This is a genomic window from Flavobacterium tistrianum, from assembly GCF_003254545.1.
In the GTDB taxonomy this organism is placed as follows: domain Bacteria; phylum Bacteroidota; class Bacteroidia; order Flavobacteriales; family Flavobacteriaceae; genus Flavobacterium; species Flavobacterium tistrianum.
On record NZ_QJRH01000066.1, the window covers coordinates 115,344 to 173,014 of the forward strand.

General features: G+C 34.0%; 59 protein-coding genes (2 of these 59 cut by a window edge). 40 read left to right on the forward strand and 19 right to left on the reverse strand.

Going from position 1 to position 57,671, the window contains the following annotated elements; all coding sequences use genetic code 11:
• The 8 genes from DMB71_RS08585 to DMB71_RS08620 form a co-directional block, all read left to right on the forward strand.
• Positions 1–347, forward strand: the 3' portion of a protein-coding gene (locus DMB71_RS08585) for an adenylosuccinate synthase (protein ID WP_111365299.1). The gene continues 925 nt to the left of window position 1, outside the view; only the last 347 of its 1,272 coding nucleotides appear in the window; its start codon lies off the left edge, out of view; its stop codon occupies positions 345–347.
• 50 nt (positions 348–397) lie between these two features.
• Positions 398–982 (forward strand): NUDIX domain-containing protein, encoded by a 585-nt coding sequence (locus tag DMB71_RS08590; RefSeq protein ID WP_111365301.1) that lies wholly within the window; start codon positions 398–400, stop codon positions 980–982.
• A 60-nt stretch (positions 983–1,042) separates the two neighbouring features.
• On the forward strand, positions 1,043–1,984 hold the full coding sequence (locus tag DMB71_RS08595; protein WP_111365303.1) for an alpha/beta hydrolase: 942 nt from the start codon (positions 1,043–1,045) through the stop codon (positions 1,982–1,984).
• Positions 1,985–2,102: 118 nt separating this feature from the next.
• Positions 2,103–2,345 (forward strand): hexameric tyrosine-coordinated heme protein, encoded by a 243-nt coding sequence (locus tag DMB71_RS08600; protein WP_111365304.1) that lies wholly within the window; start codon positions 2,103–2,105, stop codon positions 2,343–2,345.
• A 153-nt stretch (positions 2,346–2,498) separates the two neighbouring features.
• Positions 2,499–3,383 carry a L,D-transpeptidase gene (locus DMB71_RS08605; protein WP_111365306.1) on the forward strand — a complete coding sequence of 295 codons (885 nt, stop codon included), beginning with the start codon at positions 2,499–2,501 and terminating at the stop codon, positions 3,381–3,383.
• 212 nt (positions 3,384–3,595) lie between these two features.
• Entirely contained in the window at positions 3,596–4,186 is a 591-nt protein-coding gene (locus DMB71_RS08610; RefSeq protein ID WP_111365307.1) for a TetR/AcrR family transcriptional regulator, read from the forward strand.
• A 123-nt stretch (positions 4,187–4,309) separates the two neighbouring features.
• Complete coding sequence (locus tag DMB71_RS08615; protein ID WP_111365309.1) at positions 4,310–5,449, forward strand: FAD-dependent oxidoreductase; 1,140 nt, start codon at positions 4,310–4,312, stop codon at positions 5,447–5,449.
• Between the two features lie 89 nt (positions 5,450–5,538).
• Positions 5,539–6,042 (forward strand): hypothetical protein, encoded by a 504-nt coding sequence (locus DMB71_RS08620; protein WP_111365311.1) that lies wholly within the window; start codon positions 5,539–5,541, stop codon positions 6,040–6,042.
• A 56-nt stretch (positions 6,043–6,098) separates the two neighbouring features.
• On the opposite strand, the gene guaB is transcribed toward DMB71_RS08620, so the two are convergent.
• The 4 genes from guaB to DMB71_RS08640 all read right to left on the reverse strand — a co-directional run bounded on the left by guaB (position 6,099) and on the right by DMB71_RS08640 (position 10,730).
• A complete protein-coding gene (gene guaB / locus DMB71_RS08625) occupies positions 6,099–7,571 on the reverse strand; it encodes an IMP dehydrogenase (RefSeq protein ID WP_008462205.1) in 1,473 nt (490 codons plus the stop codon).
• A gap of 268 nt (positions 7,572–7,839) precedes the next feature.
• Entirely contained in the window at positions 7,840–9,237 is a 1,398-nt protein-coding gene (locus tag DMB71_RS08630) for a DUF5723 family protein (protein WP_111365312.1), read from the reverse strand.
• On the reverse strand, positions 9,234–9,785 hold the full coding sequence (locus tag DMB71_RS08635) for a hypothetical protein (protein ID WP_111365314.1): 552 nt from the start codon (positions 9,783–9,785) through the stop codon (positions 9,234–9,236). Before DMB71_RS08635 ends, DMB71_RS08630 begins: the two co-directional genes overlap by 4 nt.
• A gap of 78 nt (positions 9,786–9,863) precedes the next feature.
• Entirely contained in the window at positions 9,864–10,730 is an 867-nt protein-coding gene (locus DMB71_RS08640) for a beta/alpha barrel domain-containing protein (RefSeq protein WP_111365315.1), read from the reverse strand.
• A 210-nt stretch (positions 10,731–10,940) separates the two neighbouring features.
• Between DMB71_RS08640 and DMB71_RS08645 the strand changes: the two genes are divergently transcribed.
• Together DMB71_RS08645 and DMB71_RS08650 are read left to right on the forward strand one after the other, a co-directional pair.
• Positions 10,941–11,555, forward strand: coding sequence for an RNA polymerase sigma factor sigma-70 region 4 domain-containing protein (locus DMB71_RS08645; RefSeq protein ID WP_111365317.1), 615 nt, complete (start codon positions 10,941–10,943; stop codon positions 11,553–11,555).
• Positions 11,552–12,268: a DUF3307 domain-containing protein gene (locus DMB71_RS08650; RefSeq protein WP_111365319.1), complete on the forward strand. Its 717-nt coding sequence runs from the start codon at positions 11,552–11,554 to the stop codon at positions 12,266–12,268. The genes DMB71_RS08645 and DMB71_RS08650 overlap by 4 nt, the downstream gene beginning before the upstream one ends.
• On the opposite strand, the gene DMB71_RS08655 is transcribed toward DMB71_RS08650, so the two are convergent.
• Complete coding sequence (locus DMB71_RS08655) at positions 12,254–13,288, reverse strand: quinone-dependent dihydroorotate dehydrogenase (protein WP_111365320.1); 1,035 nt, start codon at positions 13,286–13,288, stop codon at positions 12,254–12,256. The genes DMB71_RS08650 and DMB71_RS08655 overlap by 15 nt on opposite strands.
• 378 nt (positions 13,289–13,666) lie before the next feature.
• On the opposite strand from DMB71_RS08655, the gene DMB71_RS08660 reads away from it, so the two are divergent.
• The 6 genes from DMB71_RS08660 to DMB71_RS08685 all read left to right on the forward strand — a co-directional run bounded on the left by DMB71_RS08660 (position 13,667) and on the right by DMB71_RS08685 (position 21,699).
• Positions 13,667–16,105 carry an arylsulfatase gene (locus DMB71_RS08660; protein ID WP_111365322.1) on the forward strand — a complete coding sequence of 813 codons (2,439 nt, stop codon included), beginning with the start codon at positions 13,667–13,669 and terminating at the stop codon, positions 16,103–16,105.
• A 101-nt stretch (positions 16,106–16,206) separates the two neighbouring features.
• Positions 16,207–17,427, forward strand: a complete 1,221-nt coding sequence (locus DMB71_RS08665; protein WP_111365323.1) for an OprO/OprP family phosphate-selective porin — start codon at positions 16,207–16,209, stop codon at positions 17,425–17,427.
• A gap of 72 nt (positions 17,428–17,499) precedes the next feature.
• Positions 17,500–18,486 (forward strand): DUF6515 family protein, encoded by a 987-nt coding sequence (locus DMB71_RS08670; protein WP_111365325.1) that lies wholly within the window; start codon positions 17,500–17,502, stop codon positions 18,484–18,486.
• Positions 18,487–18,588: 102 nt separating this feature from the next.
• Positions 18,589–19,719 carry a formylglycine-generating enzyme family protein gene (locus tag DMB71_RS08675; protein ID WP_111365326.1) on the forward strand — a complete coding sequence of 377 codons (1,131 nt, stop codon included), beginning with the start codon at positions 18,589–18,591 and terminating at the stop codon, positions 19,717–19,719.
• 115 nt (positions 19,720–19,834) lie between these two features.
• Positions 19,835–21,112, forward strand: coding sequence for a peptidase T (pepT, locus tag DMB71_RS08680; protein ID WP_111365328.1), 1,278 nt, complete (start codon positions 19,835–19,837; stop codon positions 21,110–21,112).
• Entirely contained in the window at positions 21,112–21,699 is a 588-nt protein-coding gene (locus DMB71_RS08685) for a YdeI/OmpD-associated family protein (protein WP_111365329.1), read from the forward strand. Before pepT ends, DMB71_RS08685 begins: the two co-directional genes overlap by 1 nt.
• A gap of 300 nt (positions 21,700–21,999) precedes the next feature.
• Here DMB71_RS08685 and yajC read toward each other — a convergent pair whose 3' ends face one another.
• The 3 genes from yajC to DMB71_RS08700 form a co-directional block, all read right to left on the reverse strand.
• Complete coding sequence (gene yajC, locus DMB71_RS08690; RefSeq protein WP_111365331.1) at positions 22,000–22,275, reverse strand: preprotein translocase subunit YajC; 276 nt, start codon at positions 22,273–22,275, stop codon at positions 22,000–22,002.
• 117 nt (positions 22,276–22,392) lie between these two features.
• Entirely contained in the window at positions 22,393–23,304 is a 912-nt protein-coding gene (nusB, locus tag DMB71_RS08695) for a transcription antitermination factor NusB (RefSeq protein ID WP_111365479.1), read from the reverse strand.
• A 237-nt stretch (positions 23,305–23,541) separates the two neighbouring features.
• Entirely contained in the window at positions 23,542–24,648 is a 1,107-nt protein-coding gene (locus DMB71_RS08700; RefSeq protein ID WP_111365332.1) for a Glu/Leu/Phe/Val family dehydrogenase, read from the reverse strand.
• Positions 24,649–24,853: 205 nt separating this feature from the next.
• Between DMB71_RS08700 and DMB71_RS08705 the strand changes: the two genes are divergently transcribed.
• From DMB71_RS08705 to DMB71_RS08720, 4 genes are all read left to right on the forward strand, one after another.
• Complete coding sequence (locus DMB71_RS08705) at positions 24,854–26,632, forward strand: ABC transporter ATP-binding protein (protein ID WP_111365334.1); 1,779 nt, start codon at positions 24,854–24,856, stop codon at positions 26,630–26,632.
• 68 nt (positions 26,633–26,700) lie between these two features.
• On the forward strand, positions 26,701–27,069 hold the full coding sequence (locus tag DMB71_RS08710; protein WP_111365335.1) for a PUR family DNA/RNA-binding protein: 369 nt from the start codon (positions 26,701–26,703) through the stop codon (positions 27,067–27,069).
• Between the two features lie 153 nt (positions 27,070–27,222).
• Positions 27,223–28,047 (forward strand): alpha/beta hydrolase, encoded by an 825-nt coding sequence (locus tag DMB71_RS08715; protein ID WP_111365337.1) that lies wholly within the window; start codon positions 27,223–27,225, stop codon positions 28,045–28,047.
• A gap of 22 nt (positions 28,048–28,069) precedes the next feature.
• Positions 28,070–28,618, forward strand: coding sequence for an RBBP9/YdeN family alpha/beta hydrolase (locus tag DMB71_RS08720; protein ID WP_111365338.1), 549 nt, complete (start codon positions 28,070–28,072; stop codon positions 28,616–28,618).
• 151 nt (positions 28,619–28,769) lie between these two features.
• On the opposite strand, the gene DMB71_RS08725 is transcribed toward DMB71_RS08720, so the two are convergent.
• Positions 28,770–29,105 (reverse strand): tRNA-binding protein, encoded by a 336-nt coding sequence (locus DMB71_RS08725; RefSeq protein WP_111365340.1) that lies wholly within the window; start codon positions 29,103–29,105, stop codon positions 28,770–28,772.
• Positions 29,106–29,235: 130 nt separating this feature from the next.
• On the opposite strand from DMB71_RS08725, the gene DMB71_RS08730 reads away from it, so the two are divergent.
• The 3 genes from DMB71_RS08730 to DMB71_RS08740 all read left to right on the forward strand — a co-directional run bounded on the left by DMB71_RS08730 (position 29,236) and on the right by DMB71_RS08740 (position 31,585).
• Positions 29,236–30,129, forward strand: a complete 894-nt coding sequence (locus DMB71_RS08730; protein WP_111365341.1) for an alpha/beta fold hydrolase — start codon at positions 29,236–29,238, stop codon at positions 30,127–30,129.
• Between the two features lie 127 nt (positions 30,130–30,256).
• Positions 30,257–30,811: a thioredoxin family protein gene (locus DMB71_RS08735; RefSeq protein WP_111365343.1), complete on the forward strand. Its 555-nt coding sequence runs from the start codon at positions 30,257–30,259 to the stop codon at positions 30,809–30,811.
• A gap of 378 nt (positions 30,812–31,189) precedes the next feature.
• Entirely contained in the window at positions 31,190–31,585 is a 396-nt protein-coding gene (locus DMB71_RS08740; RefSeq protein ID WP_111365344.1) for a GreA/GreB family elongation factor, read from the forward strand.
• Between the two features lie 106 nt (positions 31,586–31,691).
• Here DMB71_RS08740 and DMB71_RS08745 read toward each other — a convergent pair whose 3' ends face one another.
• From DMB71_RS08745 to DMB71_RS08780, 8 genes are all read right to left on the reverse strand, one after another.
• Positions 31,692–31,994 (reverse strand): c-type cytochrome, encoded by a 303-nt coding sequence (locus tag DMB71_RS08745; RefSeq protein ID WP_111365346.1) that lies wholly within the window; start codon positions 31,992–31,994, stop codon positions 31,692–31,694.
• Positions 31,995–32,085: 91 nt separating this feature from the next.
• On the reverse strand, positions 32,086–33,018 hold the full coding sequence (locus tag DMB71_RS08750; RefSeq protein WP_111365348.1) for a peptidylprolyl isomerase: 933 nt from the start codon (positions 33,016–33,018) through the stop codon (positions 32,086–32,088).
• Positions 33,019–33,060: 42 nt separating this feature from the next.
• Positions 33,061–34,215, reverse strand: coding sequence for an MFS transporter (locus DMB71_RS08755; protein ID WP_239452950.1), 1,155 nt, complete (start codon positions 34,213–34,215; stop codon positions 33,061–33,063).
• 165 nt (positions 34,216–34,380) lie between these two features.
• Positions 34,381–34,722, reverse strand: a complete 342-nt coding sequence (locus tag DMB71_RS08760) for a cupin domain-containing protein (protein ID WP_111365351.1) — start codon at positions 34,720–34,722, stop codon at positions 34,381–34,383.
• A gap of 2 nt (positions 34,723–34,724) precedes the next feature.
• On the reverse strand, positions 34,725–35,636 hold the full coding sequence (locus tag DMB71_RS08765; protein WP_111365352.1) for an archaemetzincin family Zn-dependent metalloprotease: 912 nt from the start codon (positions 35,634–35,636) through the stop codon (positions 34,725–34,727).
• Between the two features lie 9 nt (positions 35,637–35,645).
• Complete coding sequence (locus tag DMB71_RS08770; RefSeq protein ID WP_111365354.1) at positions 35,646–36,518, reverse strand: sugar phosphate isomerase/epimerase family protein; 873 nt, start codon at positions 36,516–36,518, stop codon at positions 35,646–35,648.
• A 32-nt stretch (positions 36,519–36,550) separates the two neighbouring features.
• Entirely contained in the window at positions 36,551–37,087 is a 537-nt protein-coding gene (locus DMB71_RS08775; RefSeq protein ID WP_111365355.1) for an NADPH-dependent FMN reductase, read from the reverse strand.
• Positions 37,088–37,155: 68 nt separating this feature from the next.
• A complete protein-coding gene (locus tag DMB71_RS08780; protein ID WP_111365357.1) occupies positions 37,156–37,515 on the reverse strand; it encodes a hypothetical protein in 360 nt (119 codons plus the stop codon).
• Positions 37,516–37,697: 182 nt separating this feature from the next.
• Here DMB71_RS08780 and trmD point away from each other — a divergent pair, with 182 nt between their 5' ends.
• From trmD to uvrB, 12 genes are all read left to right on the forward strand, one after another.
• Entirely contained in the window at positions 37,698–38,378 is a 681-nt protein-coding gene (gene trmD / locus DMB71_RS08785; protein WP_111365359.1) for a tRNA (guanosine(37)-N1)-methyltransferase TrmD, read from the forward strand.
• Between the two features lie 241 nt (positions 38,379–38,619).
• Positions 38,620–38,970, forward strand: a complete 351-nt coding sequence (gene rplS, locus DMB71_RS08790; protein WP_008462155.1) for a 50S ribosomal protein L19 — start codon at positions 38,620–38,622, stop codon at positions 38,968–38,970.
• Positions 38,971–39,250: 280 nt separating this feature from the next.
• The gene (locus tag DMB71_RS08795; RefSeq protein ID WP_111365361.1) at positions 39,251–41,470 is read left to right on the forward strand and encodes an NADP-dependent isocitrate dehydrogenase; all 2,220 of its coding nucleotides are present in this window, start codon (positions 39,251–39,253) and stop codon (positions 41,468–41,470) included.
• A 140-nt stretch (positions 41,471–41,610) separates the two neighbouring features.
• Entirely contained in the window at positions 41,611–43,995 is a 2,385-nt protein-coding gene (locus tag DMB71_RS08800; protein WP_111365362.1) for a TonB-dependent receptor, read from the forward strand.
• Positions 43,996–44,024: 29 nt separating this feature from the next.
• Positions 44,025–44,846 (forward strand): DUF4249 domain-containing protein, encoded by an 822-nt coding sequence (locus DMB71_RS08805; protein ID WP_111365364.1) that lies wholly within the window; start codon positions 44,025–44,027, stop codon positions 44,844–44,846.
• Between the two features lie 2 nt (positions 44,847–44,848).
• Positions 44,849–45,331 (forward strand): GyrI-like domain-containing protein, encoded by a 483-nt coding sequence (locus DMB71_RS08810; protein WP_111365366.1) that lies wholly within the window; start codon positions 44,849–44,851, stop codon positions 45,329–45,331.
• 2 nt (positions 45,332–45,333) lie between these two features.
• On the forward strand, positions 45,334–45,780 hold the full coding sequence (locus DMB71_RS08815; protein WP_111365368.1) for a DinB family protein: 447 nt from the start codon (positions 45,334–45,336) through the stop codon (positions 45,778–45,780).
• A gap of 123 nt (positions 45,781–45,903) precedes the next feature.
• The gene (locus DMB71_RS08820) at positions 45,904–46,563 is read left to right on the forward strand and encodes a thiamine diphosphokinase (RefSeq protein ID WP_111365369.1); all 660 of its coding nucleotides are present in this window, start codon (positions 45,904–45,906) and stop codon (positions 46,561–46,563) included.
• 147 nt (positions 46,564–46,710) lie between these two features.
• Positions 46,711–47,661 (forward strand): 23S rRNA (adenine(1618)-N(6))-methyltransferase RlmF, encoded by a 951-nt coding sequence (rlmF, locus tag DMB71_RS08825; protein WP_204251776.1) that lies wholly within the window; start codon positions 46,711–46,713, stop codon positions 47,659–47,661.
• 81 nt (positions 47,662–47,742) lie between these two features.
• Positions 47,743–47,979, forward strand: coding sequence for a uroporphyrinogen decarboxylase (locus DMB71_RS08830; RefSeq protein WP_111365373.1), 237 nt, complete (start codon positions 47,743–47,745; stop codon positions 47,977–47,979).
• 85 nt (positions 47,980–48,064) lie between these two features.
• Positions 48,065–49,003, forward strand: coding sequence for an alpha/beta fold hydrolase (locus tag DMB71_RS08835; protein WP_111365481.1), 939 nt, complete (start codon positions 48,065–48,067; stop codon positions 49,001–49,003).
• 146 nt (positions 49,004–49,149) lie between these two features.
• Entirely contained in the window at positions 49,150–51,141 is a 1,992-nt protein-coding gene (gene uvrB, locus DMB71_RS08840) for an excinuclease ABC subunit UvrB (protein ID WP_111365375.1), read from the forward strand.
• On the opposite strand, the gene DMB71_RS08845 is transcribed toward uvrB, so the two are convergent.
• A complete protein-coding gene (locus tag DMB71_RS08845; protein WP_111365377.1) occupies positions 51,138–51,539 on the reverse strand; it encodes a TerB family tellurite resistance protein in 402 nt (133 codons plus the stop codon). The two genes, uvrB and DMB71_RS08845, sit on opposite strands and share 4 nt — an antisense overlap.
• 57 nt (positions 51,540–51,596) lie before the next feature.
• Here DMB71_RS08845 and DMB71_RS08850 point away from each other — a divergent pair, with 57 nt between their 5' ends.
• The 4 genes from DMB71_RS08850 (at position 51,597) to DMB71_RS08865 (ending at position 55,033) form a co-directional block, all read left to right on the forward strand.
• On the forward strand, positions 51,597–52,394 hold the full coding sequence (locus tag DMB71_RS08850) for an alpha/beta hydrolase (protein WP_111365379.1): 798 nt from the start codon (positions 51,597–51,599) through the stop codon (positions 52,392–52,394).
• A gap of 27 nt (positions 52,395–52,421) precedes the next feature.
• Complete coding sequence (locus tag DMB71_RS08855; RefSeq protein WP_111365381.1) at positions 52,422–53,432, forward strand: dipeptide epimerase; 1,011 nt, start codon at positions 52,422–52,424, stop codon at positions 53,430–53,432.
• Between the two features lies 1 nt (position 53,433).
• Complete coding sequence (locus DMB71_RS08860) at positions 53,434–54,468, forward strand: aminotransferase class I/II-fold pyridoxal phosphate-dependent enzyme (protein ID WP_111365383.1); 1,035 nt, start codon at positions 53,434–53,436, stop codon at positions 54,466–54,468.
• Positions 54,469–54,565: 97 nt separating this feature from the next.
• On the forward strand, positions 54,566–55,033 hold the full coding sequence (locus DMB71_RS08865; RefSeq protein WP_111365385.1) for a DUF1456 family protein: 468 nt from the start codon (positions 54,566–54,568) through the stop codon (positions 55,031–55,033).
• A gap of 366 nt (positions 55,034–55,399) precedes the next feature.
• Here the strand turns inward: DMB71_RS08865 and sucC are convergent, their stop codons facing one another.
• The gene (gene sucC, locus DMB71_RS08870; RefSeq protein ID WP_091131042.1) at positions 55,400–56,593 is read right to left on the reverse strand and encodes an ADP-forming succinate--CoA ligase subunit beta; all 1,194 of its coding nucleotides are present in this window, start codon (positions 56,591–56,593) and stop codon (positions 55,400–55,402) included.
• Between the two features lie 416 nt (positions 56,594–57,009).
• Here sucC and gltB point away from each other — a divergent pair, with 416 nt between their 5' ends.
• Positions 57,010–57,671: the start of a glutamate synthase large subunit gene (gene gltB / locus DMB71_RS08875; protein ID WP_111365387.1), read on the forward strand. The gene runs 3,856 nt beyond the window's last position; only the first 662 of its 4,518 coding nucleotides appear in the window; it begins with the start codon at positions 57,010–57,012; its stop codon lies off the right edge, out of view.

The following is a 57,671-nucleotide window of genomic DNA, read 5'->3' on the forward strand; positions in this document are numbered from 1 at the left end:
GGTTAGATTTAGTAGCTTTAAAATATGCTGTTCAAGTAAATGGTGTTACGCAGTTAATGATGATGAAAGGTGATGTACTTTCTGGTTTTGAAACTTTAAAAGTTTGTACTGAGTACAACTACAAAGGACAAAACATTTCTCACTTCCCTTACAACATCGAACCAGAGAATGTTACTCCTGTTTACAAAGAATTTAAAGGATGGAAACAAGATTTAACTGGATTAACGTCTTACGATCAATTGCCAATTGAGCTAAAAGAATATATTGAGTTTATTGAAAAAGAAATCGAAGTGCCAATCAAAATTGTATCGGTTGGACCAGATAGAAAACAAACAATAACAAAATAATACATTTAAACGCTCTGATTTTCAGAGCGTTTTTTTTGACTATTACTGACATGAGAAAAAATCCTAAAATTGAGATTACAGAAACCAAGTTATTATCAGACAATTGGTACATCTTAAATAAAGTTACTTTTAACTATACAAAAGAAAACGAAAAAGTAGAATCGCATATTCGTGAAGTTTACGACCGCGGAAATGGTGCAGGAATATTGTTATACAATACAGCCAAAAAAACGGTTATTCTAACAAGACAATTTCGTTTGCCAACTTATCTTAACGGAAATAAAACCGGAATGATGATTGAAGTTTGCGCAGGTCTTTTAGATAAAGACAATGCAGAACAAGCTATTATTCGTGAAACTGAAGAAGAAACAGGATATAGACTTTCTAAAGTTCAAAAAGTTATTGAAACGTATATGTCACCAGGTTCTGTAACAGAGATTTTGTATTTATTTGTTGGCGAATATGACGAAAGCATGAAAGTAAGTTCTGGCGGCGGACTTGACGCAGAACAGGAAAACATTGAAGTTTTGGAATTTACATTTGATGAAGCTTACGCCATGATTGAATCTGGCGAAATTACAGATGCTAAAACTATTATGCTTTTGCAGCATGCAAAAATTAAAGGTTTGATTTAAAAGTTTTTTGAGTATTTTAGATTTAGTAATAAAATAAATCTAATCTTTTTAAATAATAAAATGATCAAATTTAATAAGCAAAAATGTATTAGGATAACCGTACTATTTTTTCTGTTCATAAATATTATTGCATTCTTTCATGCTTATAAATTTACTCATTTCACAAATGATAATTCTGAAAAGACTAAAACTCCAGCTAGACTTACAAAATTTGAAAAAGTAAAGACATTATTGTTTGGAGTAAATAATCCAAAACCAAAAAACAAAAAAGTACCAAGCCAAAAATATCAAACCATAAAACTGAAAAGCAATAAAGAAATAGAATGCTGGTTAATTAAAAATCAAAAATCTAGTGGTACGGTTATACTATTTCACGGCTATGGCGGAGAAAAATCTTCAATGCTAGACAAATCAAATGAGTTTCTAAAATTAGGTTATAGCACTCTGTTGGTTGATTTTATGGGAAGCGGTAATTCTGAAGGAAATCAAACAACAATTGGTTTTAAAGAAGCCAAAGAAGTAAAAACGTGTTTTGATTATATTTTAGCAACAGGAGAAAAAAATATTTATTTGTTTGGGACTTCTATGGGAGCTGTGGCCATAATGAAATGTATTAATGAAACTGAGATAAATCCAAAAGGAATAATACTAGAATGCCCCTTTGGTTCGATGTACCAAACTGTTTGCGCCAGATTTAAGAAAATGAATGCGCCAACTTTCCCAATGGCAGGAATTTTACTTTTTTGGGGTGGCATGCAAAATGGCTTTTGGGGGTTTAGTCATAATCCATCAGAATATGCAAAACAAATAAATTGTCCTACATTATTACTATATGGAGAAAAAGACAAAAGCGTCAGTAAATCAGAAATCGATGAAATTTATAAAAATCTAAAAGGTCTTAAAGCTCTTCGTATTTACAAAAATACAGGACATGAAAACTACCTAATAAAAAATAAAGCTCAGTGGAGCTATGATGTTAATTCTTTTTTATCGTCATTTTGACAATTTAGAACCATTATTTATTCAATACAACAACTTAAAAACCAGCATCTTACAATTGAAAACAAACGGAATTTTAATTAATTTTACAGGAATATAACAACAACCAAAAACAATAGTTATGTCTGATCAAGTACAATTAGTTCCAAATGATTCGCTGATTACCAGTACTCCTGAAGAAGGTCGTCAGCTAGCCGTAAAAATGGCGCGTTTAATTATCAAAATCACTCAGCCTGATGAGGCAATTAGAGAAAAGTTAAGGCCAATTTATGCTGAAGATGCAGCAATGCTCATAGCTGTAGGACAAACTGTAGCAACTGAATTTGCAACTATCGCTGCTGCCAATAATTACTGGAGAAAATAAGCTATTTGAGATAACAGAATTCTTATTGAGTTTTGTTATCTCAAAACATAAGTCGAAATCTCTAAAATGAAAATCCCGAAACCAATTCAAAAAATTATGTAACCCTTTTCAGCTATCAGATGTATAACTTTATATTCATAAAAATACCAACCTATGAAAAAGTTATATTACACAGCAAACGCCCTACTGATTTTAATGTTAGTCTTATTAGGTTCTTGCAAAAAAACCGATACTATAACATTGACTGAAAATAAAAAAGAGAAAAAGAAAGTAATTGAATATAAAAAGCCAGAAACGTTTTCTTATCAAATAACAGATACAAAAGAATGGCTAAAGCTAAATGAAGCCGACAGTTCTAAAATGGATATTGTTTACGCTTTAAACCGAACTGATTATGCTAACTTCAAAAAATTAGATTCTGTGGTAATCCCTGCAGATTTTAGCGGAGATTTGGTTTATTATCTTCCGTTTCCGTTACATGTTTCGGCTCTAGAAGAAGTTTCAAAGATTATCCTTTTTTCTTATCCTACGCAGGCTTTTGCTGCTTACGAAAATGGTGAATTGGTTCGTACGGGCCCAACCAATATGGGAAGAAAAAAAGATCCTACTCCTACTGGATTGTTTTTCACCAATTGGAAAGCCGAACAAACTACAAGTACATTTAATGACGAATGGGACTTGAAATGGAATTTTAATATCGAAAATAAACTTGGAGTTGGTTTTCACGAATATGCTTTGCCAGGATATCCAGCATCACATTCTTGCTTACGACTATTAGAAAAAGACGCTAAATACCTTTACACATTTGCTGATGAATGGATTTTAAAGGATAGAGAAAATGTAAAAGTAAAAGGAACTCCTGTTGTAGTTTTTGGAAGTTATGATTTTGATGGACCAAAACCATGGCTAAAATTAGCATCAGATCCTGAAGCTTTAAATATTTCTGAAGGTGATATAGAAAATACTGTAAAACCATTTTTAAAAGAGATTTTAGAAAATCAGAACCTAAGAGAAGCCGAACCGACAAAAACAATATAAATGTATTCTTAATATAAAAATCAGCTGAAAATAATATACTTTATTTCAGCTGATTTTTTTGTGCTTGCGAATTCAATATGTAAATATTAGCCAATTCATGTTTTCAAAACTTTGAGCCTTTGTCACTTTGCCTCTTTGCATCACAAAAAAAACAATAAATAAGCGATCGTTCATTTATTATTTATATCTTTGTACCATAATTAGTTAGAATTATGAGAACGAGAGACACTAATAAAGAAGAAATTGTAAAACAGAAAGCAATAGAAATGATCGTTAACCAAGGCATAGAAGGCTTTGGAATGAACCGTTTGGCAAAAGAATGCGGCATTTCTGTAGCTACACTTTATATCTATTATTCAGACAAAGAAGATTTGATTCGTAAAATTGGAATCGAAATTGGTCAAAACTTCTTTGAAAAAATGTTTAACGGTTTTTCTACAGATATGTCTTTTAGAGACGGATTACGAAATCAATGGGAAAATCGTATTTATTTCAATCAAAATTTTACCCTACAAGCTACCTGTTTTGAACTTTTAAGGCATTCTACTTACGGCGATGCAATCATACAAGAAGTGACAGGAGAATACAAACAAATGATGACTGAATTTATGGTTTCAGCAATTGAAAGAAAAGAGCTTATCTCTATTTCTTATGAAGTCTTTTGGAGCATTGCTTACGGTTCGCTTTATTCTCTTTTAGAATTTCACAAAGATGGAAAATCAATGTCTGGAAAATCTTTTGTTCTTAGTGATAAGATTAAAGACGAAGCTTTTAATCTGGTTTTAAAAGCGCTGACTCCATAATTTTTCAATTTCAATTTCAAAAATCAATTACAATTAAAAAACTTATTTCAAAAATTTCAAAATCAAATACTTTGTCACTCTGAGCGAAGCCGAAGAGCAATTACAATATTAATTTCAATAAAAATGAAAACTTCAATTATAGAAAATAAAAAAATAGCCATTATTGGCGGCGGTCCAGTTGGACTGACTACAGCTAGAATTCTTCAAATTAATGGTGCTGATGTCACAGTTTACGAAAGAGACATTAATGCTCAAGCCAGAACTTCGGGCGGAACTCTTGACATTCACTCAGATTCTGGCCAATATGCAATTCAGAAAGCGGGTTTAATGGATGAATTCTACAAATACGCAAGACCAACTGGAGAAAAAATGGCCGATATGGACGGAAATATTACTTCTGATGAAATGCCCGATAAAACCAATGCTTTTTCACGTCCAGAAATTGACCGAAATGATCTTAGAAAAATTATGCTGGATAACCTCAAAGAAGGCACAGTTCTTTGGGACAGTCAATTGGTCAATATTAAAAAAATAGAAAACCAATATATTTTGGAATTCAAAAACGGTACAAAAACAACTGCCGATTTTGTTATTGTTGCAAATGGAGGAAGATCTAACGCTAGAAAGTTTGTTAGCGATCAAGAACCTCAGCTTTCGGGAACCTATATTATTCAGGGTGAAATTGCAAATCCTGACCAAGATTATCCTGAGTTTAAGCCGAAATATGGAAACGGAAATGTTATGGCAATGGGCGAACACAAAATGTTTTACACACATACTATGCGTGATGGCTCTGTTCATTTCGGAGTTTCTTTTAAAGCAGATGAAGATTGGATTTCGAATCACGGAATCAACTTTGAAGATGACAAAGCTGTAATTGCTTTTTTAAATGAAACTTTTAAAAACTGGAATGATGATTACAAAAAATTCTTTGCTTCTTCGACTGAATTTTCTGGTTTGCCTTTAAGATTATTTTCTTTAGAAGAACCTTGGAAAGAACATTCAAACATTACGCTTGTTGGCGATGCCGCACATCTAATGCCTCCGTTTGCAGGTGAAGGAGTCAATATGGGATTATTTGATGCTTTTCATCTAACGCAAAATTTAACCAACGGAAAATTTAAAACAATTGACGAAGCAATTGCCGATTACGAGAAAAAAATGTTTGGTTACGCTTTAGAAGCACAGCGCATGACAAAGAAAATGGAAGATTTACTGCATTCTGATATTGTGGCTGAAGATATTTTAAATAGCCGTTTTTAATTATTAAATTTTTTTATCAAGCATAAAAAAATCATAATCGCGTTAAATTTCTTATTTTCGTTTATTTATGTATCATTCAATTTAAACTAATGCTAAAGAAATTAACCTTCTTGTTTTTATTATCTGGTTTTGTAATGACTAGCCAAACTAAAAATGATGAAAAAACTGAAACTTTTACTAGCCGAAAAGAGATTTATCAGATAAAATACAATCCTAATCATTGGATTAAGAAATTTGAATCACAAAATTGGGATGCAGAATTTCATGATAAATACAATTTGGTAACAGCCTATTTCATAGAATACGATTATTTCGTTTCCAATCAGAAAATTAAAAACACTCTTGAAGATCAATTTAAAGAATTTGGTAAAATAAAAAAAGTAAAATTTTACAAGAAAAGAATAAATAATATCGAAGTTAATTATTTTGAATGCGAACTAAACTACAATTCTTTTCTGTACAAATACCAAGGCTTTTTCTACAACGGCAAAGGTGGCACGGTACAAATTCAATATGGAGGACAAGATAAATCAATTGAACAAAACCTAAGTATTATCGAAGAATTTAATAATGGTTTTTCATTAATCGAATAAAAAAAAGGCATAAGATTTAAAACTTACGCCTTTCATTTTATAATGGAAACCAAAAATTATCTAGAATAATTTGGAGCTTCTTTTGTAATTGTTACGTTATGCGGGTGACTTTCAGTGATTCCGCTAGAAGTGATTCTCACGAAACGTCCTGTCTCCTGTAAAGTAGGAATATCTTTTGAACCACAGTATCCCATACCTGCACGAAGACCTCCAATAAACTGAAGCATACTTTCGTTTAATTCTCCTTTGTAAGGAACACGTCCAACGATTCCTTCTGGAACTAATTTTTTAACGTCGTCTTCAACATCTTGGAAATAACGGTCTTTTGAACCAGTTTGCATAGCTTCAACAGATCCCATTCCGCGGTAAGACTTGAATTTTCTTCCTTCAAAAATAATAGTTTCTCCTGGAGATTCTTTTGTTCCTGCTAATAACGAACCTAACATTACACAGTCAGCACCTGCAGCAATAGCTTTAGGAATATCTCCAGTGTAACGAATTCCACCATCTGCAATTACAGGAACTCCAGTTCCTTTGATTGCCGCAGCAACTTCTAAAACTGCTGAGAATTGAGGGAAACCGACACCTGCAACAATACGCGTAGTACAGATAGAACCAGGTCCGATTCCAACTTTTACTCCATCTGCTCCGTTTTCTACTAAATATTTAGCAGCTTCTGGAGTTGCAATGTTTCCAACTACTACGTCTATTTGAGGGAATTTTGCTTTTACTTCTTTTAATACATTTACAACACCTTCTGTGTGTCCGTGAGCTGTATCGATAATGATGGCGTCTACACCTGCAGCAACTAAAGCTTCTGCTCTTTGAACAGCGTCTCCAGTAACTCCAATTGCAGCAGCAACTCTTAAACGGCCAAAAGAATCTTTGTTTGCGATTGGCTTTTGAGTCAGTTTTGTAATATCTCTGAAAGTGATTAAACCAACCAATTCGTTTTTATCGTTTACAACTGGTAATTTTTCAATTTTATGACCTTGCAAAACTACTTCTGCCTGCTCTAGTGAAGTTCCTTCAGAAACTGTTACTAAGTTTTGGCTAGTCATAACCTCAGCGATTGGTCTTGCTCCGTTTTTCTCAAAACGTAAGTCACGGTTTGTAACGATACCTTTAAGGATTTTATTTTCGTCAACGATTGGAATACCACCGATTCCGAATTCTTTCATAGCGTTTTTAGCGTCAGCAATTGTAGAGTTCATTGGTAAAGTTACCGGATCGATAATCATACCTGCTTCAGCACGTTTTACTTTTCGAACTTTTCCTGCTTGCTGTTCGATAGTCATATTTTTATGTAAAACACCAATTCCGCCTTCTTGTGCCATAGCAATTGCCATTGCGCTTTCTGTAACTGTATCCATCGCAGCTGATACAATTGGAACGTTTAATGTAATGTTTTTTGAGAATCTTGATTTAATGCTCACTTCGCGAGGAAGCACATTCGAGTAGTTAGGTACTAATAATACATCGTCGTAAGTTAAACCTTCGCCGATAATCTTGGAGTTGTGTGCTATCATGGTGCAATTTCTAGTTGAATTGCGTGCAAATATAGTGAATAAATTGCTAACTTGAATACTAACTTATTCATAAATTTGACTTTACACGAATCGTCTTACAAAACTATATATCCTAGCCCAGATGGAAATGGAAAGCCACGAAAAGCTAAAATACATTTTTTTCTGGCTTAAAAAAGCGACCAACGGAAGCTCTTTTTATGCCTTGAAAAAAAGTATTTTGGCTCGAGTGCTTGAAATGGACAGCTGGAAATAGCTTCTAATTACCAAACTAATCGTCTTTGTCTTGAAAAACAAAATTGATTCCGAGCTGAAAGGCCGCACTGCTAGCTTTGGAAATGTCTTTATATTCTAAAACATTATTGACCAAAGCATAAATATTTACTGGACCAATTGTTCCTGCAAGTCCTAAACCAATATTGGTATTTGAAAAAGTATCTAAAGTGTAAGTGGCTTTTAAATCTAATTTCTTAAAAATATTTCTTCTATAAAAAGCTGTCAAGGCAAATAACGGTGTTCGAGGGGCTGACATTGCGAAAAGCTGCGCTCCTACCGCATTTTTATAATATTTATTAACTTTTCCGCGACAATTGCACTCGTCATCAGGACGCGCTTCTCCAAATGAATATTGAATGGAAGAGTAAATCTTTGTCGGACGCCAAGTGGTATACTTATTATAAAGTGTATCTCTTGGTATTGCCTTGTCAAATTCGTCAAAGACATTTTCTGGATCATCTGTACCCATAAAATCTGGATTGGCTCCATTGTATTGGTAAGTTCCTTTATACGTAATCGTTTCTATGTCTTTGGTTTGTCGCACAAAACCCAAATCTATAATACTTGCCGTTAGCTGTAAATTGTCTTTTATATAATAGGTAATTCCGGCATCGACACCAAAACCTAGGCTTCCATTAAAAAAGGTATTATTGGCAATATCACGCGCTATATTTCCTTCGTATTCATCTTTAGTAAACCGAGCAATTCCAGAGGTTTTTAATTCTAAATTGGAAGAAATAATCTGGTTATAAAGGTTTGGAGTTCCAGGTTCTTGCCCTGTATATATATACCCTGAATTTTTGGTTGAAGTAGCATTTGCTCCACTCGAATAGATTTTGGCACGTCCTCCGTAGACAAATTTATCATTGACCTTTTTATGAAAACCGACGTGAAAAACAGAAAGCACTTCGGCTTTCATATTTAAATCGCCTAGATTAAATGATTTTCCGATATAATTTCTATTTCCATCTAAAGCTAATAATGCGAGATCTTTTGGAACAAACATAAAAAAATCGAATTCCTGGTACAATCCGAAAGAAATATAGGAACGGCTTTCTCTTCCTCCTATTCTGAATCCACCAGAAAATATTTCCAATTGTTGATTGGTCACAACTTTGTCATTGCTGGAAGATTTATTAATGACGTTTCTAACTTTTTGATTAAAATCGACACCATCATTGGCGAATAAATCATAAGCAGAGAAGCTACTAGAACCCACATTAGCGGAAATTCCAGATAAAACCGGAAATCCGAAATAATATTTATACGAAACATCTGCCCCAGGATTTACAAGCGAGGATTGTGGAATTGAAGTGAAATTATATAACAACTCTCTGTTTTGGGCAAAACAGTAAAGATGAAAAAATAAGCAAAGAATTAGTGCCTTTCTCATTCGATCACTAAGTAAGCTGTTGCACTTGATCTTAATTTTAAATTTCCTGTACTCTCACTATTCAATGGAGGTCCCGCAGCGATTATTACCACAAAACCAATTTTTTGGGTTTGTTTTAAAAGATCTAATCGTGCGTTTTCAAAAACTTCTGTTGGGTATTTTATAACATTTGGCGTTCCTTTATAAGATGGTACTGTAAAAGATATGGTCTGTAAGATCTTATTTTCTGCATCAAGCAAAAGCATGTTTATGACAAAAGAACGATTTATGTTATTCTCTATTTCAAAATCAAACTCGGCTTTTTTAAGGCGTTCATTAAAAAATTTATTTTTAAAAATATCAAAATCTCTTACGTCGGGATAAATATTTGTACTTCCATCATCTTCAAGTTTATTTGCCTGAATATCAAAATAAGCAAGATTTGCCACAAACACAGGCTCAAGCTTAAAATCGTTTACCTGATTAAAATCTAAATCGCTTGAACAGGAAAACAATAAAAAGACTGAAAATAATATAATTGAAATTTTACTTGAAGGGCTTGATTTCATGATAATAGTTATATCGATACTAAATGTAACGCATTATATTTATAATCATTATCTAAGGTAAGAAAATATAACTATTTTTTAATGGAATTTTCCGAACAATTTTGAAGCTTCGTTATAAGCACTTTCAAAACTAAGAGAATTAAGTCCTGTTACTTTTTTATTGGCTGTAAAATACGAAATCAGCTTTTCTGTCGGCATGTTTCCTGTCAGTTTATCGGTTGCCATTGGACAGCCTCCAAAACCTTGAATAGCACCATCAAAACGAGTACAACCTGCTTTTGCTGCAGCATCAATTTTTTCGAACCAGCTTTCAGGAGTTGTGTGCAAATGAGCACCAAACTCAATTTCAGGATATTTCGGGATTAAATCTGAAAATAAATAGGTAATTACTTCTGGCGTAGAAGTTCCGACAGTATCAGAAAGCGATAGGATTTTCACACCCATTCCAGCCAATTTTTCAGTCCACTCGCCTACAATTTCAACATTCCATGGATCTCCGTATGGATTTCCAAACCCCATAGAAAGATAGGTAACCACTTCTTTGTTTTTCTTATCTGCGACTTCAAGAATTTCTTCGAGCGTAACCAAAGATTCTGCAATGGTTTTATGCGTATTACGCATCTGAAAGTTCTCTGAAATAGAAAATGGAAAACCTAAATATTGAATCTGCTCATAATTTGCTGCTGTTATCGCTCCTTGTGTGTTGGCAATAATTGAAAGCAGTTTACTTTCTGTCTGCGAAAGGTCTAATTGTGCCAAAACCTCAGCTGTATCCTGCATCTGCGGAATAGCTTTTGGAGAAACAAAACTTCCAAAATCGATTGTATCAAAGCCAACTCGCAACAAAGCTTGTATATAAGTTGCTTTATTTTTTGTTGGAATAAAATCTTTAATGCCTTGCATGGCATCTCTTGGGCATTCAATAATTTTGATTTCTTTGTTCAAAGCTTATTCTTTTGTAAAGGCTAAGTTAGTTTCTTTTTTAAAGAAATAAAAGATAATTTTAGCGGAATCCAAATTATTACGAAATATCGTAATAGCCTTAATTATTACCCAAAATTGTAATAATTCAAAATATTACCAAAAAACGTAATATCTAATTTTATTACTTATATTTGTAATAGAAAGTTCATTATTTTTTAATTATATTTGATTATGACTAGTATAATTACGGGCGACATAATAGGTTCAAGACAACAGCAATCTGAACACTGGGTTGAAGATTTAAAAAAAATATTAGCTCCGTTTGGCCATACGCCAAGTCAGTGGGAAATCTATCGCGGTGATGAATTTCAGGTCGAAATAGCAAATCCTGAAGATGCACTGATTACTGCTATTTTAATAAAAGCACATTTAAGAGCCATTAAATCTGATGCCCGTATGAGTATTGGTTTTGGAGATAAAACGCATAATGCAAAAAGAATTTCTGAAAGCAATGGTTCTGCATTTATCAATTCTGGAGAGCTTTTTGAAACTTTAAAAAAACAGAAAGTCACATTAGCGCTTCGAACCGGAAATACTGATTTTGACGAAAAATTCAATTTATTGCTCCAATTAGCATTGACTTTTATGGATAGTTGGCTGGCACAATCAGCAGAATTTGTAGCTGTTGCAATCGAAAATCCAACCTTATCGCAGGAAGAAATTGGTCAAAAACTAGGCATTAATCAAGCTGCTGTGAGCAGAAGGCAAAAACGTGCTCAGTTTGATCTGGTTCAGAATTTAGACAGATATTTTAGAAAACAAATAAAACAACTTACAGCCCCATGATTTTATTTATAAAACTGCTTCTTGCTCATTTATTAGGCGATTTTATCTGGCAACCTAATTCTTGGGTCGCTAACAAAGAAGTCAAAAAACATAAAAGTGTTTACTTATACATTCATATTTTACTGCACGGAGTTCTCGCAGCGATTTTAGTAGGCGAAATCAGTTTTGTGCCTTATGCTGTTTTAATTGCTGTAACACATGGAATTGTAGATTTAATTAAACTGAATTTCCAGAAAAACAAAACCAAACGCACTTGGTTTGTAGTTGATCAAATTGCGCATATTTTAATTTTAATCGGAATTGCACTTCTGTACGAAAACAAGCCTATTCCTGATTTTTGGAAAGATAATCAATTCTGGATTCTGCTTACCGGATTTTTATTGCTCACAAAACCAACCTCTATTTTTATAAAGACTATAATCTCAATCTGGGCGCCAGAAAGCAAAAACAGCAATCAGGATAACTCACTAATTGCTGCTGGAAATTATATTGGCATTTTAGAACGCTTGTTTGTTTTCGGATTTATCTTAACCGGACATTTTGAAGCAATCGGATTTCTATTGGCTGCAAAATCCATTTTCAGATTCGGAGATTTAAAAGAAGCCAAAGACAGAAAATTGACCGAATATGTTTTAATCGGTACTTTAATCAGTTTTGGAATTGCAATACTTGCCGGATTAGCCGTTCAAGCGCTGTTTTTACAATTGCTCTAAAACTTTTTTATTGATTGCTTTTATCAATGCTGGACCTTCATAAATAAATCCAGTGTACAATTGCACCAGACTTGCTCCTGCGTTTAATTTTTCAATCGCATCGTTTGCAGAATGAATTCCCCCCACTCCAATAATTGGGAAAGCTTTATTGCTTTTTTCAGATAGAAAACGAATTACTTCTGTAGAACGTTTCGTTAATGGTTTTCCAGATAAACCTCCCATTTCTGTTTGATTAGCCGACTGTAAACCTTCTCTAGAAATAGTGGTATTTGTTGCAATTACACCTGCAATTTGAGTTGTTTTTACAATATCAATGATATCTAATAATTGCTCATCTGTTAAGTCTGGAGCAATTTTTAAAAGAATTGGCTTTACTTTTTGAGTACTTGTTTTTTGCTTTTCGATATTTCTGTTTTGCAATGTCTGCAATAAAGCTGTCAACGGTTCTTTATCTTGCAAAGCTCTTAAATTTGGCGTATTTGGTGAACTCACATTTACTACAAAATAATCTACATGATTAAAAAGCGCATCAAAACAAATGATATAATCTTTTACAGCATCTTCGTTATCAGTCACTTTATTCTTTCCGATATTTCCACCAATCAAAACACCTGAATTCTTTTTCAAACGTTCTACAGCTTCAAGAACTCCGCCATTATTAAATCCCATTCGGTTAATAATTGCCTGATCTTCTTTTAAACGGAACAGACGCTTTTTAGGATTTCCTTCTTGTCCAACTGGCGTTACAGTTCCGATTTCGATAAAGCCAAAACCAAGATCACTTAGTTCTTCGTATAGCTTTGCATCTTTATCAAAACCAGCCGCAAGTCCAACAGGATTTTTGAATTTAATTCCGAAAACTTCTCTTTCTAATCGAGTGTCTTTTACTTCATAAATCGATCTTATAATTGCCGAAACTCCAGGGATTTTTGAAATGAATTTTAAAAATGAGAAAGTAAAGTAATGTACTTTTTCAGGATCAAAACAAAAAAGTATCGGGCGAATTATCAATTTATACATAAGAGTTGTGTTGTTGTTATTTTGGCTGCAAATTTAAATATTATAGTTTAAAAAGGTGTCTTTTTTACAAAAACAAATACTTTGCTTTTTGTTTAATTATTTCGTTTATAACTAAAACAATTCCAAAAATCCATTCAGATCATTATTTAAAAACTTGTTTTTTATGTTGCAAATTATAAAATGAAACGAGTTAGAACTATTTGAAACACCTCTCCAAGTTTTATATATCTAATTTTGAGATATTACGTTCCAAAAACTGTACTCCTACAAACATTTCAATTCAGAACAGAGTAAAAGCTTCATTTTTTTTCAGATTATTTTATGCCAAAGTTCAAAAGAATGCCTTCATAAGAACCATAACAATTAACAACTTAAATCATGAAAATCAGTAAACAATTCATTCTGAAAAGTATTTTCACACTTATACTTTGTTTTTCATTAAGCGTACCTTCGAAAATATTTGCTCAGGCTGACCCTCAGCAGGTTACAAAAGAAACTTTCAAAGGCAAAATAGCATTGGATGTACGTGATTCAAAAGAAGATTGGGGACCTTATTCTCCAAAAAAAGCACCAGCTGGAGCACCAAATATCTTATTTATTTTATATGATGACACTGGTATGGCTGCTTGGTCACCTTATGGAGGAGCTATCAATATGCCAACCATGCAAAAATTAGCAGATAACGGAATCACGTATTCACAATGGCATACTACCGCTCTGTGTTCTCCAACAAGATCAACATTATTAACAGGAAGAAATCATCACCTAAACGGAATGGCTGCCATTACTGAAGCTGCAGCTGGTTTTCCTGGTGGAAGCGGAAGACTGCCAAAGCAAGCAGCAACTATAGGTCAAGTTCTTCAAGACAATGGATGGAGTACTTTTTGGATTGGTAAAGATCATAATGTTCCTGAACAGGATGTAGCTTCTGGTGGCGACCGCAGCACATGGCCTTTGCAAATGGGATTTGATCGTTTTTACGGATTCCTTGGTGGTGAAACCAATCAATGGTACCCAGATTTAACAGAAGACAATCATTTTGTTGAACCGCCGGCTACACCAGAAGAAGGCTATCATTTGTCTAAAGATTTAGCCGATCATGCTTTGCAATTCCTTAAAGACCAAAAAGCTACAAATCCTTCTAAACCTTGGTATATGTGGTATTGTCCAGGCGCCAATCACGCACCGCATCAAGCTCCAGAAGAATATATTGCAAAATACAAAGGTAAATTTGATGAAGGTTATGATGCTTACCGCAAATGGGTTTTGCCTCGTATGATTGCGAAAGGTGTAATTCCTAAAGGCACAAATTATGCAAATTTCAACCCACTGCCTCCTAGTATTTCAAATCCTGGCGATGAAGTTTTAGATTGGAATAAATTAAGTGCAGATGAAAAGAAACTATTTTCTAGATTGGCTGAAGTCTACGCTGGTTTCTCTGAATATACAGATGCTCAAGTTGGTCGTGTAATTGATTATCTAGAACAAACAGGTCAATTAGAAAACACACTTATTATTTATGCTGCCGATAACGGAGCTTCTGGCGAAGGTTCACCAACTGGATCTGTAAATGAAAATAAATTCTTCAACGGATATCCTGACGAATTAAAAGAAAACTTAAAATATCTCGACAAATTAGGAAGTCCTGATACATATGAGCACTATCCTACAGGGTGGGCAGCCGCTTTCTCTACTCCTTTTAAAATGTTTAAAAGATATAGTGAATATGCTGGAGGAACTTGCGACCCTTTGGTTATTTCATGGCCAAAAGGAATCAAAGCAAAAGGTGTAGTTCGTGATCAGTTTCATCATTCTACAGACATCGTGCCAACAATACTAGATGTCTGCGGACTTCAAATGCCAAAAGTTTATCGCGGTGTTGAGCAATATCCTTTATCTGGAGTTTCAATGCGTTATACTTTTGATGCCGCACCTGGCACGAAAACACAAAAACACATTCAGTATTTTGCCATGTTAGGAAGCCGCGCTTTATGGAAAGACGGTTGGAAAGCTGTTGCTCTGCATGCTCCATTAACAGGAAAAGGAAACTTTGATAAAGATGAATGGGAGCTGTATAATACAGATGTAGATCGTGCCGAAGTAAATAATCTAGCAAAAAAATATCCCGACAAACTAAAAGAATTAATAAAAGACTGGAACGATGAAGCGGCAAAAAATCTTGTATTGCCTCTAGACGACCGTACAGCGGTAGAACAATTAGGAATTGAAAGACCTTCATCTGAAGCACCTCGTGATCTTTATAAATATTACCCTGGAACTTCAGCAGTGCCGGAAGGTGTTGCTGTAAATGTTCGTGGAAGATCTTATAAAATCCTCGCCGATGTTGATGTTAAAGATGCTAAAGCTTCGGGCGTACTTTTTGCTCATGGATCTCGTTTTGGAGGACATACTTTATTTATAAAAGATGGCAAATTAAATTATGTATACAATTTCTTAGGAATTGCTCCTGAACAAAAATTCACTTCTAATGTGCCAATTACAACTGGAAAACATGTTTTTGGAATGGAATTTATCCGCGAAAAAGCAGGTCCAAATGGAGAATCTCTTGGTCAAATGAAACTTTATATTGACGGAAAAGAAGTTGCTTCTGGTCCTATGAGAACACAATCTGGTAAATTTACTCTTGCTGGAGACGGACTTTGTGTTGGATTTGACAGCGGTGATTCTGTTAGTAAAGAATACAAAACTCCAGGAACTTACAAAGGAGGTGAAATCATTGGTGTAGGTGTTAGTGTTGGAAAAATTGAATATACTGACTTAAACAACGAAGCAAAAAGAGCTTTAGGAAGAGATTAAAAATACAGCAAAGAGGCATTTTCGGTTATAATTAAACAATCGAAATGCCTCTTTTTCTTCTTAAATAACTGTTTTAAGAATGCATATAACCTCTTGATCTTATGTACAGCTCAAATAAATCAAATTGTCTTTCTAAAAAACTACTCTTCATTTTCCTTTTATTAATTGGTTTTAAAGGGTTTTCGCAGCAAGAAAAAGATACTACCAAACTAATGAATGTTCGGTATGGCAGTAAAGGAATTGAACTGGAAACCCGTGACAAAAAATTCCTGTTTCAACTGGCAAGCCGTCTCCAATTTCGTTTTTCAACACCAAATGATACAGATCCATTAACTTATGATGACTACAGCCAAGATGCCAAAACGACTTTCAAAATAAACCGCGCCAGATTAAAAATTGGCGGTCATGCTTTTGAACCTTGGCTTAAATATTACTGGGAATACGAATTGAGTCAGTCCAATTTGCTTGACTTCAGAATAATGATTGAAAAATGGGATTGGCTAAGTTTTAAAGTCGGACAATGGAAAACAGAATTTACGCGTGAACGTTTTATAAGTAGCGGCGAGCAGCAAATGGTAGATCGATCCCTAATTAATCGTCCTTTCACAGTCGACAGACAATTGGGAGTTGAAGTTTATGGCCATTTAAAAGGAGCTGGAATTGCCGATTTTAATTACTGGGCTGCAGCCCTTACAGGAACAGGACGCGGAAGCACTTCAAACGATGATAATCATTTAATGTATTTTGGAAGAGCACAATGGAACTTTCTGGGCAGATTTCTTGATTTTGAAGGCTGTGATTTAGAATTTCATGAAAAACCAACTCCAATTATTGCTTTTTCAGCTGTAACCAATCGAAGCCCGTATACTCGATTTTCGCAAGCAGGAGGAGGTTCTTTAGATGGATTTGAAAATGGTTTACCAGGACAATACAGAGTCAATCAATGGAATTTGGAAAGTGCTTTTATGTATCGTGGCTTTTCCTGGCAAAGCGAATGGCACACCAAAGAGATAATTGACAAATACAATAACAATAACATGACTGTAATGAAAGGTTATTATGTTCAGGCTGGATATTTCTTTCATAACATTTTTGATTGGTGGCCAAAACACTTAGAAATGGCAGGCCGTCATGCCGCATACAGACCTGACAATTCTATCAGAGAAAATAGACAAGAAGAATCTACGTTGGCATTTAATTGGTTTTTTAAAGGACATAAAAATAAGTTAACTTCAGAGGTGACTTACTTCAGTTTTCAAGACAAAACACTTCCTCTAGAACAAGGCTGGCGTTTTAGAATACAATGGGATATCTCATTATAATTCAAACTTTTAGGCCATTAACATAAATTGAACCTTTTTTTTCATAACTTTAAATCACATAAATTACTGAATATGAAAAACATATCCAAAACAGTAAAAAAACTGGCACTTTTAATGTGTTTGACTGCAAGCTTTTTCTTTATTTCAATTGATGGCTTAGCGCAACGTCACCGTGGAGGCGCAGGCGGTGGAGGATTCAATAGATCTGGCGGAGGTGCAACGCATACTCGACCTGCAAGACCTGCTACACAATCCAGACCAAACGTAACAAGGCCAAGCACAAATAGACCTACGGCGACAACTAGACCTGCAACAAGCAGACCAGGGGCAAACAATTATGGCACTCAAATAACCAGACCCGCAAACAATTCAAACAGAAACAACACTGTAAATAGAAATAACACAATAAACAGAAATAATCTTGGCAACCGAAACACCAACATAAGTGGCAATACAGTTAACCGAAATAGAAATAATATCAATGTTAACAATAACATTTATGTGCAGAATAATCGAAATACTGTAGTTCGTCCAGGATATAGACCATATACACGCCCACCGTATGTATATGGCGGTTACAGATACAATTGTTACCATCCGTATTATCCGCGTCCGTATGTACCTTTCTATTGGGGACCAGTTTGGCATCCTTGGGGATTTTTTGTTGCAACTCTAGCGACTACTGCTATAATTGTTAGTGTTGAAAATAGCAAATATCATTATGATCAAGGAGTTTGGTACACCTCATCCAACGGTGGCTATACTGCAGTTCCTGCGCCAGTTGGCGGTACGGTAAACAATATTCCAAGCGGAGCAGAAGTAGTCAATACGGGAACAGTAAACAATTACTATTATGGAGGAACGTACTATGAAAAAGATGGAGGAAAATACACAGTAGTTGCTCCTACTGCAGGAACGATAGTAGAAAATCTGCCAGAAGGCGGAGAAGAAGTGACAATTGGCGACGCTAAATATGTAAAGTTTGGTGAAACTTATTACCAACCCGTACAAATTGATGGGAAAAATAAATATGAAGTAGTTTCGGTTGAAAAAGAATAATAAAATTTTATTAATTCTATAAAACTACTATACTTTTAAAGATTATTTTATCTAAATTTATCCACGCTATTGACAACCATTATAAGCTCAAAATAATAAACCATGAAAAACAAAACCATTTGGATTTTTGCGTTGCTCACATTATCCATTATTTCAATTGCTTACAGTTATACTAGATTCACAAATAAAGCAGAAAAAACAGCTGTTGAATGTCATGAAACGCCAACTGCGGTAGAATCTGAATTCAAACCAACTATTGAAAATAAATTTAAGCCTGCCGAAAAAGCACCAAAAGGCATGGTCTGGATTCCTGGAGGTGAATTTTCTATGGGCAGCAATGTTGAGGATGAGAGTTTATGCAGCATAAAAGGCGTCACTAAAGATGCCGCTCCTATTCATAGGGTTTATGTGGATGGCTATTATATGGATGAAACAGAAGTAACCAATGAAGAGTTTGAAAAATTTGTAAAAGCGACTGGTTATGTTACTGTTGCCGAACAAAAACCAACTAAAGAAGAATTTCCAACGGCAAACGAGGAAGATTTAGTAACAGGCTCTGTAGTCTTCACTCCTACACCATCTGCAGTTAATTTGAATAACTTCTTGCAATGGTGGCGTTACGAGCCAGGAGCTGATTGGAGACATCCAGAAGGTCCGCAAAGCACCATTATAGGAAAAGAAAAATACCCAGTTGTACATGTTGTCTACGAAGATGCGGCCGCTTACGCTAAATGGGCTGGAAAAAGACTCCCAACAGAAGCAGAATGGGAATTTGCGGCAAGGGGTGGCAAAACGGGAAATCTATACGCTTGGGGAAATGATTTAAAACCCAAAGGAAAATTTCAAGCCAACATTTACCAAGGACATTTCCCGATCAAAGATGGTGATACTGGAGAAGATGGTTTTAAAGGAATTGCTCCAACAAAACAATATGCTCCGAACGGATATGGTTTGTATGATATAGCTGGAAATGTTTGGGAATGGGTAAATGACTGGTACAGTGTAGACTATTACAAAACACTAGCAGAAAGCGGAAAAGTAACAAAAAATCCGCAAGGGCCAAGTTCTTATTACGATCCTAATGATCCTTCTGAAGTAAAACGTGTACACCGTGGCGGTTCATTTTTATGCACTGACCAATATTGCACTCGATACATGGTGGGAACAAGAGGAAAAGGCGAAATCAGATCTGCCGCCAATCACGTTGGTTTTAGATGCGTAAAAAGCAAATAACATAAATATACCAGAAAGGGATTCAATTTAGAATCCCTTTTTTTATTAATTCAGATATTGAAAGCTAAATTTCCTAGCAGAAAAATTTTTCTATATTTGCTAAAAATCTAAAAAAATGCAACATATTATAGATCGCTTTATCAGTTATGTAACAATTGATACCGAATCGGATCCAAATTCACAAACAACTCCAAGCACACAAAAACAATGGAATCTTGCCAATAAATTAGTTGACGAACTAAAAGCAATTGGCCTTGAAGATGTAACTATAGATGACAAAGCATATATCATGGCAACGCTTCCTAGCAATGTTGATCATGAAGTTCCCACGATCGGTTTTGTTTCTCATTTTGACACTTCACCAGATTTTAGCGGAGCAAATGTAAAACCTCAAATAGTTGAAAATTACGACGGAAAAGACATCGTTCTAAACGCTGAAAAAAACATTGTTTTATCTCCAGATTACTTTAAAGATTTATTGCAATATAAAGGCCAAACCATCATTACAACTGACGGAACAACCTTATTAGGAGCCGACGATAAAGCTGGAATTACAGAAATTGTTTCAGCAATGGAATACCTAATTCAGCATCCAGAAATTAAACACGGAAAAATAAGAATCGGCTTTACTCCAGATGAAGAAATTGGTCGTGGTGCTCATCATTTTGATGTAGAAAAATTCGGAGCACAATGGGCTTACACTATGGATGGAAGCCAGATTGGCGAATTGGAATATGAAAATTTCAACGCAGCTGGAGCTAAAATTACTTTTAAAGGAAAAAGTGTTCACCCTGGTTATGCAAAAGGAAAAATGATCAATTCTATGCTTTTAGCAAATGATTTCATCAATGAACTTCCTAAAGACGAAACTCCACAGGAGACTAGAGGATATGAAGGTTTTTTCCATGTTCATCATATTAAAGGAAATATTGAAGAAACTGTTTTAGAATTAATAATCCGTGATCACAACAGAAAGAAATTCGAAAAACGTAAAGAATTGATTCACAAATTAGCGAAACAATTCAATAAAAAATTCGCAAAGAAATTTGGCGAAGATATTGTGATCGCTGAAGTAAAAGATCAATACTACAATATGAAAGAAAAGGTTCTGCCTGTAAAATATATTGTAGATATTGCTGAAAAAGCAATGAGAGAATTAAACATCAAACCGATCATAAAACCAATTCGTGGAGGAACTGACGGTTCTCAATTATCGTTTATGGGATTGCCTTGTCCGAACATTTTTGCGGGCGGACATAATTTCCACGGAAAATACGAATATGTTCCCGCAGAAAGCATTCAAAAAGCAACTGATGTTATTGTAAAAATTGCTGAATTAACAGCAATTCCTGGAATTTTTGACGCACCAGAAAAATCTAAAAAAAGAAAATAATGGAATCAAAATCCGAAAATAAAGGCATGTGGAAGTATGGCGCACAATGGGAAGAAGAATTGATTCTCCTTAGAGCCATAATTGACAAAACAGAACTCACCGAAACTACAAAATGGGGAGGTCCAGTTTTTGTTTATGAAAAGAAAAATGTAGTCGGAATTGGAGGATTTAAGGATTATTTTGCCTTATGGTTTTTTAATGGCGTTTTCTTAAAAGACGAAAAAAAGAAATTGATAAATGCTCAGGAAGATGTAACCAAGTCATTGAGACAATGGCGATTTTCGTCAAAAGATGAAATAAACGAGGTAATCATTTTAGAATATATCAAAGAAGCAATTGAAAACGAAAAACAAGGAAAAGTCATAAAGCCCACGAAAAAAGAAGCAATAGTTTCAGAACTTCTAAATGCAGAAATGGCTAAAAATCCAGATTTAAAATCTGCTTTCGAAAAATTTTCTCCGTATAAACAATATGAGTTTTTAGAATATATCGAAACGGCTAAACAGGAAAAAACTAAGATTTCAAGAATCGAAAAAGTGGTCCCGATGATTTTAGCAAATGTGGGATTGAATGATAAATACAGGTAATTTAATTTTCAATATTTAAATTCCAAATTCCAATCTATACGAGACCTTTGTCAAAGTTTTAAAACTTTGACAAAGGTTTTGTCTTTTTTCATCTCAAACTAAACCCACTTCAAACCCTATCCATACAGCTTGTCATTTCGAGGAACGAGAAATCTCCATAAGTAGCTCTACAAAGATTGGCTACATAGATTATAGAGTTTCTCGCGAAGATTTCTCGTTCCTCGAAATGACAAACTGTGCGCAAAAAAAAATCCCAAACTCCATTTGGAATTTGGGATTTAAAATATTGTAATTTAAAATTTAAGCTTTCTTATTCAAAGCAGCGCTCAATTCTAAAGAGATAGCAGAACGCTCTAATTTTAATTTTCCAGACATTGTTTCGATTACAACAGTAGTTTCTGCTAATTCAGCGATTTTACCGTGGAAACCACTTTTTGTAACTATTTTATCACCTACTTTTAGGTTGCTTTCAAATTCTTTTTCGTTTTTAGCTCTTTTTTGCTGTGGTCTGATCATAAAGAAATAGATTACCACAAACATTAGTAAATAAGGAGCAAACTTTAATAAATCTTGCATGGTATTTTGTTTTTATTGTTGTTATTAATATTTTTTTTCTTTTTCTCTAGCTGGTAGCTTGCGACGCTAGACGCTCAAAGCGACAATTGGGGATTTAGAATTTCGGATTTTTCTTTTTTACATTAGTCCTCTTCCCGTTTTTAGCATCTTTTTATTAGCAGTAAGCTCTTTAACAAGATTATCTAAAATTCCATTGATAAAAATACTACTTTTTGGTGTAGAATACTCTTTTGCAATTTCTAAATATTCGTTAAGAGTTACTTTTACAGGAATTGAAGGAAATTTAACAAACTCGCAAATTGCCATTTTCAAGATAATGGTATCAATTTCAGCAATACGATCACTGTCCCAATTTGGTGTTTTGTCTTCGTATTCTTTTGCGAAAGCAGTTTCATTTAAAATTGTTCTTCTAAACAAATCTTTAGCAAAATCTTTATCTTCAACATCTTTATACAATTTCGGCACTCTAAAATCGTCAGGATCTTCCGTTTTAATGGCTTTTAACTGTTTAACGATGTGCGTATTTACAACCGGAATATCATCAACCCAAGTTAATTTATCATCCTCTAAATACTCATATAATTTTTCATTAGGAACAATAACATTTTCAAACAAATCAATAATAAATTGTCTGTCTTCTTCAAACGTATTTACGTTATTGCTCATGTATTTTTTGTAGATATCACTTGCTTTAACATCATTTAAAAGCAAAATAATATAATCGTCGTTTAAAGACCAGTTATTGATTTTACGATTTTCTAAAGCAATGCTAAGAGAATTACTTTCTGCTAAAAGCTGGAAGATTTTGTTTTTGATGAACTTTTCGTTCGGATTACGTTCTGCTGCAGTAGCAAGGTGTTTTTTACTTGACAGATGCAAAAAGACAGCTTCTTTTTTGCAAATTTCTATCAATGAAGAAAGCATTATAAGATATAAGTCCTGAATATTGTCAATGCTGTAGAAAAGAAATTTCTCCTCTTTTTCCATATTTTCAGAACCGCTTTGGTGCATTGCATAAATGGATTGCATTACTTTAACGCGTATGTGTCTTCTATTTACCACCTTGTAAGAACATTTAAAAATTAGTCTGCAAAAGTATAACTTTTGATGCGTATTTTAAAATTAATTCGTAAAAAAGTCACAGTTTTCAGTCCTATTTTTATTTAGTTTTCAGCCGCAGTAGCAGTTTTCAGTATTAAGCAAAAACAAAAAGTCTCAGTTTCCAGTAGATCTGAAAACTGAGACTGAAACTGTAAACTTAAAAAATTACTTCTTAGCGTTCTCGATTCTTCTTTGATCGATACGGTTTTGAGCAATTGTAAGTGCCGCTTTATGAGTTGTGATATTATTTTTAGCAGCAAAATCTATAATTTCTAAAGTTGTATTATAGATATTTTCTGTTTTGCTCATGATTTCAGCTTTACCGTAGTTTGCCAATTCAGCATAAACATTAATAATTCCACCAGCATTGATTAAGAAATCTGGAGCGTATAAAATTCCTCTTTCCTGTAATCTTGCTCCGTGAACATTTTCGTCAGCTAATTGGTTGTTTGCTGCACCCGCAATAACTTTAGCTTTAATTTTATCTACTGTACTATCATTGATTGTTGCTCCCATTGCACATGGCGCGTAGATATCAACATCTGCAGTGTATAAATCTTCACCAGTATAAATTGTTGCATTGTATTTTGAAGCAACTTGGAATAATTTTTCTTCGTTGATATCGGTAATTGTTACTTGTGCTCCTTCTTTAGTTAAATAATCAACCAAAGTTTCTCCCACGTGTCCAATTCCTTGCACCAAAACTTTTTTACCGTCTAAAACATCAGTCCCAAACTGACTTTTAGCAGCAGCTTTCATACCTAAATAAACTCCGTAAGCAGTAATTGGAGAAGGATTTCCAGAACCACCTCTTTCTTCAGAAATCCCAGTAACATAAGGCGTTACATCTCTTACAGTATCCATGTCTTTAGTTTCCATTCCGACATCTTCTGCAGTGATATATCTTCCGCTAAGCGAGTGAACAAATTCACCAAACTTACGCATTAATTCAGGTGTTTTTTGAGTTTTAGCATCGCCAATAATTACAGCTTTACCTCCACCAATATTAAGTCCAGTAATGGCAGATTTAAACGTCATACCTCTAGAAAGACGTAAAACATCATTTAAAGCTTCCCATTCTGTGTTATAATTCCACATTCTGGTTCCTCCCAAAGCTGGCCCCATAACCGAATTATGAATACCAATAATTGCTTTTAAACCTGTATCTTTGTCATTGCAAAATACAATTTGTTCGTGATCGTCAAAAGATAATTGACCAAAAACAGGATCCATTTTTTGAAGTTCCTTTCCAGTTGCGAAAGTTGCATCCATAGCGCTAGTATTAATTAGGTTAAAAATTATGAATTTGTCAAAAAGACATCTCAAACATAATTAAAAAATACACATGTGCTAATTTTTTATCTTTAAAATAACGATTTTACAATATAATTGTTTTGATTAAATCGCAAATTATTATAATTTTATTTAATAATAATTCTTAAATACAAAACAATTCAATATCATATTTCTTAAAAAAATGAAAGAATTAAGCTATTTAAACAAATATTTCATCAAATATAAATACAGTTTTTCACTTGGAATTTTAATCACCATAATCGCACAAATATTTTCTCTTTTTACTCCAAAGCTCATTAGCAAGTCTTTAAACGCTATTGAGAACTTTGATAAGCTTTCTGCTGCAGAGCAAAAATCGGAAATAATAATTGCAACTTTTCGTCAGGATCTCATTCATAATGTGCTACTTATCATCGGAACTACCATTGTTGCGGGTTTTTTAACATTTTTAATGCGCCAAACTTTAATTGTAATGTCGCGCCATATTGAGTTTGATCTAAAAAATGAAGTTTTCAGACAATATGAAAATCTTTCGCAGAATTTCTATAAACAAAATAGAACAGGAGACTTAATGAATCGTATTAGCGAAGACGTTTCAAAAGTCCGCATGTATGTTGGGCCAGCCGTAATGTATACTATAAATACAGCTATCCGTTTTGCCATTGTTATATTATATATGTATAATGTATCGCCACTGCTTACCTTATATACTATATTGCCGTTACCAATTCTTTCTTATTGCATTTTTAAATTAAGTTCAGAAATCAATAAACGAAGCACCACGTTCCAACAATACCTTTCTAAGGTTTCGAGTTTTACACAAGAAATATTTTCAGGAATTCGAGTTATTAAAGCGTATTCTCTAGAAAACCAGCATCAAAACAATATGGTTGACCTGGCTGAAGAAAGCAAACGCAAGAGTTTAAGTTTGGCAAGAGTTCAATCTTTATTCGGTCCTTTAATGATTGCGCTTATCGGAATCAGTAATTTGGTTGTAATATATTTTGGAGGCGTAATGTACATTAACGGAAGTATTCCAAATATCGGAACTATTGCCGAGTTTATCTTATATGTAAACATGCTGACTTGGCCAGTTGCTTCTTTAGGATGGGTTTCTTCTATGGTTCAGGAAGCAGAAGCTTCTCAAAAACGTTTGAACGAATTTTTGAAAATTGAACCAGAAATCAAAAACAATAACGAGAATTCATCAGATATAAAAGGAAATATCTCTTTTGAAAATGTTTCTTTCACTTATCAAGACACTAATATTGAAGCTTTAAAAAATGTTTCTTTCACCGTAAAAAAAGGAGAAACACTGGCTATTCTTGGAAAAACTGGCTCAGGAAAATCGACTATTCTTTCTTTGATTTCAAGATTGTATGACGTAACCGAAGGAGAAATTAAAATTGATGAAAACGAAATCAGTACTTTAAACTTAAATGATCTTCGTAATAATATCGGAATCGTGCCTCAAGATGCTTTCTTATTTTCTGATACGATTAAAAACAATATTAAATTCGGAAATCAAAACGCAACTGATGAAGAGGTTATCGAAGCAGCCAAAAATGCTGTAGTCCATGATAACATTATTGCTTTTAACAAACAGTATGACACCGTTTTAGGAGAAAGAGGAATCACACTTTCTGGCGGACAAAAACAACGCGTTTCTATAGCAAGGGCCATTATTAAAAACCCTGCAATTTTACTTTTTGACGATTGTTTGTCTGCTGTTGATACCGAAACCGAAGAAATGATTTTGAATAATTTATTTGAAATTTCTAAAGACAAAACCACTATAATTGTAAGCCATCGAGTATCATCGGCCAAGAATGCAGATAAAATTATTATACTCGAAGATGGTAAGATAATTCAACAAGGTTCTCATAATCAATTAATAAATCAAGAAGGTTATTATGCATCGTTATATTTAAAACAACTTTCGGAAAAAGAATTACTTTAATTGTTGCGTAATAGATAATTTTTTATGATTTTTGAGTACTATTAATTCCAAAAATGATAGAACGTATTATGAGAGAAAATGACATGTTAGAAAAAGAAGAGATTTTTTCTAAAGTATTACGCGCAGGAAGAAGAACTTATTTCTTTGATGTGAGAGCTACCAAAGCTGATGATTATTATATCACGATTACAGAAAGCAAAAAATTTACTGAAGAAGATGGTTCTTTTCACTTCAAAAAACACAAAATCTATTTATACAAAGAAGATTTTAGTGCTTTCTCCGAAATATTAGAAGAAATGACTTCTTATGTTTTAAACCACAAAGGCGAAGAAGTAATTTCTGAAAGACACCAAAAAGATTTTAAAAAAGAATATAGCTCTGAAAAGGGTGAAAGCCAAAGATCTAGTTTTACAGATATTGATTTTGACGATATTTAATCAAAAATCATCTACATAAAGTAGGAGTCCAATTTGTTCTGCATTTTGGGCTTTTTTTATATATTTAGTTTTCTTATAAAGTTAAAAATTATAGATTAAGAGTTAAACGTCATAACTTGCACCTAATAACTTATAACATTCAATTTCCATAAAATGAAAAAATTAATTATCCTCCTAAGTTTCTTCCTTTATGGAATTTCTCTTTCTGCCCAGAATATAGAGTATGAAACGAAAAATAATATTCAATATTATAATGCCGCTGTAAATAAGTCTGACAAATACATCAACGAAAGATGTGTCTTGGATATTTATTATCCTAAAAATAGAACTGGATTTGCCACAATCGTTTGGTTTCACGGTGGCGGATTGACGGGCGGAAATAAAGAGATTCCAGAAGCTTTAAAAAACAAAGGTTTTGCGATTATTGGTGTAAATTACAGATTATCTCCAAAAGCAAAAGCTGAAAAAGCGATTGAAGATGCTGCTGCAGCTGTTGCTTGGACTTTTAATAATATTGCAAATTACGGTGGCGATAAATCCTTAATTTTTGTTTCTGGACATTCTGCCGGAGGATATTTAGGAATGATGATTGGTTTGGACAAAAAATATCTTCAAAAAGAAAACATTGATGCCAACCAAATTGCTGGTCTTATTCCGTTTAGCGGACAATGCATTACGCATTTCGAAATTAGAAGAGAAAACGGAATTCCTGAAAAACAGCCTACAATTGATCAATTTGCTCCTTTATATCACGTTCGTGCCGATGCTCCGCCAATGTTATTAATTACTGGAGATCGCGAACTGGAAATGCTTGGACGTTATGAAGAAAACGCATACATGGCCAGAATGATGAAGCTGGTTGGACATACGCAAACTAAATTATATGAATTGGACGGTTACGGTCACGGAATGACAGAACCTGGTTTTCCGCTTTTAGTTAATGAAGTAAATAGAATTTTAAAAGAACGTAAAAAATAATCACTAAATAAAATCCACGGCAATGGAGACACAACTATTAATTATACCAGGACTTGGAGATTCTGGAGAGAAACACTGGCAAACCTTTTGGCATAAAAAATTCGAAAACTCAATTCGCGTTGTCCAAGACAATTGGGATGAGCCAATTCGCGAAGAATGGCTTGACCGATTAAACGAGAATATTTCTAAACTTAACAAACCAACAATTTTAGTCGCACATAGTCTGGCTGTTTCATTGGTTTTACATTGGGCAGAAAAATACAACAATCCGAATATTATTGGCGCTTTTTTAGTCGCTCCTGCTGATGTCGATTCACCTCAACATACACCTGAATGCATAAGAAATTTTTCTCCTATTCCGCTTTATAAATTACCTTTTCCATCTGTAGTCGTTGCAAGCGAAAATGATCCTTATGCTTCTTTTGAAAGAAAAAAACTCTTCGCTGAAAAATGGGGAAGTGACTTTGTAAATATCGGACAGCAAGGCCACATTAATTCCGATTCTGATTTGAAATATTGGGAAGAAGGACAAATTATTTTACAGAAGCTAATTGAAAAGATAAACCTTTAATTTAACCGCAAAGTTCGCAAAGGTTTACGCAAGGTTCGCAAAGTAAATAATGCAAAGCTTTGCGAACTTTAACCGACAAAAACTTCGTATAAAGCCTTGCGTTCTTTGCGTAAACCTTTGCGAACTTTGCGGTTAAAACTAAGAACAGAAACTACCCAATCCTTAGCCCATTTGGTATTTTAAAATCTGGAGCTAATAAAATTACATCTCCCTCCTCACCTACAGCACCAAGCACTAAACATTCACTCATAAATTTTCCAATTTGTTTTCTTGGGAAATTCACAACCGCAACAATCTGACGATTTACTAAATCTTCTTTTTGATATCTTTTGGTAATTTGTGCCGATGATTTTCTAATTCCTATTTCCGAACCAAAATCAATCGTCAGCTGATAGGCTGGTTTTCTTGCTTCAGGAAAATCGTTAGCTTCTAAAATTGTTCCTACGCGCATATCGGTGCGCTCAAATTCGTTCCAGGTTAAATCCATTTTTAAATTGTATTATTTACAAACCTATAAATTTTGTAATTAATGCGCCTAATTCTATAACCATTTTCTTTTGCTTTAAATCTAATTTTACGAGAAGAAAAATGAAAAATACTCACGTAAAAGATATAACATGGAACATACTGAACCAAATGCATGCATGTCAATTAAAGATTTTGAATCTAATTTAAAACAGGTTCACACTGATAAATATATAGAAACTGCTCAAAATGTTAGGCTTTATGTGAAGGATTACGGCCAAGGAAAACCTGTAATCTTGATTCATGGCTGGCCTCTTTCTAACGAAATGTGGGAATATCAAATAGATCATTTGGTGCAAAACAATTGTCGTGTAATTGCGTACGATCGACGCGGATTTGGAAAATCTTCTCAACCTTGGGATGGTTACGATTATGATACTTTGGCAGATGATCTTAAAGAAATTATTGAGCAACTAGAATTAGAAAATGTAACGCTTGTTGGTTTCTCTATGGGCGGTGGCGAAGTAGTTCGATATTTTAGCCGTCATGGCGGAAAAGGCGTTACAAAAGCTGCTTTGATTTCGTCAATTATTCCATTTCTATTAAAAACTCACGATAATCCTGACGGACATCCAAAAGAGAAAAGCGAAAATACTGCAGCAGCAATAAAAGAAGATAGAATAGGATTTATTGATAATTTCGGGAAAACGTTTTTCGGTGTCAATATTATCAACAAGCCTTTAAGCACACCTTTGTTAGAATATTACAGATCTTTATGTTCTGTGGCTTCTCCAAGAGCTACTTTAAAATGCGCTGAATCATTTTCTTACACGGATTTTAGAGATGAATTGGATTTTATAAAAGTCCCAACTTTGATTATTCACGGTGACGACGACAAAATTGTGCCAATCGATCTTACTTCAAGAAAAGCGGCGAAATCTATAGCAAACAATACTTATATTGAATATGAAGGAGCACCTCATGGTCTTTTTTATACGGATAGAGAAAAGCTAAATGAAGATTTATTGGAATTCTTGAATTCATAAAAAAACAAAAAAGTATCCCAAAGAAGCAAGCTGAATAAGCTAACTGCTTTCTTTGGGTATTTTTTATTCTTGTGCGCTTTTATTTACAGATTTTTAAACTATTTTTGAGAATCAAATTTCGAATAAAATGGCACGAACCGAATCAACAATGCTTCCTTTAGGAACAATTGCACCTGATTTTTATTTAAAGGATACTAACTCGAACAATACTTTTTCTTTTGAAGATTTAAAAGGTTCGAAAGGCACTTTGGTTATGTTCATTTGCAACCATTGTCCATTTGTGCATCATGTTATTAAAGAAGTTGTAATGATTGCCAATGATTATCGTGTTCAAGGAATTGGAGTAATAGCCATTTCTAGCAATGATGTTATCAAATATCCTGAAGACAGTCCGGAATTAATGGCTGATTTTGCAATGGAAAATAAAATTGATTTTCCTTATTTGTATGATGAAACTCAAGAAATCGCAAAAGCATATCAGGCAGCATGTACTCCAGATTTTTATTTATTTGATAATCAAGACAGATTATTTTATCGCGGTCAGCTGGACGATTCAAGACCTGGTAACGGAATTCCTCTTAGCGGAAGCGATCTTAGAGGCGCAATTGATGCCTTAATTTACAACAGAAATTTAAAAGAACCGCAGAAACCAAGTTTGGGTTGTGGCATTAAATGGAAGTAAAACCTCACTAAATTCAAAAAGATTACGTATCTTTGCCGTTCAATTTAACAATCCTTATGGGAAATATAATATCACATACAGCCTCTCTGAAGCCGTTTTGCATAGCAAAACCAATTCCTGCTGTAATTATTTCGCATAATAAGGCCTTTATTTTTTAGGCCTCCGTCTACTTCACTTTTCTTCTTTTTGACGGAGGATTTACATCAACTTAAACATTTCTATTATTTGACAAAAATCAATTTTTGATCAGATATTTTTTTGTTTTTCAGATTAAACATTTCGATTCTGTCTTTTAAAAGTCGGAGAAATTTTTACTTGTAAATTATTCTAAGAAGAAAAAATCATTTAAAATTTTATAACAATAAATTCAATATAGATATGAAACCAACACCCACATTCTGTAAATCAGATTATCAATTTTTAAGAGAATTGATTTTAAAAAGTAAAAATTCAACAAATACTAAAGAAGCTAATCTACTTTCGCAAGAATTAGATCGCGCTATAATCAGCAAAGAAAGCGAACTTGACAGTTCGGTAATTCGAATCAATTCATTTGTAACGATAGAAGACGTAAAAGCCAAGAAACAAATGAAAATTCAGATCGTTTTACCTTCTGCAGCAGATGTAAAACAATCTAAAATTTCAATTTTAGCTCCTTTAAGTGTTGCTATAATTGGTTTTAAAGAAAATGATGAAGTAGATTGGGAATTGCCTGCTGGAATCAAAACTTTAAAAGTAATAGCTGTAGACAATTCGGCTGTACATCATTCCTAAATTTTAAAACACCTCATTCTGTGACGGTGTTTTTTTTTATATCTATTTGAAAACAAAAAAACTGTTCGATTGAACAGTTTTTTTTATGCTTTTTCTCAAATTCAGATTACAATTGCGAATCAATATAGTTGGTTATTGAAGCCATTTGAGTTTCGTCTAATTTTGCTTTTTTACCCATTTTCACCAAAATTGGCGTCCATTCTTCTTTCGTGAATTTTTTAGGTTCAAACAGTTTGTGGCATTTTGCACAATTATTTTCGTACAAACTTTTACCTGCTTCCAATTCAGGTGTTAGTGCAACTGCTTTTGCCGTTTCGTTAGCTTGCTTAGATGCTACTGGAGCTGCTTTCTTACTTCCACAAGAAACCATAAATAAGGCAAGTCCTGCAAGGATTAATATATTTTTCATTGGCTTTGTTTTTTTAGTAAATATAAAAAAAATCCCATTCGGCGTTCGAATGGGATTCTATTTATAACAATACTAAATTGCTTCTAAACTCTTATTTTACGTCCATTAATTCAACGTCGAAAATTAAAACAGCGTTTGGTGGAATAACTCCTCCAGCTCCAGATGGTCCGTAAGCTAAATCAGAAGGAATTACAAAACGAGCTTTGTCACCCACTTGCAATAAAGCAATACCTTCGTCCCATCCTTCGATAACTTGTCCAATTCCTAATTTGAATTCGATTGGTTTTTTACGTGGGTAAGAAGAATCAAATACTTTTCCGTTATCTAAAGATCCTTCGTAATGAACAGAAACAGTTTTTCCAGCTTCAGCTTTTTTACCTTCACCTTTTTGAATCATTTTATAACGTAAACCGCTTTCTGTTCTATCAAAACCAGCAGCTAATTGTTCCATTTTTGCTTCAGATTCTGCTTTTAAAGCTGCCTCACGTTTCATACGAGCACCTTTTAAACCAATGAAAGCTTCAATTGCATTCCATTTTTGAGCTTCTTCTCCAACTCTGATAATTTCAACAGACTCTAAATTATCACCTTGAGCAACAGCATCAACAACGTCTTGTCCTTCAACAACGTGTCCAAAAACACTGTGTTTGTTATCCAACCAAGGAGTTGGAACGTGAGTAATGAAGAATTGAGAACCATTACTTCCTGGACCAGAATTTGCCATAGACAAAACTCCTGGACGGTCGTGTTTTAAACTTGGGTGAAATTCGTCATCAAATTTGTAACCTGGATCTCCAGTTCCAGTTCCTTTTGGACAACCTCCCTGAATCATGAAATCTGCAATTACTCTGTGGAAAGTTAATCCGTCATAGAATTTTTGTCCTTGAGGTTTTACTTTATTTTCCATATTTCCTTCTGCAAGAGCAACAAAGTTACCTACAGTTCCTGGTGTCAAATCATGTGTCAATTTTACTAGAATTGAACCTTTGCTAGTATTGAATTTAGCGTATATTCCGTTTTCCATTGTTGTTATTTTTTTATTGAACGCAAATTTACAATTAATTTCTTAATCAATTTGTGCTTTCTGTCTTTTAGATTTTGATTTATAAGTAAGTCCGTAAATGGTTAATGATAGTAAAGATAAGACCATACAGCCAATTGTTACTGCTGGCCATCCGCCTAATTTCCATAATAACAAACCGTATGCAGATCCTGCTGCCGTTCCTAAAAATGTCAGCGACATAAATACGGTATTTAACCTATTTCTTGCTTCTGGCAATAACGAATATACTCTTGTTTGATTAGAGATATGAACACCTTGAATTCCGATATCAATAAACACAATTCCAATTGCGATTCCGATCACACTTTCGATTGAAAAATAAAAAATCAAAAAGCTGATTAAAACCAATAAAATACCATAACCAACTGCAATTCTTGAGTTTCCTTTATCTCCCAATTTCCCTACAAGAGGCGCTGCAAGAGCTCCAGACGCACCAACAATTCCGAACAAACCGATTGTAGCACTATTAAAATCAAAAGGTTTTCCCGAAAGCAAAAGCACCATTGTGGTCCAAAACGCTCCAAATTGAGCAAAACTGAAAACATTAATTGCTGTTGCTTCACGTAAAACAGGTTGCGTTTTTATAAGCGTAAACAGTGACTGAATTAACTGCCCGTAAGTTCCTTGAAATTGCGGTTTGTTTTGTGGAAATTTACTTTGAATAACAAAAAAGATCAAAAGACAAATTCCTGCTGCGATATAAAACATCGATCTCCATCCCAGAACCTGACCAATAAATCCACTTAAAGTTCGCGAAAGCAAAATTCCAACTAAAAGTCCGCTCATGATAGTTCCTACGACTTTTCCTCTTTGTTCAGGCGCGCTCAAAGAAGCCGCCAAAGGCAATATAAGCTGCGGTACAATCGATGTAATTCCGATTAACAATGAAGCGATTTGTAAAACGAGAAAACTTTTGGCAGTTGCCGCAATTAATAAGGCAATTACAGTAGCAAAAGTAGTCATCAAAATTTGCCTTTTTCGTTCTATTTTATCGCCAAGCGGAACCATAAAAAACAATCCGATAGCATAACCCGCCTGAGTAAGATAGGTTATCGTTCCGGCACTCTCTTCTGGAATTTTAAATTCGTTGGCTATTAAAACAATCAAAGGCTGGCAGTAATAAAGATTTGCAACTATAAGACCAGTGCAAACTGCCATAAACAGTACATTAGTTTTAGATAAATTCATGCTGCAAAAATACCACTCTAATCTTTAGCAAAACTTTAAAAAAAGTATAAATTTTAAGTTTTTTTTTAACCATATAAGTGATATAAGTTCATTTAAACTTAAATCCTTTATAAGTTTTATTTCTTCAAAAACATATTAATAGTTTAAAAAGTCTTCTCTTGCAGGACTAAAAACATCTGTAAGCATACCTGTTTCTAAACAAACCACACCATGTATAGCGTTTGGCGGAATATAAAAACTATCGCCTTCTTTTAATGTCTGGGTTACACCGCTAATCGTGACATCAAATTTTCCGCTTGCAATATAAGTAACTTGAGAATGATAATGGTCGTGCAAAGTACCGATTCCGCCTTTCTCAAAATGAACGTTTACCAACATTACTCTTTCGTCAAAAGCCAAAATTTTGCGTTTGATTCCTTCACCGACTACTTCCCACTCTATTTCGTCTCCTTTTATAAATTCTTTGCTAGTACTCATTTCTATTTATTTTTAATTTTTTCAAAGTCTTTTTTCATCAATGCCAATCCTTCCTCTAGATTATTTTTTTGAAAAAAGGCTTCAAGCTCTTTTAATCTCTTTAAATTATCAAAATTAAATCCCGAATTTAATTTTCTTTGGCAGAGAGAACACAATCTAATAGAATGCGAATCTGTTTCTATCATACTATTGGTTCCGTTCATAACGCAACTGGCTTCAATACAATGATGCAGACCAAACATATGACCAATTTCATGCGAACAAATTTTCAGCAAGCGTTCTAAACCTAAATTAAAATCGGCTTCTTTCTGCATTCTATACATCGAACTTACTGCGATTTTATCTCTATAAGATGCCAATCCAAAAACGTAATTCCATTCGGGTTTTGGATACAGATCTTTTTCAGTTATTGCCATTAAAGCAATTCTTTTATTAGGGTTTTCTTCTTTTAAAACATCGGTTAAAATATATCCCGCTAAAAACTGTTCTTGTCCAATGTCTCCCATTCGTCTAGCATGATTCGGAATTATATCATTTGAAACATTACCTAAAACCTTAGTTTCAAGCTGAAAAAATATTTGCAGATACTGACGAACTAATTCAATTTGTTTTATCTGCATTGAATCAAACTTTCCTATAGGCTGCAAATAAATAATATTTTCCTCTTTGGTTGGAACAACATGTTTAGTTCGAACAAATTGTTCAAAACTCTGTCCATTTTCTTTATGAGAAAACAACCAATCTCCATATGTAGGCTTCCCCAGTTTAATATCATTAACTTTAATGTCTACAAAATAAGGTTCAGGCGGTAAAATTTGTTGTGGAATTGATTCTGCCTTTGAATTTGTTTTTTCTTTTTTATCAGATTGACAAGACAAAATAATCATAAATACCAGCAAAAGAAGCTTCTTCATATAGATGAATTAGATTAGATTTTTCGAAATAAAATCACAGCTCTTTTTAATCGAATCAAAAGAATCAGAAGCAAAATTATTTTCCTGTTCTACAAAAAAATGAACTATTCCTGATTGTTTTGCAGCTGCGAAAAAGGGTTTAAAATCAATTGTTCCAGAACCAACTTCGGTATTCAAATCGCTATTATTCTTATCCTTATCTTTCACATGCCACATTTTAAATCGACCTGGATTTTCATTGAATAGTTTCAAAGGATCATTGCCAGAATGAACTACCCAATATAAATCCAATTCAAAATAAACCAAATTTTTATCAGTTTCCTTTAATAAAATCTCATAACCCGTAACACCATCATATTTTTTAAACTCAAAATCATGATTGTGATAAGCCAGTTTCAAGCCTTCTTTTTTGCACATTTTTGCTGCTTCATTTACACGAGCAGCAATCTTTTTATAATCTCCTATACTTCTCCTAAAAGGTTCATCGACCCACGGAATAGTTAGAAATTCACTTTTTAAAATTTTCGCTGCTTCAATTGCTGCAACTACCTCTTCAGTTTTTCCATCATACAAAAAGCTTCCCAGATTATAATGCCCACTAACGGCTTTCAGTCCATTATCATCTAAAATCTTTTTTAATTCTTGAGGCGTTAATCCCCAAAACTGATCTTTTATTGAAAAACCGTATGTTTCGACAGTCGTATATCCCGCTTTTGCCACTTTTTCTAAAGTTCCTTTTACATCTTTAGGAAGTTCATCACGAAGCGTATACAGCTGTAAACCTATTTCTTTTTTATTCATAGAAAATGCAAATGATGGTGAAGCCAAAACTGCAGTTGCAGCAAGACCTGTGGTTACGATAAAGTTTCTTCTGCTAATCATTTTTATGATATAATTTTCAGAAAGTAAATATATTATAAAAATTGATTCTTAAAGTTTTTTGCAAAGTTTTGAAGTGCATTTGCAGTTTGTTCCGAAACTATTTCTCCTTCAGCATTTACTTTTCCGCGTACTCCTTGAATCAAAAGCTGGGTTCCATTATCAAATTTAGCTTCGAGTGTTTTCATTACCAATAAAAGCTGTTCGTGTCCCATTTCACCTGAAGCCGAAGCTGTGATAAGACCTGTTTTTTTGTTTGAAAAAATAGTAGTTGAAACACACCACTCTAAAGCATTTTTTAAACTTCCAGGAAGACTGAAAACATATTCGGGAGTGCAAATGATAATACCATCGGCGTTTGTAATTTTATTTCTAAATGCAATAATTTCTTTTGAAGGATTATCAGTATCTAAATCTGGATTAAAATGAGGAAGGCGCTCTAAATCTTCAAAAAACTCTACTTCAAATTCAGGCTTTAAGTAATTTGAAATGTATTTTAGAATTTTGAAGTTACTGGAGTTATTTCTTGTACTTCCAGATATAGCAAGGATTTTTATTTTTGGTGAAGTCATTAAATAAACAATTCGTATTTCTAAATAAATCTAAAAATACGAATTGTTTAAAAATATTTCGGATAAATTTATTTAGATGTCAATAGATTCAATCCTTCCATTTTTACAGAATCAATTGCTTGAGGTGGATAATTCTGTTTCTCTTGTCGTGTTGATGTAACTTTACCTTCTTTATTTACATATACATAATTGTAACGCCAGTAATGCGATCCTGCGATCTGAGATCCTTCTGAATTGTCTTTGTCAAAAACCTGATCGGCATAAACAAGGATTTCTCCATTTTGATTATTATCTAAAGTCCTTACTGGGTTTCCTAAGGTTTTAAGCACTTTCGATTTGGATTCTCCTACAGCTACTGTAGCAGAATTAGTGCTTGCACAGGAAAAAAAGAGCGCAAGTACAGCTGGTAGCAATATTGTTTTCTTCATAATAAATGTTTGAATTTATGTTTGGATTTGGTTGTGTGAGTACTGATAATCAGAACCGTAATAATACCTAAAATTAAAACATTCAATCTTACATAATTTAATAAGTATGTTATATAATTATTACCAAAAGACTCAATGGCATTATTTGTATCTTTGCTAGCAAGAAAATTATCGAATTAAAGATGCGAATTGACATTATTACTCTTTTACCTGAATTATTAAGAAGTCCGTTTGAGGCCTCAATTATGAAACGCGCCATTGATAAAGGTTTGGTCGAAGTGCATTTTCACAATCTTCGTGATTATAGCACCAACAGACAGAAAAGTGTAGACGATTATCCTTTTGGCGGAGGTGCCGGAATGGTAATGACAATTCAGCCGATAGATGACTGCATTACACATTTGAAAAGCCAGCGCGAATATGACGAAGTAATTTACATGTCTCCCGACGGCGAAACTTTAAACCAGAAAATGGCCAATAAAATGTCGATGTATGAAAACATCATCATTTTATGCGGACATTATAAAGGTGTAGACCAAAGAGTTAGAGATCATTTTATCACAAAAGAAATCTCAATTGGCGATTACGTTTTATCTGGAGGAGAATTGGGCGCTATTGTTTTATCTGATGCTTTAATCCGATTAATTCCAGGAGTTTTAAGTGATGAAACTTCGGCATTGACAGATAGTTTTCAGGACAATTTACTTTCAGGACCAATCTATACAAGACCTGCAGATTATAAAGGATGGAAGGTTCCAGAAGTTTTAACCAGCGGACATGCTGCCAAAATCGACAAGTGGCGAGAAGATATGGCTTATGAACATACCAAAAACAGGCGTCCAGATTTATTGGAAGGACATTAATACAAATGTAAGATTTTACACCTTATAAAATAAAGAGTTAATTTCTCAATTTAAAATTATAATTAAGTAGCAAACAAAAATAAAATCGTCATTGTAAAACACATTTTATCAGACAGTTAAAATAATTTACAATTTATAATTCATAATTTATAATTATTTTTTACATTTGCACCCGAATTTGACCAACCTCTGGCGAGATCCGTGAATGTTGCTCTAATATAAAACCATAATTTAAATTATCATGGCAGATTTATTAAAATTCGTTCAAGACGAATTCGTTGCTAAAAAAGATTTCCCAGATTTCGGAGCTGGAGACACAATCACTGTTTTCTACGAAATTAAAGAGGGTGAAAAAACAAGAACTCAGTTCTTTAAAGGAGTTGTGATTCAAAGAAGAGGTTCTGGTGTTACAGAAACTTTTACTATCCGTAAAATGTCTGGCTCTGTTGGTGTTGAGCGTATCTTCCCAGTAAACTTACCAGCTTTACAAAAAATCGAAGTTAACAAGAAAGGTGCTGTACGTAGAGCTAGAATTTTCTACTTCAGACAACTTACTGGTAAAAAAGCTAAGATTAAAGACAAAAGAAGATAATCATTTATCAAAATGTTATAAAAAACTCGTTTCATACTCTTTGAAACGAGTTTTTTTTATGTTCCATTTTCAACACTAACAAAACCGTAATTTTTTAATACCAAAATCATCGATTTAGCAATTTAACGAGCTCGAAATAACAATCTGTTAATTTCGTCTTTTCTCGGGAAAACTCAACCGTTTTCGTTGTGATTTTATTATATTTGCTCCGCTCATTTTGAGCCGAATATATCTTTTACATCGTTAACTCCTGACGATACGATTATAAAAAAAAAAGAAAATGACAAAATCAAAAATTTTTTACACCTTAACTGATGAGGCGCCTTTATTGGCAACTTACTCTCTTTTACCAATTGTTCAAGCTTTTACAGCAACAGCTGGAATTGAAATCGAAACCAGAGATATTTCGCTGGCAGGAAGAATTTTATCAAACTTCCCAGATTCTTTGACAGATGCTCAAAAAACTGGAGATGCATTGGCAGAACTTGGCCAATTAGCAACTCAGCCAGAAGCTAACATTATTAAATTACCAAATATCTCAGCATCTGTACCGCAATTAAAAGCGGCAATTGCTGAATTACAATCACACGGATACAATGTACCAAATTTCCCAGAAGATCCGCAAAACGATGCTGAAAAGGAAATTAAAGCAAAATATGCAAAAGTATTAGGCTCTGCTGTAAACCCAGTTTTACGTGAAGGAAACTCTGACCGTAGAGCTCCAAGAGCAGTTAAAAACTTTGCAAAAGCAAATCCACACTCAATGGGTGCTTGGTCTGCTGACTCAAAAACTAAGGTGGCTTCTATGTCAGGCGGTGACTTCTACGGAAGTGAAAAATCATTGACTGTAAACGAAGCTAATGATGTAAAAATCGAATTTGTTGCTAAAGACGGAACCACAACTGTTCTTAAAGCAAGTACTCCATTAAAATCTGGAGAAATCATTGACAGCTCTGTTTTAAGTGTAAACAAATTAAAAGCTTTTGCTGCTGACGTAATTGCTGAAGCTAAAGCTGCAGGAGTATTACTTTCTGTTCACTTAAAAGCTACCATGATGAAAGTTTCTGATCCAATCATCTTTGGCGCTATCGTTGAAGTATATTTTGCAGATGTTTTCAAAAAATACGCTTCTTTATTCGCTGAATTAAACATTGACACTAGAAATGGTTTAGGTGATATCTACGCTAAAATTGCTGGAAGACCAGAACAAGCAGAAGTTGAAGCCGCTATCGATCAAGCAATCGCAAACGGGCCAGCTTTGGCAATGGTTAATTCTGAAAAAGGAATTACAAACTTACACGTTCCTTCAGATGTAATCGTTGATGCTTCTATGCCAGCAATGATCCGTACTTCTGGACAAATGTGGAACAAAGAAGGAAAACAGCAAGATACATTTGCAGTTATTCCAGACAGATCTTATGCTGGTGTTTATACTGCAACTATCGATTTCTGTAAAAAACATGGTGCTTTTGATCCAAAAACTATGGGAAGTGTTCCTAACGTTGGATTAATGGCTCAAAAAGCTGAAGAATATGGTTCTCACGACAAAACTTTCCAAATTAAAGGTGATGGTGTTGTGCGTGTAGTTGACCAAAACGGAAATGTTTTAATGGAACAAAACGTTGAAACAAATGATATTTTCAGAATGTGTCAGGCAAAAGATGCGCCTATCCAAGACTGGGTTAAATTGGCTGTAAACAGAGCTCGTTTATCTAGTACTCCTGCTGTTTTCTGGTTAGACGAAAACAGAGCGCACGATAGAGAATTGATCGTAAAAGTTCAAAAATACCTTAAAGACTACGATACTACAAACTTAGATATCCGTATTTTAAACCCAGTTGCTGCTACTGAATTTACTTTAGATAGAATCATCAAAGGTTTAGATACAATTTCTGTAACTGGAAACGTATTACGTGACTATTTAACAGATTTATTTCCAATCTTAGAATTAGGAACTTCTGCAAAAATGCTTTCTATCGTTCCGTTAATGAACGGTGGTGGATTGTTCGAAACTGGTGCTGGAGGTTCTGCTCCTAAACACGTTGAGCAATTTACAGAAGAAGGATACCTACGTTGGGATTCTCTAGGAGAGTTCTTAGCTCTTGGTGCTTCATTAGAGCATTTAGGGCAAACTTTAGACAATTCTAAAGCAATTGTTTTATCTGAGACTTTAGACCAAGCTAATGATAAATTCTTAGCAAACGATAAATCTCCAGCTCGTAAAGTAGGTCAGATTGACAATAGAGGTTCTCACTTCTATTTAGCATTCTACTGGGCTCAGGCTTTGGCTACTCAAACTAAAGATGCTGAATTGAAAGCCATTTTTACTCCAATTGCTGCTGAATTTGAAGCTAACGAAGCTAAAATCGATGCTGAATTAATCGGTGCACAAGGTAAACCTCAAAACATTGGAGGTTACTACCAGCCAACTCCAGAATTGGTAAGCAAAGCAATGCGTCCTAGCGAAACTTTCAACGCTATTGTTGCTAAAATCAAATAATTCAGAATACATCTGTATTTGTAAATAAATAAAAGGACAACTCGAAAGGTTGTCCTTTTTTTATCTTAACTTATGTTTAACAAAAGTTCCGCGAGATTATTTAGTAAGAATTGTTAACTATGTAAATCAAAATCAATATAATGATTACAAAAAATACCTGCACATTTTTTCTTTTTATTTTAACGATTTTCACCTCATTTGCGCAGGAAAAATTCACTCTAAGCGGAACTATCAGCGATAGCAAAAACAACGAAACTTTAATTGGAGTAAATATCTTTATTCCTTCCTTAAAAATAGGAACTACTACAAATGAATACGGCTTTTATTCACTTTCTGCACCAAAAGGAGAATATGAAATTGAAATTAGTTATATTGGTTATCAAACCATTCAAAAACACATTTCCTTAAATCAGAATACAAAAACCAATTTCTCTATCAGCGAAGGAAATGGCGAAGAACTTCAAGAAGTTGTCATTACAGAAAACAAAGGCAAAATAAATGTCAAATCACCAGAAATGAGCGTAAATAAACTCTCCATTTCGACCATAAAAAAAATGCCGGTTGTTTTAGGAGAAGTTGATGTTTTGAAATCTATTTTATTGCTTCCAGGTGTTACCAATGCCGGCGAAGGTGCTTCAGGATTTAATGTTCGCGGAGGCGGTGCAGATCAAAACTTGATTCTTTTAGACGAAGCAACGATTTTTAATTCTTCTCATGTTTTCGGATTCTTTTCTGTTTTTAATCCTGACGCTATTAAAGATTTAAAACTATATAAAGGCGGAATTCCAGCACGTTACGGAGGAAGGGCTTCTTCGGTTTTAGAAATTTACCAGAAAGACGGAAGCAGTAAAGATTTTCATATGAATGGCGGTATTGGATTAATTTCAAGCCGTTTATTGGCTGAAGGTCCGATTGTAAAAGACAAAGGTTCTTTTCTGATTGGCGGACGAGCTTCTTATGCACATCTTTTTCTAAAGTTCTCTGAAGATGATAAAGATAATGCTGCCTATTTCTACGATTTAAATACCAAATTAAGCTATAAACTCAACGATAACAACAGTTTATATTTATCTGGATATTTTGGAAGAGACGTTTTCAGACTAAACAAAAGTTTTACCAATACTTACGGAAATTCGACTTTGAACCTGAGATGGAATCATTTGTATTCTAATAAATTATTCTCCAACCTTTCTTTAATCTACAGCGATTATTATTACGGATTAGATCTTGATTTTGCGGGATTCAATTGGGATTCTGGAATCAAAAATTACAACATAAAATACGATTTCAAACATTATCTTTCAGATAAACTGAAACTGAATTATGGCGTAAACGGAATTTACTATGATTTTAATCCTGGAACTATAAAACCCACTGGCGAAGATTCAGGCATAAATCCTGATCAATTGGATAAAAAATATGCTTTTGAACCTTCTGTTTACTTGGATGCAGAAAGTCAGCTTTCTAAAAAAATTACGATTGCCTACGGATTGCGTTATAGCTTATTTTACAGATTAGGCGCTTCGACTATTAATTATTACGAAAATAATCAAGCCGTAACTTTTAATACTGATATGCAGATTTACGAAAAAGGCACACCAACCTCAACGCAGTATTTCAGCAAAAACAAAGTCATTCAGAGTTATGATAATTTTGAACCTCGTTTTTCTCTTTCTTATCAATTAAATGAGGATCAATCTATAAAAGCGAGTTACAACAGAATGGCACAGTATCTTCAATTAATTTCTAACACCTCTTCTCCTACTCCGCTTGATGTCTGGATGCCGAGCGACAATTATATAAAACCTCAACTTGCAGATCAGGTAGCTCTGGGCTATTTTAGAAATTTTTCAAATGATGCCTATTCCTTAGAAGTAGAAACGTATTATAAAAAATTACAAAATAGATTAGATTATATAGATGGAGCCGATTTAATTGCCAATAATGCCATCGAACAGGTCATTTTAAACGGCCATATGCGCTCGTATGGTTTAGAACTTATGGTAAAGAAAAATAAAGGCCGATTTAATGGCTGGATTTCGTACACATTATCAAGATCTGAGCAGCAGACTCCCGGAAGAACGCAGGAAGAAACCGGAATCAACAATGGTAAATGGTACGCATCGGCCTACGATAAAACACACAATCTAGCAATTACATCTGCTTATAATTTAAACGAAAAGTGGTCATTTGGCGCTAACTTTATATTGCAGTCGGGACAGCCTGTAACATATCCGAATGGGCAATATGAATATTTAGGAATTGTAGTTCCGAATTATGGTTTACGAAATGAAAACCGTCTTCCATCTTACAATCATTTGGATATTTCTGCAACTTTAACGCCAAGAAAAAACAAAGACAAAAACTGGAAAGGCGAATGGGTTTTCAGCATCTATAATCTTTATAATCGAATGAATGCGGCATCAATCAACTTTAGGCAAAATGTTGATACAGGCGTAAATGAAGCGGTGCAATTATCCATTTTTGGAATTGTGCCAGCAGTAAGTTATAATTTCAAATTCTAAAAAATCTTTCAAAAACTAACGATATATTTATGAGAAAATTAGTTTTTTTTATCGTATTTTTTACATCGCTTTTCTTTACAAGCTGCGAAGACGTAGTCGATGTTAATTTAGACACCGCTCCTCCAAAACTGGTTATTGAAGCATCAATAAACTGGGAAAAAGGGGCAACGGGAAATGAGCAAATCATAAAGCTGACAACAACAACTGGCTACTTTGAAAATGTAATTCCAGTCGTTTCTGGCGCAATTGTTTATATAAAAAACAGTCATAACGAACAGTTTAATTTTATAGAAATCAAAAAAACTGGACAATACTCATGCATTAATTTCAAGCCTGTTATAGGCGAACAATATACACTAACAGTCATTAGCAGAGGAAGCAGGTACATTGCAAATGAAACTTTAAAATCGGTAGCGCCTATTACAAGAATTGAGCAAAAAAACGACGGCGGTTTTACAGGAAAAGACATTGAAATAAAAAGTTATTTTACAGATCCAGGCGACGAAGAAAATTATTACTTGTTTAAGTATGTTTATTCTAGTAAAGTGACTTCCAATTATTATGTTTCTGAAGATAAATTTTACCAAGGAAATGAAATTTATAGCGTAACCGACGATGAAGATTTGAAAGCTGGAGACGAAATTCTAGTAACACATTACGGAATTTCTAAACAATACTACAATTACATGAATATTCTAGTCAGCATTGCGGGAACAAATGTAGGGGGACCATTTCAGTCTCCTCCAGCAACCGTAAAAGGAAATATTGTTAATGTAACTAATAAAGATAATTATCCTCTTGGCTACTTTTCTTTAAGCGAAACCAGTACAAAAAAGTACAAAATCGAATAATCATGAAACCGATAATCAGAACCTTAAACGAAAAAAAACTCATTGGGCAGTTTTTAGAAATGTCTTTTATCGAGAATAAAACTTTTCAATTATGGAATGGTTTTATGCCAAATCGAAAAGAAATTAGAAATACAATTAATGCCAATTTATATTCTCTAGAAGTTTACAAAGAAAATCATTTTGACAATTTCGATCCTAATGACAGTTTCCAAAAATGGGCTGCTGTAGAAGTCTCAGATTATTCAACTATTCCAGAAGGGATGAAAACTTTAATTGTTCCTGATGGTCTTTATGCTGTTTTTCTTCATTTAGGCCCTGCTTCAGAAGGACATAAAACCTATCATTATATTTTTGCAGACTGGCTTCCCAATTCTGAATATACAGTAGACAACAGACCACATTTTGCTGTAATGAATGAAAAATACAAAAAAGATGATCCAAGCTCTGAAGAAGAAATCTGGATTCCGATAAAAAATAGAAATTAATTATGATACTAGAAACTTTAAAAACACTTTTCAATCGAGATTTAAACAAACTAAAAAGCGAAATCGAATCCTATCAAAATGAAAATTCAATTTGGGCGATTGATAAAAATATTTCCAATTCTGCTGGAAATCTCTGCCTTCATTTGATTGGAAATATAAATGCCTTTATTGGCGCTGAAATTGGAAAAACGGGATATGTGCGAAATCGCCCTTTAGAATTTTCTTTAAAAGATATTCCTAAATCAGAATTAATTCAGAAAATTGAAGACACAATTTCAGTTGTAAATAACGCACTAGACAGTTTAAAGGAAGATGATTTAGAAGCGATTTACCCGCAGATTGTTTTCGAAAAAGAAATGACAACTGGATTTTTCTTAATCCATCTTTCAACGCATTTGGCTTACCATTTAGGGCAAATCAATTATCACAGAAGACTGCTAGATTTTTAGTTTTTTTGCCACAGATTAAAAGAATTAAAATGATTAATCCCATTAATCTGTGAAATCTGTGGCAAAAAACCAGAAATCTAAAATTCTAAGCTGTACTTTTACACCACATTCAAAAAAACGCACATGTCATCACATCATATAGTCCGCGACGATCAGGAACCCGCTTTAATAATTGCAAATGGTGCTGCTTGCGATCCAGAATTATTAGGACAATTGTTAGAATGGTCTCCGTTAGTTATCGTTTTGGATTCAGCTATTGAAAGAGTGATTGAACTAGGCATAAAAGTTGACGTTTTACTGGGTGATTTTGACCGTGGTTTCGATCCAGAAATTTACAAATCACAATTCCCTATAGAAATTGTTCATACACCTGATCAAGACAAAACCGATTTGGAAAAAGCTTTTGATTATCTTATCGAAAGAAAAATTCCTGCTGTAAATGTCGTTTGGGCAACCGGAAAACGTGCCGATCATACAATAACAAACCTTACACAAATTGTTCGTTACCGAGATTTACTAAAAATTGTAATTCTTGATGATCATTCTAAAATATTCCTGCTGCCTACAAAATTCGAAAAATGGTATACCGCCAAAACACCAATTTCACTAATTCCGATTGGTGTTGTAAACGGAATTTCTTCAGCCAATTTAAAGTACGAATTAAACAACGATACGCTCACAATGGGTTACAGAACCGGAAGCAGCAATTCTGTCGAAAAAGATGGAATTGTAACCATAACGCATAGTAATGGCGATTTACTATTAATGGAGTGTTTTGATTAGAAGCAATTTCCTGCTGTCCGCTATATCTTTTGTGGTGAACCCCACCACAAAAGGATGTCACTTCCATCAGGGCTAGGGTACCCATTTTCAAAACAAGTCTTTCCTCAAAAAAGGAATACCTATCTTTGCCAATCGAAATCAATGAAAATGAAAGCAGAAAACAATTCACAAAAAGACAATTTACACCCAAGAAATCTTCATAGAAACCGATATGATTTCGAAAAACTGATTTCAAATTGTCCAGAATTAAAAGCTTTTGTTTCCATCAATAAACACGGAATCGAAACTATTGATTTTAGTAATCCACTTGCTGTAAAAACTTTAAACAAGGCTTTACTTCAAACCTATTACGATATTCAAAACTGGGATATTCCTAAAAATTATCTTTGTCCGCCAATTCCGGGGCGTGCCGATTACATTCATTACATAGCCGATTTATTGGCAGAAAGCAACAATAATCAAATTCCCAACACTTCTTATGTTTTAGGATTAGATATCGGAACAGGCTCAAATTTAATCTATCCAATATTAGGGAATTCGATTTATAATTGGAGTTTCGTGGGAACAGATATTGACAAAAAATCAATTAAAAATTGTGCGAAAATTATTGAAGCCAATCCAGAATTAATTGATTCAATCAGTTTGCAACAGCAGACAGAACCTCGATTTATTTTTAAAAATATTATCACACCTGAAGATCGTTTTACATTCACGATGTGTAATCCGCCATTTCATGCATCTGCCGAAGAAGCAAATAAAAGCACTTCTAGAAAAGTTTCTAATCTTAATCCGAAAGAAAAAACAAGCACAAATCCAATTCTAAACTTTGGCGGGCAAAATGCAGAATTATGGTGCAACGGCGGCGAAATCGGATTCATCACACAAATGATTTACGAAAGTGCTAAATATCCTTCTCAAGTTTTATGGTTTACAACTTTAGTTTCTAAAAAAGAAAATCTTACTTCGATTTATAAAACTTTAAAGAAAGTAAATGTTGCTTCGGTCAAAACAATTGAAATGTCGCAAGGGCAAAAAACAAGTCGTATTGTAGCTTGGAGTTTTTTTGAAAACACAAATTCTCAGAAACATTTCTTTTAACACTCTCATTTCCAATACCAAAATCTTGATTTTACAGTTTACTTTTGCTACATTTATTGTAAACTATTTAAAATCAAAATCATGGCAGAATACATTGGTTATCTCGCATCTGTATTTATTGTTGGAGGATTTTTGCTGAAAAATCTTCGAGCAATCCGTTTCATTAATATGTTTGGCTGTATCTGCTTTGTCATTTACGGCATCTTCTTAAACGATTACAGAGATTTCAATCAATGGCTTTGGCCAGTAATTATTCCGAATGCTATTTTAGCATTTGTTCAGATTTATTATCTGACTTCCAAAAACGACAAATCTTAAAATTATGATATTTTAAAATAAAATTCTGATACACTTTTCGCCCACTCTACTCGTAACTTTAAGCTGAAAATTGAATTTTATTGCCATGTTAAAACTATATTCCCGATTAATCATTGTACTTTTTTTAGTGACAAGTTGCGCTTCAAAAAAAACAAAATTTGAAGATTACGTTTTTAAAACCAAAAGCGAAGAAGTAAATTATCAAACCGCTTATGACAAAGCTTTGAAACTTTGGAATATTCCGTATACTGAAGAAGATGTAAAAACAAGTTTCGGAACAGCACACGTTATAATGGCTGGACCAAAAAATGGAAAAGCTCTGGTTTTGCTTCACGGAATGGACGCCAGTTCTACTATGTGGTATCCTAACATTCAAGCTTTCGCTAAAAATCATCGTATTTACGCCATCGATTTTATAATGGAACCCAACAAGTCCAACTTAACTACAAAATCGCTTTCATCAGATGATATTGTTGTTTTTTACAATGAAGTTTTCACTTACTATAAATTAAAGAAATTTGATATTATTGGCGCTTCACGAGGCGGTTGGATAACAACTTTACTAGCTACTCAAAAACCAAATTCAATTGATAAAATTGTTTTGTTAAGTCCCGCGCAAACTTTCAAATTTCTGGATAAACCCAGAAAAACGACTTCAGCATTAATGCTTAAACTTTTTCCAAGTGAAAAGAAATTCAGCAAAACCTTAAACACTTTTTCAACTCATCCAGAAAATATAAGCCGCATTTACAAAAGACAATTTTATTTGGCCAATAAATATGCAAAATCAAATTCCAGCATGCTTAAAATGATGCCCTTTTCAGACAAAGAATTAGAATCGATTCAAAATCCTGTTTTAGTTTTAATTGGTGATAAAGACGTCATTAATTCGGAAGAAAGTCTAGAACGGGCGCAAAAACATCTAAAAAACAGTAAAACCAAAGTTATACAAGATGCTGGGCATTTTCTAACTATCGATCAGCCGAAAATTGTAAATGATGCGGTAATTGATTTTTTAGATTAAGAGTTTTTTTTCACAAAAATGCGCTTTGCATTTACATTGGTTCCATAAACAAAATAGTGCAAATTAGTACAATTCGGAACAGACTTTAAACTACTTACTTATACAAACTTCGTATCTTTACAAAACCAAATTTTCAGTATACGCAAATGAAATTTCAAGTTTCCTCAGAATATAGTCCAAAAGGAGATCAGCCTCAAGCCATACAAAAATTGGCGCAGGGAGTGGTTGACGGAGATAAATATCAAACTTTATTGGGAGTTACAGGCTCGGGAAAAACTTTTACCGTTGCCAATGTAATTCAAGAAGTGCAAAGGCCGACTTTAGTTCTGGCGCACAATAAAACTTTGGCTGCGCAATTGTATTCAGAATTCAAACAGTTTTTTCCAAATAATGCGGTTGAGTATTTCGTTTCGTATTACGACTATTATCAGCCAGAGGCTTTTATGCCTGTTACTGGAGTTTTCATCGAAAAAGATTTATCTATCAATGAAGAACTAGAAAAAATGCGTTTAAGCACCACTTCTTCTCTACTTTCAGGAAGACGTGACGTTTTGGTTGTAGCATCAGTTTCTTGTCTTTATGGTATTGGAAATCCTGTCGAATTTCAGAAAAATGTAATTGAAATTAAAAGAGACCAAGTTATTTCGAGAACTAAATTATTGCATAGTTTAGTTCAAAGTTTATACGCCAGAACAGAAGCCGATTTTAACCCAGGAACTTTTAGAATTAAAGGAGACACGGTTGAAGTCTATCCGAGTTATGCAGACGATGCGTATAGAATTCACTTTTTTGGAGATGAAATCGAAGAAATTGAATCATTTGATGCTAAAACTTCTCATGTCATAGAAAAATTTCAACGATTAACTATTTATCCAGCCAATATGTTTGTGACTTCTCCAGAAGTTTTACAAGGCGCAATTTGGCAGATTCAGCAGGATTTGGTAAAGCAGGTTGATTATTTTAAAGAAATTGGAAAACATCTCGAAGCCAAACGTCTGGAAGAAAGAACCAATTTTGATTTAGAAATGATCCGCGAATTGGGTTATTGTTCTGGAATTGAAAATTACTCACGCTACCTTGACGGGCGTGAAGCGGGAACCAGACCTTTCTGTCTATTGGATTATTTTCCAAGTGATTATTTAATGGTTGTCGACGAAAGTCACGTAACCGTTTCGCAAGTTCATGCTATGTATGGAGGCGACCGAAGCCGAAAAGAAAACCTTGTGGAATATGGTTTCCGTTTGCCAGCTGCTATGGACAACCGTCCGTTGAAATTCGAAGAGTTCGAAGCCTTGCAAAATCAGGTAATTTACGTTTCAGCAACTCCTGCTGATTACGAACTGCAAAAATCAGATGGTATTTATGTTGAACAAATCATTCGCCCAACCGGATTATTAGATCCTGAAATCGAAGTTCGTCCAAGTTTAAATCAGATTGATGATTTGATTGAGGAAATTCAAGTTCGATGTGAATTGGATGAAAGAGTTTTGGTTACCACTTTAACTAAAAGAATGGCCGAAGAATTGGCCAAATATTTAACCAAAGTAAGCATCAGATGCCGTTATATTCATTCTGAAGTGGACACTTTAGAACGTATCGAAATCATGCAAGATTTACGAAAAGGTCTTTTTGATGTTTTAATTGGAGTAAACTTGCTTCGTGAAGGTTTAGATTTACCAGAAGTTTCGCTTGTTGCCATTTTAGATGCAGATAAAGAAGGTTTCTTGAGAAATCACAGATCTTTGACGCAGACTATTGGTCGCGCGGCGAGAAACTTAAATGGTAAAGCCATTATGTATGCTGATAAAATTACAGCAAGTATGCAGCGAACAATTGACGAAACCAATTATAGAAGAACCAAACAGATTAATTTCAACGTAGAAAACAATATCGTTCCTCAAGCATTAAACAAAAAAATCGAAAGCGCGTTTACTAAAAATCCGTTGGTTGAATATGAATTAGGACATCCGATTCCTGTTGCGGCTGAGCCTGAAACGGCTTATTTGTCTAAAACAGAATTGGAGAAAATGATTCGCGAAAAGCGTAAAACGATGGAAAAAGCAGCCAAAGAATTAGACTTTTTGCAAGCTGCCAAACTTCGTGACGAAATTAAAAAACTACAGGAACAGCTAGCTTAATTATGCTGTTCCTTAAAAATTTCTAACAAAACTATTGGATTAACTACTGTATTCGGAGATTTTTTCATCATTTCTAAAACGCGTTTTACCGCAGAAAGATTCAATCCCATTTGCAAAGCAATTTGCTGAATGGTTTCGAATTCTCTTTCGTGCAAAACACCATCGCAATGCATTAGCAAAGCCAATCTATAAAACTGATTGATACGCTGAATCTCAGATGGTATTGGCAATGATTTTGTTTCCTGATGAAATAAATCCTGAAATTCTTCTTCGCTAATACTTAATTCCAAAGCTACAAGCCTTAAAAATTCAAGCTCACGTTTATGCAAATACCCGTCTACAGTGGCGAGGGTAATCATTTCTAAAAGTAAACTTCTTTTTTCTGCTTCTGTATTCATCAATTTCTTATTTTTAGCTAAAATATTGCTTTAAAATAAAAATACAAAATACCGATAATGAAGAGGATTTTCTTGCTGGTTTTACTTCTATTTACTCTTATCGGCAAGGCGCAAAGCACTGCTTCAAAAAATGTATCAACCTTTACGATTGAAGCACCTCAACTGAATACTTCAAAAAAAATCTGGATTTATCTTCCAGAAGATTATTCTAAAAACATTAAAAAGAAATACAGCGTTATTTACATGCATGACGCTCAAAATCTTTTCGATGCTAAAACCTCTTATTCTGGCGAATGGAATGTTGATGAAAAACTTGACAGCTTAAAAGCTCAAGTAATCGTTGTGGGAATTGAACACGGAAATGAAAAGCGTATTGATGAACTGACTCCTTTTAAAAATGAAAAATATGGTGGCGGAAATGCAGATAATTATTTAGAATTTATCGTAAAAACATTAAAACCACATATCGATAAAAATTACAGAACCAAGACAAAAGCTAAAAATACCATTATTTTTGGAAGTTCTCTTGGCGGATTGGTTTCGTATTACGGCGCTTTAAAATATCCAGAAGTTTTCGGAAAAGCAGGCGTTTTTTCTCCTTCATTCTGGTTTTCTCCTGAGATTCATTCTTTTACAGAAAAACAATCTAAAATCAAAACTAAAATCTATTTTCTTTGTGGCGACAAAGAAAGTGACGATATGGTAAAAGATTTGACTAAAATGAAACGTTTATTAGATACCAAACGTTGTTATTGCCTTCATCTTGACAAGAGTAAAATTGTAAAAAATGGAGAACACAACGAAAAACTTTGGCGTGATCATTTCGCTGAAGCAATACTTTGGCTGGGCTATTAATTGAAAAAATAAAAACATCGCATACCAATGAAACTAATTTTAAGAGAATACAATCTCAAGCTAAAACACACTTTTACTATTTCAAGAGAATCAATTGATTTTCAGCCTTCACTAATTGTAGAATTGCAAAGTGATGGTTTTTCTGGTTTTGGAGAAGCCACTTCAAATCCGTATTACAACACAACTGTGCCAATGATGATGCAGGACTTGGAAAAAATCAGAAACATTATTGAGAATACTGAAAATGAAACACCAGAAGTATTTTGGGCAAAAATTCATCCGTATTTAAAAAACGATATGTTTGCTTTGTGCGCGCTAGATTTGGCTTATAACGACTTGTATGCTCGCAAAAAAGGCAAGAAACTTTATGAATTATGGAACTACACTACCGAAAGAAATCCTATGACGGATTACACTATCGGAATTGCTTCTATTGACAAAATGGTTGCTAAAATGCAAGAACTTCCGTGGCCTATTTACAAAATTAAATTAGGAACCAAAGAGGATATTGAAATTGTAAAAGCGCTTCGTAAACACACTAATGCCGTTTTTAGAATTGATGCCAACTGCGGATGGACGGTTGAAGAAACCATCAACAATGCAGTCGAATTAAAAAAATTGGGTGTAGAATTCTTAGAACAGCCAATGAAAGCTGATAATTGGGAAGGACATAGAGAAGTTTTCAAACATTCTGTTCTTCCTGTAATTGCAGACGAAAGTTGCATTATTGAAGAAGATGTGGCAAAATGCCACAATCATTTTCACGGCGTGAATGTAAAACTGGTAAAATGTGGAGGTTTAACTCCGGGAAAACGCATGATAGAAGAAGCTAAAAAACTAGGTTTAAGAACTATGGTCGGTTGTATGACAGAATCTACTGTTGGAATTTCTGCCATTGCGCATTTGCTTCCTCAATTGGATTATGTAGATATGGACGGCGCGCTTCTTTTAGCAGAAGATATTGCAACAGGCGTTACTATAAAAGACGGCGTTGTAAGTTATTCTGATTTGAACGGAACTGGAGTTACATTGCTATAAAATGAAAATCAAAAAATTTCCAGATCGAGTTATTGAAATTGACCAAGAACAGTATTTGTATTTTGGAGGAACTGCGTATTTGGGACTTCCGACTAATGCGAAATTTCAGGAATTAGTAATTCAAAATATCTTGAATTGGGGAACCACATACGGAAGCTCTAGAACCGCCAATATTCAGTTAACGGCTTATGATGCAGGCGAAAGCTTTTTAGCCTCTCATATTGGCTCAGAAAAAGCTGTAACAGTTTCTTCGGGAATGCTGGCTGGAAAATTGGTCATTGATTTAATAAAAAAACAAACCGATTGCTTTTTTCATTTAAATGATACGCATAATGCTATCCAAACTGAAAATAGTGTCTCAATATTCTTAAACGGAGATTTGAATGGCCGTTTATTAGATTCAAAATCTGAAAAAATAACGATTTTAACTGACGGTGTTCCTTCTTTTGAAACAAAACCAGCCGATTTATCATTTTTAGAAAAAATATCAAAAAGCAAAGAAATCACTTTAGTAGTTGACGAATCGCATTCGCTAGGAATTACAGGCAAAAATGGTTCTGGAATTTATGCTTCAATTGAATTTCCAATTAAAAGAAAAATCATGGTTTCGTCTCTAGGAAAAGCTTTTGGATTAACTGGCGGCGTAATTGCTTCAGATTCTGAATTTATAAATCAAATCAAAGAATTAGAAACTTTTACAAGCGCGGCAGGAATGAACCCTGCTTTTGTACAGACACTTTCTGATGCTAAAGAAATTTATAAAATACAGCATCAAAAACTGAAAGACAATTTAAGCTATATTGATCCGATTTTGATCAAAAACAACAATGTCTTATTTGATAAAAACTATCCTTTAATTTATCTTTTATCGAATGAATTAGTTGAAAAACTAAAACAAGAAAAAATTATTATCGCGAGTTTTAAGTATACAAAAGATGCAGAACCTTTAAATCGCATAGTCATTACAGCAAATCATATTAAAGAAGATTTGGATAAACTTGTAAACGTTTTAAATGATTTTAATTCTCGTTTTTAATCATTTTAAAAAACTACCTTTGCAAAAAGTAAATAATGAGTTTTAGGTTCTCGTAAAGATTTGAAAAACTTGAAACTTTAAACATGAAACAAAAATTATGACAAATAACGATATACTTAAAAAACTTCGCGTAGCTCTGATGCTCCGTGATGACCAAATAGTTGAAATTTTAGATTTAGTAGATTTTAGAATTTCGAAATCAGAATTGGGCGCTTTTTTTAGAGCAGAAGATCATCCTAATTATATGGAATGTGGCGATCAGGTTTTACGCAACTTCTTAAACGGATTGGTGATTCATTTAAGAGGAACCAAAGAAAACCCTAAAAGCCCAAACGAGGTTTTAGCCAAACATAAAGCTCAAATTCCTAAAAGAGAAACTTCTAAGGAAAGACCAGAATTTAAAGCCATTCCAAAAGATTCTGAAAAATACAGAGGTGATAAAAGTCCGTCAAAATCAGGTTCAGCAACCGGAAAGCCTAAAAAGAAATCATTCCCAAAAGGAAATGGAAAACCGGTTGTTGTAGAAAAAGTGGTTTTTAAAAACGGTAATAAGAAAAAGTCTTAAAGATTTACCGCAAAGAATGCAGACATTATCTAAAAGCTCGCAAAGTTTCATGAATAAAACTTTGCGAGCTTTGTGTTTAAAAAAAAATCAATTATAATTTTCAAATATAGCCCGTGGTTTCAACCACGGGGAAGCTCAGTAATTTTCAGATTTGATATGCGGATTGTGACATACATTGTGTACCCGTGGTTGAAACCACGGGCTATATTTAAATAAAAATCGAAAAAATTATTGTTTAAGCTTAGCGAACTTTGCGTTTATATTCACAATCCTCGTAAAAAAGCTTGCGTTCTTTGCTGTTAAATCACAAAAAAAAATCCACTCCTTTCGGAATGGATTTCTATATAAATTGATTTCCTATTTTAATTAAGAAAGAGCAGCTTTAACTTGGTCAGCAGCTTCTTGGAATTGAACTGCAGATAAGATTGGCATACCAGAGTTGTCAATTAATTCTTTTGCAATTTCAGCATTTGTTCCTTGCAAACGAACGATAATTGGCACATTGATAGCGTCACCCATGTTTTTGTAAGCGTCAACAACACCTTGAGCAACACGGTCACAACGAACGATACCTCCAAAGATGTTAATCAAAATAGCTTTTACGTTTGGATCTTTCAAGATAATTCTGAAAGCTGTTTCAACACGTTTCGCATCAGCAGTTCCTCCTACGTCAAGGAAGTTAGCAGGCTCAAAACCAGCGTATTTAATTAAATCCATAGTTGCCATTGCAAGACCAGCTCCGTTTACCATACATCCTACAGTACCATCAAGGTCAACATAGTTAAGACCAACTTCTTTAGCCTCAACTTCGATTGGATTCTCCTCACGGATATCTCTCATTTCAGCATATTTAGGTTGTCTGTATAAAGCGTTATCGTCGATATTAACTTTAGCGTCAACAGCTAAGATTTTGTTATCAGAAGTTTTAAGAACTGGGTTGATTTCGAACATAGATGCATCAGAACCAATGTAAGCATTGTAAAGTGCGTCGATGAATTTAACCATTTCTTTGAAAGCATTTCCAGAAAGACCTAAATTGAAAGCAATTCTTCTAGCTTGGAAACCTTGTAATCCTACAGAAGGATCGATTTCTTCAGTAAAGATTAAGTGTGGAGTGTGCTCGGCAACTTCTTCGATATCCATTCCACCTTCAGTAGAATACATAATCATGTTGCGTCCAGTACCTCTATTCAATAAAACAGAAACATAAAATTCAGAAGTTTCGCTTTCACCTGGATAGTAAACATCTTCTGCAACTAATACCTTATTTACTTTTTTACCTTCAGGCGGAGTCTGAGGTGTAATCAACTGCATTCCGATGATTTGTTCTGCTAACTCTTCAACTTGTTGTAAGTTTTTAGCCAGCTTAACTCCACCACCTTTTCCACGACCACCTGCGTGAATTTGTGCTTTTATTACATGCCATCCTGTACCAGTTTCGGCAGTTAATTGTTTTGCAGCAGCTACAGCTTCAACCGCATTGTTAGCCACAATTCCGCGTTGTACGCGTACTCCGTAACTCGCTAAAATTTCTTTTCCTTGATATTCGTGTATGTTCATAATATAGAATTTGTCTGGTTCTGAATTTATTTCAGAATAAAAGTGCGACAAAAGTAACAAAATACAACTTAATAGTAAAATCTTTTTCAATTAAATAAATGTTATATATAGGTATTCGGCGTTGATAATTTTTCAAAGCAAACAAATCGTTAACGGAACAATTTGTTAATGTTAACACAATTCGCATAAAAAGTTTGATATTTAACAAAAAATTCATTGGTTTTATTGGCCTGCCGACGATTTTTCCTAATATATTTTAAGAGTAATTATATTTTTAGCAATTCGAGATACCTAATATAACAATATTAATAATTAAGAACCCTTTTTCTAATATTACAACAAAAATGTAAGCAAAAGCACTATTTCAATACATTATATTTAACGAAATCTTTATTTTTGTAAAAAAAATATCAAGAATGAGAGTTAAAGAACAAGGGCTTTATCTGCCTGAATTTGAACACGACAATTGTGGTGCAGGATTTATTTGTAATTTGAATGGTATTAAGTCAAATGATATTATTCACAAAGCATTAGACATCTTAATTAAATTGGAACATCGTGGTGCCGTAAGTTCTGATGGAAGAACTGGTGACGGAGCCGGAATTTTATTCGACATTCCTCATGATTTTTTTAAGAAAGTATGTGACTTTGAAATCCCAGAAGCGCGTGAGTATGCAGTAGGAATGGTTTTTTTACCAAAAAGCAAAAACCAGGTTTCTTTTTGCATTAATGCATTTGAAGCAACTATCAAAGATCAAAACTTAAAGGTTTTAGGTTGGAGAGATGTACCCGTTGACGTTGAAAATCTAGGTGAAATTGCCGCAGAAAAAGAACCAACAATTAAACAAGTTTTCGTTTCTAAAAACGGACAGGATTTAACTGAACAAGAATTTAATGCAAAACTTTTTGCTGCTAGAAAAATTGCTGAACATGCCGTAAGAGGATCTAAAACCTCAGAAAGCCACATGTTTTATTTTACTAGTTTATCGACAACTACTATAATATATAAAGGTCTATTGATGCCAGAAGACATCAGCCGTTATTATATAGATTTGAAAGATCCGGACTTGGTGACGCG

What these genes read in the sequence shown, in the direction of transcription:
- DMB71_RS08795 (WP_111365361.1), top strand. Translation starts at nt 39,251, where the DNA reads ATGACAAAATCAAAAATTTTTTACACCTTAACTGATGAGGCGCCTTTA.
- DMB71_RS08820 (WP_111365369.1), top strand. Translation starts at nt 45,904, where the DNA reads ATGTCATCACATCATATAGTCCGCGACGATCAGGAACCCGCTTTAATA.
- DMB71_RS08645 (WP_111365317.1), top strand. Translation starts at nt 10,941, where the DNA reads ATGACTAGTATAATTACGGGCGACATAATAGGTTCAAGACAACAGCAA.
- DMB71_RS08745 (WP_111365346.1), bottom strand. Translation starts at nt 31,994, where the DNA reads ATGAAAAATATATTAATCCTTGCAGGACTTGCCTTATTTATGGTTTCT.
- DMB71_RS08775 (WP_111365355.1), bottom strand. Translation starts at nt 37,087, where the DNA reads ATGACTTCACCAAAAATAAAAATCCTTGCTATATCTGGAAGTACAAGA.
- DMB71_RS08815 (WP_111365368.1), top strand. Translation starts at nt 45,334, where the DNA reads ATGATACTAGAAACTTTAAAAACACTTTTCAATCGAGATTTAAACAAA.
- DMB71_RS08780 (WP_111365357.1), bottom strand. Translation starts at nt 37,515, where the DNA reads ATGAAGAAAACAATATTGCTACCAGCTGTACTTGCGCTCTTTTTTTCC.
- pepT (WP_111365328.1), top strand. Translation starts at nt 19,835, where the DNA reads ATGCAACATATTATAGATCGCTTTATCAGTTATGTAACAATTGATACC.
- DMB71_RS08765 (WP_111365352.1), bottom strand. Translation starts at nt 35,636, where the DNA reads ATGAAGAAGCTTCTTTTGCTGGTATTTATGATTATTTTGTCTTGTCAA.
- DMB71_RS08620 (WP_111365311.1), top strand. Translation starts at nt 5,539, where the DNA reads ATGCTAAAGAAATTAACCTTCTTGTTTTTATTATCTGGTTTTGTAATG.
- DMB71_RS08590 (WP_111365301.1), top strand. Translation starts at nt 398, where the DNA reads ATGAGAAAAAATCCTAAAATTGAGATTACAGAAACCAAGTTATTATCA.
- DMB71_RS08750 (WP_111365348.1), bottom strand. Translation starts at nt 33,018, where the DNA reads ATGGAAAACGGAATATACGCTAAATTCAATACTAGCAAAGGTTCAATT.
- DMB71_RS08635 (WP_111365314.1), bottom strand. Translation starts at nt 9,785, where the DNA reads ATGAAATCAAGCCCTTCAAGTAAAATTTCAATTATATTATTTTCAGTC.
- DMB71_RS08760 (WP_111365351.1), bottom strand. Translation starts at nt 34,722, where the DNA reads ATGAGTACTAGCAAAGAATTTATAAAAGGAGACGAAATAGAGTGGGAA.
- DMB71_RS08720 (WP_111365338.1), top strand. Translation starts at nt 28,070, where the DNA reads ATGGAGACACAACTATTAATTATACCAGGACTTGGAGATTCTGGAGAG.
- DMB71_RS08805 (WP_111365364.1), top strand. Translation starts at nt 44,025, where the DNA reads ATGAGAAAATTAGTTTTTTTTATCGTATTTTTTACATCGCTTTTCTTT.
- uvrB (WP_111365375.1), top strand. Translation starts at nt 49,150, where the DNA reads ATGAAATTTCAAGTTTCCTCAGAATATAGTCCAAAAGGAGATCAGCCT.
- DMB71_RS08735 (WP_111365343.1), top strand. Translation starts at nt 30,257, where the DNA reads ATGGCACGAACCGAATCAACAATGCTTCCTTTAGGAACAATTGCACCT.
- DMB71_RS08605 (WP_111365306.1), top strand. Translation starts at nt 2,499, where the DNA reads ATGAAAAAGTTATATTACACAGCAAACGCCCTACTGATTTTAATGTTA.
- DMB71_RS08710 (WP_111365335.1), top strand. Translation starts at nt 26,701, where the DNA reads ATGAGAGAAAATGACATGTTAGAAAAAGAAGAGATTTTTTCTAAAGTA.
- DMB71_RS08725 (WP_111365340.1), bottom strand. Translation starts at nt 29,105, where the DNA reads ATGGATTTAACCTGGAACGAATTTGAGCGCACCGATATGCGCGTAGGA.
- DMB71_RS08845 (WP_111365377.1), bottom strand. Translation starts at nt 51,539, where the DNA reads ATGAATACAGAAGCAGAAAAAAGAAGTTTACTTTTAGAAATGATTACC.
- DMB71_RS08800 (WP_111365362.1), top strand. Translation starts at nt 41,611, where the DNA reads ATGATTACAAAAAATACCTGCACATTTTTTCTTTTTATTTTAACGATT.
- DMB71_RS08770 (WP_111365354.1), bottom strand. Translation starts at nt 36,518, where the DNA reads ATGATTAGCAGAAGAAACTTTATCGTAACCACAGGTCTTGCTGCAACT.
- trmD (WP_111365359.1), top strand. Translation starts at nt 37,698, where the DNA reads ATGCGAATTGACATTATTACTCTTTTACCTGAATTATTAAGAAGTCCG.
- DMB71_RS08660 (WP_111365322.1), top strand. Translation starts at nt 13,667, where the DNA reads ATGAAAATCAGTAAACAATTCATTCTGAAAAGTATTTTCACACTTATA.
- DMB71_RS08715 (WP_111365337.1), top strand. Translation starts at nt 27,223, where the DNA reads ATGAAAAAATTAATTATCCTCCTAAGTTTCTTCCTTTATGGAATTTCT.
- DMB71_RS08665 (WP_111365323.1), top strand. Translation starts at nt 16,207, where the DNA reads ATGTACAGCTCAAATAAATCAAATTGTCTTTCTAAAAAACTACTCTTC.
- DMB71_RS08865 (WP_111365385.1), top strand. Translation starts at nt 54,566, where the DNA reads ATGACAAATAACGATATACTTAAAAAACTTCGCGTAGCTCTGATGCTC.
- rplS (WP_008462155.1), top strand. Translation starts at nt 38,620, where the DNA reads ATGGCAGATTTATTAAAATTCGTTCAAGACGAATTCGTTGCTAAAAAA.
- DMB71_RS08615 (WP_111365309.1), top strand. Translation starts at nt 4,310, where the DNA reads ATGAAAACTTCAATTATAGAAAATAAAAAAATAGCCATTATTGGCGGC.
- DMB71_RS08655 (WP_111365320.1), bottom strand. Translation starts at nt 13,288, where the DNA reads ATGTATAAATTGATAATTCGCCCGATACTTTTTTGTTTTGATCCTGAA.
- yajC (WP_111365331.1), bottom strand. Translation starts at nt 22,275, where the DNA reads ATGCAAGATTTATTAAAGTTTGCTCCTTATTTACTAATGTTTGTGGTA.
- DMB71_RS08755 (WP_239452950.1), bottom strand. Translation starts at nt 34,215, where the DNA reads ATGGCAGTTTGCACTGGTCTTATAGTTGCAAATCTTTATTACTGCCAG.
- DMB71_RS08730 (WP_111365341.1), top strand. Translation starts at nt 29,236, where the DNA reads ATGGAACATACTGAACCAAATGCATGCATGTCAATTAAAGATTTTGAA.
- DMB71_RS08740 (WP_111365344.1), top strand. Translation starts at nt 31,190, where the DNA reads ATGAAACCAACACCCACATTCTGTAAATCAGATTATCAATTTTTAAGA.
- DMB71_RS08860 (WP_111365383.1), top strand. Translation starts at nt 53,434, where the DNA reads ATGAAAATCAAAAAATTTCCAGATCGAGTTATTGAAATTGACCAAGAA.
- guaB (WP_008462205.1), bottom strand. Translation starts at nt 7,571, where the DNA reads ATGATAGCACACAACTCCAAGATTATCGGCGAAGGTTTAACTTACGAC.
- DMB71_RS08700 (WP_111365332.1), bottom strand. Translation starts at nt 24,648, where the DNA reads ATGGATGCAACTTTCGCAACTGGAAAGGAACTTCAAAAAATGGATCCT.
- DMB71_RS08600 (WP_111365304.1), top strand. Translation starts at nt 2,103, where the DNA reads ATGTCTGATCAAGTACAATTAGTTCCAAATGATTCGCTGATTACCAGT.
- DMB71_RS08650 (WP_111365319.1), top strand. Translation starts at nt 11,552, where the DNA reads ATGATTTTATTTATAAAACTGCTTCTTGCTCATTTATTAGGCGATTTT.
- DMB71_RS08595 (WP_111365303.1), top strand. Translation starts at nt 1,043, where the DNA reads ATGATCAAATTTAATAAGCAAAAATGTATTAGGATAACCGTACTATTT.
- nusB (WP_111365479.1), bottom strand. Translation starts at nt 23,304, where the DNA reads ATGCAATCCATTTATGCAATGCACCAAAGCGGTTCTGAAAATATGGAA.
- sucC (WP_091131042.1), bottom strand. Translation starts at nt 56,593, where the DNA reads ATGAACATACACGAATATCAAGGAAAAGAAATTTTAGCGAGTTACGGA.
- DMB71_RS08810 (WP_111365366.1), top strand. Translation starts at nt 44,849, where the DNA reads ATGAAACCGATAATCAGAACCTTAAACGAAAAAAAACTCATTGGGCAG.
- DMB71_RS08610 (WP_111365307.1), top strand. Translation starts at nt 3,596, where the DNA reads ATGAGAACGAGAGACACTAATAAAGAAGAAATTGTAAAACAGAAAGCA.
- DMB71_RS08835 (WP_111365481.1), top strand. Translation starts at nt 48,065, where the DNA reads ATGTTAAAACTATATTCCCGATTAATCATTGTACTTTTTTTAGTGACA.
- rlmF (WP_204251776.1), top strand. Translation starts at nt 46,711, where the DNA reads ATGAAAGCAGAAAACAATTCACAAAAAGACAATTTACACCCAAGAAAT.
- DMB71_RS08675 (WP_111365326.1), top strand. Translation starts at nt 18,589, where the DNA reads ATGAAAAACAAAACCATTTGGATTTTTGCGTTGCTCACATTATCCATT.
- DMB71_RS08630 (WP_111365312.1), bottom strand. Translation starts at nt 9,237, where the DNA reads ATGAGAAAGGCACTAATTCTTTGCTTATTTTTTCATCTTTACTGTTTT.
- DMB71_RS08685 (WP_111365329.1), top strand. Translation starts at nt 21,112, where the DNA reads ATGGAATCAAAATCCGAAAATAAAGGCATGTGGAAGTATGGCGCACAA.
- DMB71_RS08705 (WP_111365334.1), top strand. Translation starts at nt 24,854, where the DNA reads ATGAAAGAATTAAGCTATTTAAACAAATATTTCATCAAATATAAATAC.
- DMB71_RS08670 (WP_111365325.1), top strand. Translation starts at nt 17,500, where the DNA reads ATGAAAAACATATCCAAAACAGTAAAAAAACTGGCACTTTTAATGTGT.
- DMB71_RS08830 (WP_111365373.1), top strand. Translation starts at nt 47,743, where the DNA reads ATGGCAGAATACATTGGTTATCTCGCATCTGTATTTATTGTTGGAGGA.
- DMB71_RS08855 (WP_111365381.1), top strand. Translation starts at nt 52,422, where the DNA reads ATGAAACTAATTTTAAGAGAATACAATCTCAAGCTAAAACACACTTTT.
- DMB71_RS08850 (WP_111365379.1), top strand. Translation starts at nt 51,597, where the DNA reads ATGAAGAGGATTTTCTTGCTGGTTTTACTTCTATTTACTCTTATCGGC.